This is a genomic window from Candidatus Marimicrobium litorale (assembly GCF_026262645.1).
In the GTDB taxonomy this organism is placed as follows: Bacteria; Pseudomonadota; Gammaproteobacteria; order Pseudomonadales; family Halieaceae; genus Marimicrobium; species Marimicrobium litorale.
The window spans coordinates 1,093,057-1,150,727 of sequence record NZ_SHNO01000001.1; the positions used below are offsets into that span (position 1 = coordinate 1,093,057).

A 57,671-nucleotide genomic window follows, 5' to 3' on the forward strand; every position below is an offset into this window, starting at 1 on the left:
CTCCCCCGTGCAGATACCATCTACATCCGCCAGAATGGCATCCTCAGGATGGATGATCGGGTGTATGCCTCCCCAGATAATCGTACAGTCGGGATTTATCTCTCGTACGCGCTTGATAACCTTCTTGGTAAGGTCAGCGTATCCGGTCATACTGGAAAAGCCGAGCAAGTCAGAATCAGCCAAATCTCTGGCCATCTCATCGACAGAGTCATCTTGGAACACGCTGGCGCCGGTCTTGCCGGTCAGGACAGCCAAAGGCGAGCGGATGTTCCCGGTCGACACGAAACAGAAGCGAGCGTCCGGGATAAGTCGTTCGACCTGGCCACAGAATTTACGGAAGCCGCACGCCATAATGCCGTCTTCCATGCTTACCATTGTCACTTTCATAAGTTGCACCCACCCACCTTTCTGCCTGAATACACTATACTCCCTGCCTGCCAAGCGCAGTTAACATATTGAAGATCTAGTTCACAGTATTCAGCAGTTGCGTTCTACGGTGTTGCAATCCACAAAAATATAGCAAAAACAACAGCTTAGCCAAAATTTTGTTGAAAAGAGATAAAAATCCGGCAATTTCAACCCCAGAGTGGGGCAAAATTTAAGCCACAAAAAAAGAGGGTAGAAAATTTTCCTAGCCCATTTGAAGTCACTACGTTGATTTGGTGGAGCTAAGCGGGATCGAACCGCTGACCTCAACACTGCCAGTGTTGCGCTCTCCCAGCTGAGCTATAGCCCCAGTGAACTGGCTTGTGGCGGGGGCGAATGCATTTCTTACGCGCCCTGAGTAACATGAAAAACCGCCCAAAGAACTTGCTAAGCGTTTGATCAAACGAAACTTTTTAAATTAGTAGCGCAGCAAGTTGGAGCGCATTTTAGTGGTGCCCTGCCGCCCTGTCAACAGTCGCAAGCCCTTGTGCTAAGCTTGCTGACAAGATTCGCCAGCGACGCCGCCCGAGCACAAAACAAGGAGAGAACAATGTTAGGCAAGCTTATCCTGTGGGTGTCTACCCTCGCTTTCATTTCATACGGTGTCATGTGCCTGATAGACCCAACTCTGCCTGCTGAAATGGCGGGCCTGGCGATTCTTTCAGGTGACGGCCTTGCCGAACTGGGCGCAATGTATGGCGGCTTACAGACAGCCTACGGGGTGTTTTGCCTGCTGGGCGCATTACGAACCGATCTCTATCGGCCCGCCCTTACCTCTTTGGTGCTGATGATGGGCGGACTCGCCATAGCCCGCCTTTACACTGCCGTCATGGCCGATGCGGGGTTGGGTGGTTACACCTACGGAGCCATTGCATTCGAATCTGCTATGGCAATTCTGTCTTTCATAGCACTTAGGAAAACCAGCTAGGTACCGGCGGTCAGGCTCTCAATCAGACGACTCACTCCTCAAGCCCGGCCCTGTATTTTCTGCGGCGCAGATAAACAGTCCCTCTGCCGAGGCCGTTACCTCGCCACCGACGCGCATCTCACCTCGGCACAATTGCTTACGCCCGTCCTGACGCACATTTTTACCCCATAGTTCAATCGGAGTGTTGAGCGGCGTCTTCCGGCGATAACGAATGGTGAGGGTGCCCGTAAAACCCGCGGTACCGGAAATAACATTCGACATGGCGAGTAACTCGTCGAACACAGCGGCAATCATTCCCCCGTGCACACTGTCCGGCGGACCTGCGTACGTAGGGGAGAATACGATTTCGCCGCCGACCTCGCCCTCCGCTTTTTTCCACAGGTGCAGTGGCAGAGACACCGGGTTACGCTTGCCGCTGATGGGACTATAGGGCATGCAGGCCGTCAGGTCGTCCTCCTTCCAGGGAAAACCGGGTATATCGCTGCCTACCGAGATAGTCGACCAGCCCTCACCGGTTTGCAGCCACGGCTGCAGCGCCTTCACAGCTTCTTGCACATGATTTGTGGCCTCAGCGAGGACCTCATCCGGCGCGTTGCTGCAGCGCAGATATCGAATCAACTGGGCCACGTCACGGTTTACCGCCTCGGGCAGACCCTCGTTGTATCGCTCGGTGTCCTTGTCCAACATTAACCATCCTCAATGCAAATTATTAGGAAACCATGTTCGCCGATTCCAGCACCCTCGGCAACGCAATAGGTGCACTGAATTGAACTCCGATGAGATTGCGGCATTATCACAGGCTATAATCGCCACACGCGTTTTTATTTTACCGCCAACTGCACCTGCAATTCGGAGAACATGCCCTTGAACATAGCTGCTGAAGCAGTCGTCACTTTCCACTACACCCTGCGCGACGGTGAAGGGGTAGCGTTGGAGACATCTCGTGACGGCGAACCTACTGCCTACCTGCACGGGTCAAACAGTATTATTCCGGGGCTGGAAAAGACCATGACGGGGCGTGAAAAGGGAGAGACGTTCAGCGTCACTGTCGACCCGAAAGAAAGCTACGGTGAAAGGCAGGAAGGCAAGACGCAACGGGTACCGATCAAGCACCTGATATTCAAAGGCAAGCTGCGTGCGGGGGATACGGCACAACTGAATACACGGGAAGGCAGACGAGCCGTCACTGTGATCAAGGCGGGGAGGCACTCAGCGGATATCGATACCAACCACCCCTTGGCGGGGCGCACATTAGTGTTTGAAATCGAAATCAATGATGTGCGTGCCGCTACAGCTGAAGAACTAGCCCACGGGCACGCTCATGGCCCGGGTGGGCATCAACACTAACGCTCGCAGCCCATGTTCTTCAAACAGAGATTTTCCCCGCGAGATAGAACGCGGAGCCGATGCCAACGCGGCTAACAAGCGCAGTATAAGACAGGTCGCGTGTAGTCCGACCGAGACGAATCAGGAGGCAATATTGATCATCCTGTCAAAGTGCACCTAGCGCCATGTATTCCTTATCCAGTCGCTTGGCTGCCTTTTTGGAGACACCTCCCAGCACCTCTACCGCGTGGCGTATTCTCGCACGACTCATATCGGGCCCCAGCATTGCCATTGAATCGACGACCGAAAACGATGCACTACTGCCGGCGATTGCAATGAACAGGGGGGCGAGCAAATCCTTTATCTTGATATCCAGTGCATCCGCCAGTCCTTTCATGTCATCCCAGATAAGGTCCCGCGTCCATTCTCGTCGGGCTTCAAGGCGCCAAAGTGCAAACTGTAAAACTTTTATAATCGCCTCGCGATCCCCTTTTACCGAGTCAAAACTCGCCTCGCTCAGGGGTAATATGCCGGACACAAGAAACCCGGCCAAAGGGGCAAGATCACTGAGAGTCTCCATACGCTGACGAGCATGGGGCAAAACTCGCATAAGGTTATCCCTGTTAAAGGCCCAATCTACCAGTCGGTCCGCCAGCGCCTCGTCGTCAAAGTCTTCTCGAAGCCACATGCCGTTCAGCCAGCTCAGCTTCTCCCGATCGAATATGGGCCCGCCCAGAGACACGCGCTGAATATCGAAGTCATCTATCATCTCACTGAGAGTAAACTTTTCACGCTCATCGGGCATCGACCAACCCATACGCCCCAGGTAATTGATAAGGGCCTCGGGCAGAAAACCCATTCGTTCGTAGTAAAGAATGCTGGTGGGGTTCTTCCGTTTACTCAACTTCGATTTGTCAGGGTTACGCAGCAGGGGCAAATGGCACAGCTGCGGCATGTCCCATTTGAAGTATTCGTAAAGTAGCTTGTGCTTGGGCGCCGAGTTGATCCATTCCTCACCACGCAGTACGTGGGTGATACCCATAAGATGATCGTCCACCACGTTCGCCAGGTGATAGGTGGGCATGCCGTCTGACTTCAGCAGAATCTGCGCATCAATCATTCCCCAGTCAAGTTCGATGTCGCCACGCAACATATCCCGCACAACACAAACCCCCTCCTCCTCTGGCACCAACAACCGGATTACATACGGATCGCCCCTGTCTTCCCGGGCAGCAACTTCCTCGTCGGCAAGTCTCAGATCCGAGGGCTTGAGCGCAGTGCTATGCCCCCCCGCGCGCCGCGCCTCACGCAGTGCGTCCAGCTCCGCAGCTGTGCGATAGCAGCGAAACGCGTTACCCGCAGCAACCAGTTGATCCGCATGCTCACGGTACAGGTCCATGCGCTCGCTTTGCCGATAGGGTCCATTGTCGCCGCCAATATCGGGACCCTCATCCCATGTGAGCCCGAGCCAGCGCAGTGAATCGAGGATGGCCTGTTCTGATTCAGGCGTGCTACGTGTCTGGTCTGTATCTTCAATGCGCAGCAGGAATTGACCGCCGTGAGCGCGGGCAAAACACAGATTAAAAAGGGCGATATAGGCGGTCCCCACATGGGGATCTCCGGTAGGCGAAGGCGCAACGCGCGTACGTACGGTCATGAGTCTACGGTGTCGTCGTTAAAAGCCACGATTATACGGTGTCATCGGTCACGCAGACCAGTAAAAGCTGACCCCGTCAATCTGCAGGCTGCGCCGTTGCAGTTTGAATAGTGCGACACCCCGATAGTCGCGCTCACCCTGCTGGTAGTGCACGGTTGCTGACACCACATCACCTGCAGCGAGCACCTTGCTGAGAACGACTACCCCATCCTCTTTCAGCATGTCTTGCAGCGGGCGCCTGCCGCCAAAACCGGGGGCATCGACGCTGGGCAAAGCGTGCAACTCAAAAAGGGCCGTGAGTTCCGCCTGCTTATGCGCATTAAAATATTCTGCAAAGCGGATAGCCTGCTGCTTGCCGGCCTCTCCCACGCCAAACAGCGCACGCGCAAAGCCCAGCATTCCGCCCCATCCAAGATGGCGCAGCAGGCGCAATGCGGATGCAAGCCCCACCCGCAAGAAAGGCCAACCGCTTGCCATCTGCTGCTTCAGCATAGGCAGAAGCTCCCAGTGCGCCGCAAGACGGGCAATCTTGAGTTCACCTTCCTGTATGCAAAGCTCATAGAGCAGATGCACAGGGACATACACTGTAACCTGCGTGGACATGTCTATTTGGATAGTGAGATCACGCATGATCTGCAACCCGCTGACATTGTCACGGTCCACATGAAACTGTATCTCGTTAGGCGCGATAAACGTGTCATAAAAAGCGCCCAGTCGTGACGCGGTGCGAGCGCCGCCGCGATCCTGCGGGACACCGCTGATATGGGGCGCCGACCCTACCGGATCTTCCACCACACTGTTTTGAGCGAAGAGGTCGATCCAGCCCCTACGATCCTTGTTCGCCACAGCCCGTGGTGAACGCTCAGCAAAAGCGATACATTCGCCGGTCGTGAACATTGGTGATGCACCTGATGACATAACCTTTCCTGTGTCCCTGCACGCTCGTTCCCGGGACCGCACGCCTGCCGCGGCCTAGGCATCTATTCCCTGAAGCATTATACTGGCGGCTGAGCGCTAAGGGGTGGCTTGAGGCCTGAGATGTCTGCAATCGTAGACAAACTCTTGAACCTGATCCGGGTCATACCGGCGTAGGAATCGGTGCGGTTTTACCCATCCGACGTCGGCCTCCCGGTCTCTCAACCACTAGAGGCTAATTGTGCTTACGCACTCATGCGCTATACCCCATTCAGACCGGCACTGCTGGCTCTCATGGTCGTAAGCAGCGGCACAACTTTAGCGGTCAATGATTTGACCCATCACGAGGATAGAGCATTGTCACTGCAAATTGACAGGATGTCGCCTTGATGAAGACCATCGGCAGTGTCTAGATGATGCGCGGGCTGTACTTTGGCACAGACACCAGAGACGAAAATGCTGCATTTGCTAACAATACCTGTGAACAGCTTGGCGAGCACCGGGCCTGCAGCGCCGAGAAGCGCTGTCGTTTTCGATGAATTGCCAGTGTGCATAATGGAAGCACTGCTATGACAGATGGCCTGACACTCGCTCTGCTGGCAGAGGTGCTTGCCAGCGGAGCCAACCTGCTCTACGTGCTCCTTTTGATACGAGAGCGAATAAGCTGCTGGGCTTTCGGAATTATTGGCAGCCTGCTCAGCGTATGCCTGTTTATTGACGCTAGGTTGTATTCGGAGTCGGTGCTTTACCTGTTCTATGCCGCCATGGCGGTATGGGGCTGGCTCCGATGGCACAGGCGAGAGGCAGTAGCGGATAATCCAGTGACACGTTGGCAGTTGGCACAACATCTGCGGGCAATCGTTGTGGCGGCACTGCTGGCTTTGGGGCTGGGCTTCAGCCTGCATTTCTACAGTGACGCTGAAAGACCGCTATTCGACGCCTTCACCACCGTCTTCAGCTTTCTGGGGACCTACCTGCAAATCAATAAGGTGCTGGAATCCTGGCTTTATTGGATCATCCTAAACGTGGCCTCGGTCTGGCTATACCTCGATAGTGGCCTGGCAGTTTATGCGGCGCTCATGGTTTTTTATGCGCTGCTCTCGGTATCGGGCTACCTGCAGTGGCGCCGTTCACCGGTTCAATAGCGAACATTATTACAGGATTTTCGAACTGCCGATAAATTAAACCGCACACCCCGGTGTCCGAACGATCGCGGAAAAATACCGTGGGCAATGTCTATATCTCAACCTGCGCTGCGCCGTGCAACTAACTTCCGGTGCCGCTCGGAGGCGGCAGATTTCTGCTCTTGTTATGTTGCTCGATATACTCGTCTACAGCCTCCGACCGCTCAGCTTCGAGTTGTTGAAAATAAGCCGCTTGGCCAGAGGGCGAATCCTGCCAGAGTTGTTTGATGCCCAAGTCAAAATCCTTCCTGGTCATATTTGTCTGGTCTGCATAGCGACCTAATTTCACCGTGTCATCAAGCGTCTGATCTAATTGACTCCATTGTTTGTAATCCGCTGGCACTGCCGATTTATAGGCAACGTCTATGCACAAAGCCTGCTTGTAATAAGACTGGCGCTGTTCCATTGCGCAATTACCGGCCTCCTTCCTTGCCGACTCAAATGCCTTGTTGACCTGAGTTTGTGGCGACGCACACCCTAGCGCGATCGACATGAAAGCGAATACGCAAGTCAGCCTGCCCATCCTGTTTCCCATAATGCTTGCTTCCTTTCTTTTTTTATCTTTCAGAGCATTAGACCAGAGTGGAAGAATTACGACAATCACTCTCAAGGCCATCATCCCGACCATGCCTTACCCAACAGCAACCATGACGCGGCAACAATCGATCGATGCCCCTGCCCCTGACCCCGATCCTGGCCGCTTTTTCATACGCCCCCTGCAACGATCAGAACATCGATGTAGTCTCACTAACAAGCGCTGCTGCCTATGGGCGTGGCCATGCGCCCTACTCGGCGCAACTGAAATAGTATCGCGTGCTCTGCGGTGCGCGATATCTCCAGCGAATTCTTTTACAATAGGGCTGCCCGATCACTGGACCACTCCTTCATGACGGATCCTAACCCTGTCAGCGCAAGCCCTGTCGCCCACCGTTTCTGCATCGCACCGATGATGGACTGGTCTGACCTGCACTGTCGTTATTTTTGGAGATTGCTAACGCGAAAGGCCCTGTTGTATACAGAAATGGTCACCAGCGGCGCACTCATTCATGGCGACCGTGAGCGTTTCTTGCACTTCAATGATGAAGAGCACCCAGTCGCTCTGCAGCTGGGGGGTAGTGACCCCTCCGATCTCGCACGCTGTGCCAGGTGGGCACAGGAATGGGGCTACCAGGAAGTAAACCTGAATTGCGGTTGCCCATCGGACCGGGTCAAGTCCGGGAGATTTGGAGCCTGTCTAATGGCGGAACCTCAACGTGTAGCCGATTGTGTCGCGGCCATGGTTGACAGTTGCAATTTACCCATCACGATAAAACACCGCATCGGCATAGACCAAATGGAGACCTACGAAGAGCTTGCGCATTTTGTTGAGCCAGTAGCGGCGGCAGGGTGCTCCGTATTTATCGTACACGCCCGCAAGGCCTGGCTGCAGGGACTTTCACCGAAGGAGAACCGGGAGATTCCTCCGCTAAACTACCCGTGGGTCTATCGACTGAAGGATGATTTTCCGCAGCTCACGGTCGTCATCAACGGCGGTATCCGGAGTCTTGCGGAGTGCAAGACACACCTTGCGGCCGTAGATGGGGTCATGCTGGGACGCGAGGCCTACCAGAACCCCTGGTTGCTCGCTGATGTAGACCGATCTCTGTTCGGTATAGACAACCCCGCGATCAGCCGGGACGAGGTCCTCGACACCCTGCTACCCTACACCCGGCTCCAACTGGCCCGCGGCGTGCCACTTAATCATATGACCCGGCACTTTCTGGGCCTGTTTCAGGGACTACCCGGTGCCAGAAAGTTCCGCCGCCATCTAAGCGAAAACGCCTATCGCGAGGGCGCTGACATCGCTGTTCTCGAGCAGGCTCATGAACTGGTAAGAGCGTCCATAGCCCGAATGGACAACAGTGCCGCCGGCCACTTGTAATACGACGCAGATTTCGCAACACTTGGCATCACTCGACGACTGGGGCAATCATGATTCAGGTATTAAAGTCACTTTTTGAAAACCCTGAGCGAGACTCTTTGGAGTCACGCCAACGCGCGCTGCATATGGCTGCGGCCGCCCTGATGATAGAAACAGCCCGTGCCGATTTTGTTCACGACGATGCAGAACAGGCTCGGCTTACCGAATTACTCTCAGACGCACTTCAGCTCAGTCAGGAGCAAATAAAAGAACTGGTTGTTGCCGCCGAGGCGCGAGTCGATGAAGCCATATCGCTGTACGAATTTACCAGAGTCATCAATGACCACTACAGTGCGGAGCAGAAACTTCGGCTAATCGATGCCATGTGGTCGGTGGCGTATGCTGACAACGACCTGGATAAATATGAAGAACACCTGATCCGACAGGTCGCCGAGCTGACCTATGTGCCTCACTCAGACTATATCCAAAGCAAATTATCAGCCAGAGAAACGACCGCCTGAGCTAGATGGCAAGCGACTCAGCTGCGCTCAAGAGCATTGACAAGATCCTTGAACCGGCCACGGTTTTCATCTGAGATATCCATCAGAATCCTGTGTGCTTCAATCACCTTTTCTCGAACGGAATCTTCACTGCCCTGCACCGCAGGAATATCAATAATACCCTCAGGGTTTTCACACACCTGTTCGTGTAGTTGAAACAGGCGTTCAAAACCCATGCTGCGCAACAGACGATTAATGCCAGGCTCGCAGGAATAAATGGCAGGCTCAAAGTCGAAAACGTCCTTCACTTTCAGCGCCAATTTCGCAAGCAGCCCCAGCGTCGTACTATCGATTCCCTCTGCGCCGCAGAGATCGACCCAGACGCTGGTAAATTCAGGGTCTTCGAACATATGCTGAAAATAATCATCAATACTGGTGCACAGGGTCAGACGCACATCTCCCGTAAACCGAATGACATAGGCGCCATTATGATTCGCCGCCAATACGCGTCCGCTCTGCATATCAGACCTGCCTGCTCAAAAATAGTGCAGCGATATCATCCGGCGCTGTAGTGATAGCATTCAGCCCAAGACGCTCAACGAGGTCTTCCGGAGCATCTGCACCCCGAGCCAATGCTTGCAGCAAGTATTCCTCCTTATCTATCAAATTTTTCGGAGGAAGAATTTCAAGTATTCCGTCTGAAAACAAAGCCAGCGTGAACTTCTCCGGAAGCACGATTTCATCCACGTGATACTGTGCGTCTGCAAGTATGCCAACGGGAGAGCCACCACCTTCAAGGTAGCGCGCACCGTCATCTGATACGAGCACCGGAAGAGGCAAGTGGCCTGCCACACTGTAGCTCAAGCTATTGTTTCGCATATCAAGCAAGCCCACCAGCATAGTGGCAAATTTATCCACCTGAAGATCTAACAACTCCTGATTGGCGTGGCCCAGCATGGCCGATAAATCCATTATGGTCTGATCTCCTCGCCGCGAAAAGTCGGAGCGTTTTCGGGCAAAGAGGTTTTTCAACAAAACCGTAGCAAAAGCCGAGGAGCTGCCATGGCCCGAGACATCTGCCATGAAAAAAATGACATGATGATCCCCCAGGGTGAAGTAGTCCGTGAAATCGCCACTCAGGTAAAGCGAAGGGACAACGGTGTGACTGAAGACATAGTCGTTCAGAGCCATAGGTGAGTGTGGCAGCATACGCAACTGCACTTGCCGACCAGCCTGCTGATCCTGCTCCAGCATTTTGACTGTGCCGCGCAGTTCCCGATTCGCCGCCTCGAGACTTTCGCGTGACTCCTGCAATTCTCTGCGCAACCGGCGTTGCCGGACACAACGTTGCAACGACTTGATCAACGCCCGCTCATCCACCGGACGCAGGAAGAAATCTGCCGCTCCCAATCGCAGCGCATTCATCATCGGTTCTACTTCAGCCGTGCCACACAGCATGATAACGGGCACCTGCACATCCATAGTGCGCAGGGCAAAGCGAGCATCCTCCCACGAGAAATTCTTCAGCTCCAATTCACACAGAATGACGTCAACATCGCTATCCCAGCCCAAAGAATAAGCCGTATTCGCAACGTCGGTGACTATCTGGGAGTCAAAGCCGTGCACCGACAGCATATCTGCCAGCACCCGGGCTCGCGCGCCCTGATCGTCTATAATAAGGAGATTACCTTTAGAAGCACTCATTTACAGCGAACTAGCAATGCACTGATCGTCAACTTACGCCCATCAACGATGTCAGGCAAGGCACGGAAATGGGCTTTGGCAGAATTTTACAATTATTTAGCGTAAACGGAAAAAACTGCAGGTGGACAACACCGGGGCCAATCAAAACTCGATGTATTCGTCGCCTTCTTCCTCGATCGAAAAACTATCTTGTATTTCGCCGGTAAGAAAGTATTCCCGGCGCTGCAGATAGGCGTTACGCACAAAGATATAGCGATCCCCGGAGAGAAGATTTTCCGCTTGCATCAGGTCGACCCGCAGGTCCAGCGCTTCAACAACCCAAAAAAGGTAAGCCCACTGCCTCTCAACGGCAAAGGAAGGCAGCGACGTATAGGTATCAACAAAATACCCCGTGGCACTGCGCACGGTTCTCGGGCCGAAAATAGGCAGAACCACATACGGGCCGCGGTCCACGCCCCATGTATACAGGGTCTGTCCAAAATCCGCTGGCTCATGCGCTATGCCCATGGGCGTGGCGACATCCAGCAGTCCAGCCAATCCCATTGTCGTATTGACCAGAAAACGGCCCGCGCTTTGTAATGCATCCCCCGGACGCCCCTGTAGCAAAAAATTGAACATGGAGTTGAATTCATAAATGTTGGAGATAAAGTTTCCCACCCCCTCCTCTGCCGGGTCCGGCATGATGAACTGATAGCCGCGAGCCGCAGGCAGCAAGGCATACTTGTCCAGCGTATCGTTAAAGGCGAAAATTCGCCGGTTCATCGATTCCCAGGGGTCTGTCGTATTGTCCACTTCCTGGCACCAAGCAGACAGGCCAGGCAACAGCATCAGGAGGAACAGTAAAGGGCGCAATGCAGTCATCATTGATCTTACAACTTCACGGGAGTCGGAATGGTACGCGCACCAACGGGCGGGATCAACTGCGACAGGATACGCCGCAGTCAATAATTATGGCCCTGGGGCCAGCACGACGATGGATAATTCTGTAAATTCCTCCAATTGAGCGATGCCATGGCTGATCAACGACCGCGGTTCGATACCGAGTTCCTGCGCCAAAGATTCCAGAACATCGGAAGCGGTGCAGGCGCTATTTTCCCTAATAAGTTCCAACAGGCGGGCTGTCACCGCGTTGATTTCCATGAAACAAACCGCATCTTCTCTGTTTCTGTAAACCACCAGGTAGACCGGTTCGCCCGTATGTTGCGGGCGGCAATCTGCGCCGATACGTTGCACGGGGTAACGGTACATTAACGACCAGGCAAGCGGTGATAATTGGGGTACGGACGTTAGCAGATCCGTCACCGCAACCTGGTCAGGTATTTCGTCCTCGGCGGTGTCCAGCGCCAGTTCCACCCACTCATAATGCGCCAACTCTGCGATAAACGGCGGATCGACCGCTCGCAGCGTAAAATCCTCCATCAGAAACTTAAGGAACTCCTGACTGATTTCCAGAAAATAGGGCGTATGACAGCGGTGCCCTTCAATGAAATCGCGCACCAACCCATGCCACGCGATGTCTTCATAAAGACTCCGCAGTACCGGGAAACCACTGCTGATAAACCCTTCTATATTGTTGTATATCAGGTCCTCGTAAATCTTCAATCGCCGCTGTTCAACACCTGCAGGGGGTGGATTATTCTGAGGGTCTCGCAAATAGCGGGCCATAATCATCTGACTTTCATGCAGAGCCTTAGCGTCCATCAGCCGACCGCCTCCATTTCAGCTTGCCGCGCGTCTTGCTGCATGCTCCGGATACGCTCGACTTCCTGCAACAACTCCTCCATCGGAGGCAGGTTGAAGTCTCTCTCCAATAGGGTAGGTACAGACCCTTTGCGATTATAGACCTCCGCCAAAAGAGACCATACCGGGTCGACAACCCTGGCGCCATGAGTGTCGACCTTCAAGTCATCAGCCTCATCATAATGCCCAGCCACATGAATATACCGGACCCGCTCAAGCGGCAGGGCATCGAGAAATTCGAGGGGATCATAACGATGGTTGATTGCATTGACGTAGATGTTATTGACGTCCAGCAGCAGGTCGCAATCACTCTCTTCAAGTACCGCACAAATAAATTCTGCCTCGCTCATCTCCGAAATGGGCTGCGCGTAGTAAGACGCATTTTCCAGCGCGATACGCGTACCCAGCATGTCCTGAACCTGGCTTACACGCGCGGCAACATAGCTAACCGCCTCGGCTGTAAATGGAATGGGGAGAAGATCGTAAAGATGGCCTTGCGCGGCACAATATGTCAGGTGCTCGGAGTAAACGGGTACCTGCGCCTCTTTCATCAGTGCGCCGATAGATTTCACCAATTCAACATCCAGCGGATCCGGCCCGCCAATATCAAGGGACAAGCCGTGCAACAGGAGTGGAAAGCGCTCGGTTAGCGCGCGGAACTGCCGCCCGAAACGTCCACCGACACCAATCCAGTTCTCAGGTGCTGCCTCAAGAAAATCGACTTCTCCCTGGTCGGTTGAATGAAGCGGACCCAGGAGGGCCCGCCTTAAGCCGAGTCCCGCTCCTTGCAGGACCCGATCAGAAGAGCCGGGCAAATCTAGCCGCCGCACTTACCTTCGCCGCACTTGCCTTCACCTTCGGCTTTTTCCTCGCCACACTTGCCCTCGCCGCACTTGCCTTCGCCTTCGGCTTTTTCCTCCCCACACTTGCCTTCACCGCACTTGCCTTCGCCAGCATGCTTATCAAAGCTGGCCAAATCGTAACCGCCACTCAGCTGCTGAGCAGAGAACGGGTTTACCTCGGCTGACGCCAGAGGAACAATAGAGGATGCTAGGAAAGCGGCGCCGAGCGCTGCTGCCAGGGGTTTCTTCGATTTAGCCATAACCTGTCGTCCTTTTAGTGATAATGAGGTTGAGTCAATCCACGCGACGCCACCGGCCAACACTCGCCGTTAACAATGCGACCACGCCATGCCTGTAGGAGACTATCAAACTGTAAGTTTCAGCGTACAGGGTAAATTTGAAAAATGTTGCGGCAATAACCCTATTTTAATGAGGGTTTTTTGCTGCCCAATCACCTACCGCCTGCCAGCGCTGTCGCAATCGCTTCTCCGAGACCGCGTGGCGTGTACCCAGGCTCTGCGCAAAGAGCGACACCCTGAATTCTTCCAGCATCCAGCGATAAGCGATGACTTCCGGGCTCTCGACCATTAACCGAGGCCGCTCACGCAAAAGGTCCGACAGGGGTTTTGTCAGTTGTTCGAGCAAACTCGTGTACTGCCTGTCTTTGCCAGTCTGCCCGGAAAGCCGTTCCAACCTGCTCCGCACAGCCTTTACATACCGTGGAAACTGAGCCAGCCAGTCCTCCGGGGTATCCCTCAGGAAGCCCTCTGCGAACAACCCCGCCAACTGCCCGTCAATATCGGCTCGAAGGCTATCCCACTTTGGCCCGTCAAGCGCCACCAGGGAACGCTGCACCGCGGTGAGGGGAGCAAGCACATTGAGCAGGGTAGCCTCTATGTCATTTGCTCGAGAAACCACCTTTTCACGACCTTGTCTGACCATCGACTGAAATGCATCTGCTGACCAAGGCAGAGTGTCGTCCAGCTCCATCGCTTGCACGTATGCGGCATCAATAAGATCCTCAACCAACTGCGTACGCTGAAAGCCCGCCGCCGCGAGAGCGAGGTTGCAATCATTTCCGCGTAACAGGTTCTTGCGTAATACACGAACCTGCTGCACCGCTTCCCGCCGCGTTAGCCACAGGACACCACCACGGTGCAACCTGAGTGCTGCTCCCGGATAATCACACAGTTCGATTGCAACGCTATCGCCACGAACCACCAGTGCCGGGTAAGCCTCAATATCGACCCCGGCTTGGCGGAAGCGCCACTTGCGTGGCAGATCGTCAAAATCCCAACGCATTATGTTGTCACGAGCTGGGGAGTCGCGGTGGTCTGCGCCCACACTCTGACGCGTATCCGACCGAAACTGATTCACCAGCAAAGCCAAATTACGCCCCTGGTCCAGCAACTTTCCGCGCGCATCCACAACGCGAATATTCATCTGGTAATAATCATCCAGCGCAGTGCGGGCAAAGTCCTGTTGCTCAAGCTTGATGCCACCGAACGTACCAAGTCGGGCCGCGAGAGCAGTGAGTAAATCAATATTGTCGGGGTGCAATCCATCAAGGGCACGGTCCACCATATCCGGCACAGGTACAAGATGCTTTCGCTTATCCTTGGGAAGAGACCTGACTAGCTGAATACATTTTTCACGCAGCATTCCCGGGACCAACCAGTCAAAAAGATGGCGCGGGGCGCGGTTTAGCAACGCGACCGGAACGATAACGGTAACACCATCGGTCTGTTTGCCCGGCTCAAACTGATAGGCCAAACTGAATCGCGTCCCCTCCCACTCCAGGTGATCAGGATATTGATCGCTGATCGCTCCGGGGTCTCGCGCCACAAGCTCATCTCTCGTCATAAAAAGCGCTCGCGCAGGCTCGGGGTTGCGTTTCAGCCAGGTGCGCAAACTTGATGCGGTGCAGATGTCGGAGGGTAATCGTGCGTCATAAAATGCGTAAAGGCTGTGCTCATCGACCAGAATATCTCGCCGCCGAGTGCGCGATTCCATATCCTCAAGCTCCATCACCATGCGCTGGTTATGTTTTAGAAAAGCAGGCAGTTGGCGGAACCTTCCGGGAATGAGCCCCTCCCGAATCATCAAGCTACGGCTTTCTTGTGCATCCAACGGTCCGTAGTGAATGACTCGGCGATCCACCAGAGTCAATCCATAGAGCGTGATGCGCTCAAAAGCCACCACCTGGCCCCGGCGCGGATGCCAGCGAGGCTCGTAGCAGTGACTCTTCAGCAGCGCCGGGTTGATCTTGAGAACCCACGCAGGATCGATGGCGCCCACGGTGCGTGCATAAATCCGGTTAGTCTCCACGACCTCGCCAGCAACAACCCACTTGGGAGACTTGCGCGCTTGCCCCGATCCGGGCCAGAGCCGCAGGGCACGATTACGCGCACCGAGATAGTTTCTGCCATCGTCATGGCGCGCAATATTACCGAGCAACCCGCTCAGCACGGCGATGTGAATTGCCTGATAATCCTCTACTTCAGAAAGAGCAGCATGCGGTTTAATGCCTAGCTGCCTGCAGGCGATACTGAGCTGCGTGTGGATATCGCGCCACTCCCGCATGCGCGTGTAGGACAGATACTCGCGCAGGCATAATTTTCGTAGCTTGTTCTGGCTCAGAGTCTGTCGCTGCTCCTCGAAGTAACGCCATAGCCTGGGCCATATCATGAAATCGGATCGTGGATGTGCAAAGCGGGCATGCATAAGATCCGCCTGCTGCTGCTTATCAGGTGGCCGTTCCCGCGGATCCTGTACCGCCATTGCGCTGGCGATAATCAGGATTTCTGCCAGGCACTCCTGTTCCAGCGCCGCGAGCACCATACGTGCCAAACGCGGATCCACCGGCAGCCTCGCCATTCGCCGCCCCACTGTCGACAGCTTGCCATTTCCATCCACCGCGCCCAGTTCCTGAAGCACCTTGTATCCGTCTCGGATCAAGCGCGGGTCAGGGGGATCGACAAAAGGGAAGGCCGCTACGTCGCCCAGTTTCAATTCCAGCATTTGTAAGATGACCGCTGCGAGATTGGTGCGCTTGATTTCCGGATCGGTAAATTCCGGTCGACCCAGATAATCCTGCTCGCTGTAAAGCCGCAGACAGACGCCCGGCCCAACTCTACCGCAGCGCCCTTTACGCTGATCGGCACTGGCCCGGGAGACCGGCTCCAGCGGCAAGCGCTGCAAACGGGTACGGTGACTGTAGCGACTGATGCGTACCTCTCCTGGATCGATTACGTAGCGAATACCCGGCACGGTCAGGGACGTTTCCGCCACGTTCGTCGCCAACACCACCCTCAGTTTAGAATCGCGTCTTCGATTAGCAAACACGCGCGCCTGTTCTGTCTGACTCAAACGCGCGTAAAGAGGCAATACCTCGACATCTGAAGTCCGGCGTAGATCACGCGCCAGCTCACGAATTTCGCGCTCCCCCGGCAAAAACACGAGAGTGTCGCCGCGGGGCCCCAGTCCTCCGCACTCTATTTCCTCTAACAATCCTGCAATGACCTGGTTCATGTCCCGACCATCGTCGGGCTCACGATAGACAGTCTCCACCGGATAGCTGCGGCCTGGAACTTCTACCACAGGCGCATCACCGAAATGTCGGGCAAAAGTTGCCACATCCAAGGTTGCCGAGGTTATGATAATTTTCAGATCTGGGCGCTGAGGCAGAATACGCTTGAGATAACCCAGCAGAAAGTCCACATTCAAACTGCGCTCATGAGCTTCGTCGATAATCAATGTGTCGTATTGCCGCAATAGCCGATCCCGCTGCAACTCCGCCAGCAGGATGCCATCGGTCATCAATTTTATCGATGTACTGTCCGACGTCTTATCGCTGAAGCGTACCTTGAAGCCAACCAGTTCACCGAGTCGCGTGTGCAGTTCCTGAGCAATACGATCTGCGACTGTTCGCGCTGCTAAACGCCGAGGCTGAGTGTGTCCGATCACCTTGTCTCGCCCGCGACCCATTGCGAGGCAGATCTTGGGCAGTTGCGTCGTTTTACCCGACCCTGTCTCGCCGGCTACGATAGTCACCGAGTTGTCGCCGATCACTCGTGCCAGTTCCTCGCGACAGGCTGAAACAGGCAGCTCTTCAGGATATTGGATAACAGGAACAAGCGAATCCTGCTCAGGGGTATCATCGATCACTTAAGGACTGCCTGTACGGTTTTTCAGCAACGGGACGGAAACCTGAGTTATGCTCCAGTCACTGGCCCTTCAGGAGACCTCACTATGACCGGACTTAGCAATTACACTTTCGACGAGATCACCATAGGGCAAACCGCCAGCTATTCCAAGCAGGTCGAGGCCAGAGACATCCAGCTATTCGCGGCGGTCTCTGGTGACGTAAACCCGGTCCACCTCGACGCTGACTTCGCGGCCAACACCCAGTTCAAGCGATGTATTGCCCATGGCATGTTAAGTGGTGCAATTATCTCAGCGGCGATCGCCATGAAGTTGCCCGGCCCCGGCACAATCTATTTAAACCAGTCCATGCGCTTTCGTCAGCCTGTATACCCTGGCGATACCGTCACCGTGCACCTCGAAGTCAAGGAGATTAATGCTCGTCGCGGCTTTATCACACTCGATTGCAGGGTGCTAAATCAGGATCAGAAAGCGGTGGTAACAGGTACCGCGGAGGTCAAGGCGCCTACTCAAAAGATATTGCTCGAAAGGCCCGCTCTACCTCACGTAACGGTCGAGGCATCGGTTGATCCGGCCTGACCCACGTTGCGTCCGAGTCTTGCCGTCAAACCACAAATTTTTCCTCTTGAAATTGTGAACCAGATCCCTAAGGGATGTCACGTATTGCTGGTATCGCTCGTCGTCTGGTAGTATTTTAACTCGGCGGTAAAATTTTCGAAAAGCGGTATCGATAGCGTCCCCATGAAGAATCTGGCAATTAAAGCGTATGTCTCGTCACCGCACCTACTCGGGTGCCTTGGGCTGACTTGTGCTTTGCTGATTGCAGGGCCACTCGCAGCACAAAGCGCTGGCGCCGATGACGATCTCAGTGCGATTCTGCAGCAACTTACGGACGAAAAAGAACTCCTGACGAGCGAACTTGAGCAGTTCCACAAAACGCTCGCCCTCCTGCAATCCAGCAACACACCCGTGGGTGATGACAGCAACCCCGCCGTTCGCTCTCTCACTGAAGAAGCCGCTGTATTAAAAGAGCGCCTGATTACGATTACTGAGAAGGAAGTTTCCCTGCTGCAGCGACAATTATCGACCTACCGCAGCGAGTCCACTGTGGCAGTGACAGAACAGGTACAACGCGATCGGGCCATGGAAAGCAAGCCGCTGAGTATTCAAAAGGCTCGTTACAATGAGGCCCAGGAAGCTAACAGCGTTGACCGCTTGCAAGGCCTGCTAGGCAGTTACTATACCGAACTCGAAGAAACGTCCAACATTGCGCCGACCGACATTGAGATAGAGGCGAGGGAAATCGCCCAGCGAGAAGCCGACGCACTCAAGCGCATACCCTATAGCGCAAGCAAGGTGCGCCTTACCGGCGCCGAGGCCAGCGCGTCGCTAGCCGAAATATCTCAACGCCTGATGGATAACCGGATCCCGGAAAGTCGTCGCGACATCGCACCGATTTTCGCTATTAGAACCCATTTTTTTGATACATTAATTGTTAGTGAAAATCGAAGCCTCAGGCCCGTGGGGAAAAATCACTATATCGCCCGCTTACGTATTCAACCCGGCGATACCACGCTCACGGTTTTTTCCGATGAGTGGACGTTGCGCTTACCGCAGCATGCCAATGCGCGCGATTTTCTGATCACTCTGCATAAACCACTGGGGGGTAAGCCTGAACTCCACGTGTTCGCAGTCGATGACCTGCTAACTCTGGAGCATGCACACCTCCCCGCCTGGTTGCCTGACGAACTCGATATCCCGAAAAACGCTGGATGAGTCGCGACCACCTACCCTGGGGCCCGGTGGTCCCTGCGGAGGTTGTGTGGAATGACCAAGGCGAGCCCTTATCAACCGTTTATAACGACTGTTACTTTAGCCAGAATGACGGAGCAGGCGAGAGTCAACATGTGTTTCTCGGCGGCAACGAACTCCCACAGCGCTGGCAAACACATTCGTTTGCAAATTTTTGCATTGCGGAGACCGGCTTCGGCACTGGACTCAATTTTCTGCTGACCTGGCAAGCATGGCGCGACAGCCCCTCGCAACCCGACCTGCACTATATCGCCCTCGAAAAACACCCCCTTTCGAAGCAAGATCTTGAACGCGCCGTCTCGCTTTGGCCAGCACTCAGGCCTTTGGCATCTGAACTACTCGATGCTTATCCCGGACTGCTCCCGGGTGAGCACCGACTGCTGTTCGAGGGCGGCAGGTTAACGCTCGACCTCTGGTGGACGGATGCCGATGACGCCCTTGCAGATATCGCGTCACACGGCGAGCGCTGGGTCGACGCCTGGTATCTGGATGGGTTTGCCCCCGCACGGAATCAGAGCATGTGGCAGACCACGCTGTATCAATACGCCGCCGCATTGAGCCGCAAGGGCGCGACACTCGCCACCTTCACGGTGGCGGGAACAGTGCGCCGCGGACTGTCGGAGGCCGGTTTCGAGGTCGCCAAACAACCCGGCTTTGGCCGCAAGCGGGAATGCCTGCGAGCGGTACTGGGGGACATCCACTCCAGCGCGCCTGATGTCACTGGACCGCATTGGGATCTGCGCAACGCACAACCTGCGTGTCCTGAGTCAGCGATCGTACTCGGAGGCGGGCTGGCAGGCTGCGCCATTGCTGCAGCACTCGCTCGTCGCGGGGTGCTGGTGACTTTGGTCGAGCGAGGCAAACTGGCGGCGGGTGGTTCCGGGATTGATAGGGGCGTTCTTTACACAAGACTTTCCAAAGAGCATTCAGCGCTTGCGGATTTCGCCTCACAAAGCTTTCGTTTTGCCAGCCGTTACTACCGAGGCCTATTTTCTGAAGGGCTACTCAACCAGCGGGTAGATGGTGAACTGTGCGGTTGTTTCCAGCAAATTGATCACACGGAAAACACCGATGCACTCGCAGCAGTACTCACCGGGCTTGACGACTTTGTGCAGCTGTTGCCAGCAGGCGATGCTTCCCGACGAATTGGAATAGAACAAGACCATGCAGGCTACTGGTTCCCTGAATCCGGCTGGCTCAATCCCGAGGCTGTTTGCGCTGCCGTAACGTCACACAGAAATATAGTGGTGCTGGAACATTGTGGCGAGGTCGTTTTGCAGCGGGACGGTCCCCATTGGGACGCCCACGCCGGCGGTGTCAGCCTCGCAACGGGTCAATGCGCAATCGTCGCTGCAGGATACGCCGGCAAGACCCTGCAGCAGCTAGATTGGCTGCCGGCCCAACGTATACGGGGGCAGATAACACGTCTCCCTGCCTCGCCTGATTGCGCGGGATTAAAGGCTGTACTGTGTCATGAGGGATACATGACCCCTGCCCGGGACCAACACCACATCATCGGTGCCACCTATGACATTGGGGATACGGAACCCGCCTGCCGTGCGAGAGATCATCGTCACAACCTGAATCGTCTTGCCAAGGCGGTTCCGCAGTGGCATAACAAGCTCGCTAGCGTGGATGAACGAGAGCTCGATGGCTATGTCGGATTTCGCTATGCCAGCCCCGACTACCTGCCGATGGTCGGACCCGTGCCCGACCTCCCGCAATTCCTCGAGCAATTTTCCAGCTTGCGTAAGAATGCGAAATCAATGCCCTTGCGCAAAGGGCCCTATCAGCCAGGCCTCTACCTCACCACCGCGCACGGTTCCCGGGGCCTGGTGTCTACCCCGCTTGCGTCAGAAATGCTGGCAAGCCAGATCTGCAACGAGCCTTTACCCGTCAATCGCGCTCTGGCTCGCGCACTATCGCCTGCCCGGTTTATAATCCGAAACCTTTCCCGCAACCGTATCTGAACCATGCTGCTTCGCTCGCTGATCATCATTATACTCCTTGCACCCGCCCCTGCGTGGCCCGTGGATTGGTATACAGCCACAGTGACGGAGCGCAAGCCACAGTCAAGAGAGCTTTTTGTGCAGGGTCTTGAAATTCTCGATGACCAACTCTATGTGAGTACAGGAAACTATGGAGAGTCGCGGCTCCTGCGCTATCACTTCGAAGACGGATCGCTGGACGTCAGCCGCAAGCTGGCAAGCAACTTGTTCGGCGAAGGACTGACTGTCCTTGGAAACAAGATTTACCAACTGACCTGGCGCGAGGGTCAGATGTTGATCTACCGCAAGTCGGATCTCGCGTTCCTGGAAAGCAAACCACTCCCTGGCGAGGGCTGGGGGCTTACCAATAATGGCGAGCAACTTGTCTACAGTGATGGCTCTGCCATACTGCGCTTCCTCGAACCGAGTGACGCCAAGGTGAAACGCAGCATACGGGTCACTCTGCACGGACGCCCAGTTCGCTTTCTCAACGAGCTGGAGTGGATCGACGGCTCCATCTGGGCAAACGTCTGGCGGAGCAACGAAATTATCATCATCGAACCCGGTAGCGGAGTCGTGACAGGCGTTATCGACCTGAAAGGGCTATTACCTGCGGAAGAGCGTCGCGCCGGAACAGATGTGCTCAATGGTATCGCTCGCAACCCCAAGGACGGGGGCATCTGGGTCACAGGCAAACGGTGGCCATGGCTGTACAGGATCAATCTGGAGCCCCGCAAGGCATCGCCCAACAATCCCTGACAGCGAGCCGCATGACACGTTTTAGTAAAATCACTGCAACTGAGATAAATAACTGTCAAATTGGGTAGAATAGCAACCCGGTTAAAGACACCCACTACGAGTATAAAGATGACCATCAGCGGCACACCGTCCAGCACGTCTCACCCTGCCTTCGAGGCTGTCCGTCAGCAGGAAATAGCCTCCCTGAATATTCGCGTTGAGCAGTATGAGCATCGCAAAACCGGGGCTATTCATTATCACCTGGCGGCAGACAACACCGAAAACGTGTTTCTGGTTGCGCTGCGCACCGTCCCGAAAGATTCAACCGGTGTTGCACACATACTTGAGCACACCGCTCTGTGCGGCAGCGAGCGCTACCCGGTACGGGATCCGTTTTTTATGATGTTGCGCCGCTCACTCAATACGTTCATGAACGCGTTCACCAGCTCCGACTGGACCGCCTACCCCTTCGCAAGCCAGAATCAGAAAGACTTCAACAATCTGTTGAATGTCTATCTGGACGCAGTGTTCTTCTCCCGCCTGGATCCACTGGATTTTGCGCAGGAAGGTCACAGAGTGGAGTTCGCGGAGCCCGGCGACGCAAACAGCGATCTGGTATACAAGGGCGTGGTTTTCAACGAGATGAAAGGCGCCATGAGTTCCGTGACCACAGCGCTTTGGAGCAAACTTTGCGAGCACCTTTTCCCCACCAGCACCTATCATTACAACAGTGGCGGCGACCCTGCGCATATACCCGATCTCAGTTACGATGAATTACAGTCGTTTTACAAGAATCATTATCACCCCAGCAACGCAATTTTCATGACCTTTGGCGATATTGAGGCGAGCACACACCAGCAGATATTTGAGGAGAACGCGCTCCAGCACTTCGACAAGTTGCCTGAACGGATTGAGGTTCATCCAGAGCAACGCCTGTCGCATCCGAAACGACTGGTAGAGCGCTACGCACTCGACGAGAGCGAAGGGCTTGCCAACAAGACCCACCTGGTGATGGCCTGGATGCTGGGAGAGAGTGCAGACCTCGGTCAATTACTGGAGGCCCAGCTGTTATCAAGCGTACTTTTGGACAACAGCGCGTCGCCACTGCAGCAGGCGCTGGAGACGACTCCGCTGGGCCGCGCACCTTCCCCGATGTGCGGACTGGAAGACTCTATGCGAGAAATGGTGTTCTGCTGTGGTATTGAAGGCAGTGAGGCAGAGCACGCAGACGCGCTTGAGGAAATGGTTATCGACGTTCTGGAGAGTGTCGCTCGTGACGGCGCAAGCCAAGAGCGACTCGAGGCAGTGCTGCACCAGCTGGAGCTGCACCAACGCGAAATTACCGGGGACAGCTATCCCTATGGTCTACAGCTTATTCTGCAAGCACTGGGGTCGGCCACACATTACAGTGACCCTATCGCCGTACTCAACCTGGACCCCGTGATTGAAGAATTGCGACAAAAAATCCAGAACCCTGACTACATCAAAGAGCTGGCGAAGCGACTGCTGCTGGAAAACACTCATCGCATCACTCTGGTCATGGTGCCCGACGACACCCTCGCCTCGGAACAAATGGCGACAGAATCCACCCGCCTCGAGACACTCAAAGCGGGCATGGACGAGGCTGAGCGTGCCGCCGTAATCCAACTGGCAACCGATCTGGAAGCGAGACAGGAACAGGTCGATGACGACAGCATACTTCCCCGAGTTGAGCTGACCGATGTTCCTACAGCTATACCGGAGCCCAGGTTCACTGCCCAGACCAGCGAGGCAATACCTTTCACAACCTACGGCCGCGGAACCAACGGCCTGGTTTATCAGCAATGCATATCAACGCTCCCCCCCCTCGACAGTGACCAACAGCATCACCTGCCACTGTACTCCAATGCACTCACAGAACTTGGTCTCGGTGACGAGACTTATACGGACATTCAGGAACGCCAGGCGGCTACCGTAGGTGGGATATCTGCCTTCGTCGCCATGCGCGCAGGCAGCGAGGACGAACAAACCGTGGGTGCGCATTTCAGCCTGTCTTCCAAAGCGCTGCTGCGCAACCACAAAAATCAGTCTGAACTCATGTACGATACTCTGCAGAAGGTGCGCTTCACCGAGACCGGCCGTATTCGCGATCTGGTCAATCAACAGCGTGCCAGACGAGACCAATCCGTGACAGGAAATGGACATGGCCTAGCCATGACTGCCGCCTGCGCGGGCATGAGTCCGCTGGCAAAGTTGAACCACGAGCAGTCGGGCCTCGCGGGCATTCGCCAACTTCGCCAGCTGGATGAAACGCTCTCGGATAAAGACGCACTCGACAAATTCGCAGCCGAACTTCACGGCATACATGAGAAAATTCTGAGCATGCCACGACATTTTCTGGTGGTCGCTGAAGAAGAGCACATTGACGCTATCGTGAAAGCAAGTGCCAGCACCTGGGCACAGGCAACGCCGGGTAACGGCCAAGCCATTTTCACCATGCCACCGGTGAGAGAACAACGGGGCGAACTGTGGATTACCAATACACAAGTCAATTTCTGTGCCCGAGCCTACCCGACGGTTACGCAGGAACACCCTGACGCCGCAGCGTTGGTAATACTCGGCGGGTTCCTGCGTAACGGCTTTTTGCACAAGGCCATACGCGAGCAAGGCGGTGCCTATGGTGGTGGCGCAACACAGGACTCCGGGCTGGCTGCTTTTCGCTTCTATTCTTACCGGGACCCACGCCTCGCCGGTACGCTGACCGACTTCGACCGCGCCATTAGCTGGATGCTGGAGGCGCGCCACGAGGCACAGGCCCTCAACGAGGCTATACTGGGTGTCATTGGGAGCATGGACAAACCCAGCTCCCCCGCCGGAGAAGCCAAGCAAAATTTCTACAACCGTCTATTCGGTCGTACCCACGCCATGCGCGAGGAGTTCCGACAGCGCATATTGGCGGTAAGCATTGATGATTTGCGACGAGTGACAGAAACCTATCTCGCACCTGGGCTTGAAAGCACTGCGGTGATTACCAACAGCAGTCAGCTTGAAGCCGCTGCCGATCTCCCTCAGCAGATGGATCTCATAGTGCAGGAGCTTTAAGTCAGGAGCACAGCAACGAAAAGCACTCGCTCAGGTAAAGATTTGTTAAGAATGGCCTCGCGCGGTTAAAGCACATGACAAGCACTGTTGGCTAGTTCACACTGATTTTGTGAATCAACGCTTGCCTACTGGTGAAAAACCGTGAGTATCCGCATACTGATCATTGATGACGACCGTGATCTGTGCATCCTGCTGCAGGAATTTTTTTCTCTCGAGGGCATCAACGCTTCTGCTCTTCACGATGGCGCGGGCGCACTGAGCCACTGTCGTACGCAAAGCTATGATGCGATTGTGCTGGACATCATGCTACCAGGACTACCCGGCCTTGATGTTCTGCGTCAACTGCGGGAATTTAGTAACACCCCTGTGCTTATGCTCACTGCTCGGGGCGACACCACTGACAGGATTGTCGGTCTCGAATTGGGCGCCGACGATTACCTGTCAAAACCCTGCGACCCTCGCGAACTTACCGCCAGACTGCGCGCTATTCTTCGGCGCGCACATGATGGCCAAGTTCATGGAAAAAAAATAACTACTGCCGGACAGACACATATCGACAGTGCTGCGCGTCATGCCTCCTTCGCAGATACGGTACTTGACCTTACCAGCGCAGAATTCAATATACTCGAACTGCTGGTGCAGAGCGCAGGACATGTCGTTGATAAAGAGATACTTAGCCAGCAAGCACTCGGCAGGTCTCTCACCGCTTATGATCGCAGTATCGATGTTCACATCAGCAAGATCCGTAAAAAACTATCACTTGCCGGAGGGGATAATTTAATCGTCAGTGTACGGGGTAGCGGCTATCAGTTTAGACTGGAATCCTGCTTATGAAACTTTTCAACAGTTTCTTTATCAAAGTCTTTCTAGGCTTTTGGTTGGTAACTACCGCTGTTCTCGGCAGCTGGCTACTGAGCAGTAACTATTATGATTCGCGCCCTCCTCGTCCCGGCCACGTGGGTGAAAAACCGGATCGCCAGCCTCATCGAGCCATGCTACGCATGCTCTATGCACTGGAGAATCACGAGGAGGCGAGCCTTGTTCAGTCGATCGACATTGCCAGGGAGCGATTCGGCATTCGGATTTTTCTGCTGAACGCACAGGGCGAAGACTTGTTAGGCCGCAAAGTCCCTAGGAACGCTCTCTTATTGGCTGATAAACTCCAGGGGCAGTCGGACAGACCCTCTATTACTGCCCCGGGGCGACGACTGACAGCCCACCGACTCCGGAGGACTGCAGAGGGACCCATTAGCGCTGTTTTTATGTACCCTCAGAGGCAACGCGCGGCCCTCCTTAATCTTGTCGGGGATAACGTGTGGTTGCGCCTGTCGCTGGCGGTACTCGTCAGCGGCGGATTATGCTTTTTGTTGTCTCGAGTCATTACGACCCGCATTCAGCATTTGCAAGTCGCCTCCCGACAATTGGCCAACGGCGCGCTGGACACTCGACTCACCGTACGCAGCAGAGGCGGTGACGAAACGGACGAACTGGCAAGAGACTTCAACACAATGGCCGCTCAGCTACAGGAGCGAATCCAGGCCCAAAAACGGCTGATGGGTGACATATCTCATGAATTGAGATCACCACTGGCGCGACTGCGAGTCTCGCTCGCTCTAGCTCAGAAAAAACCGGCTGAACATCAGCAGTACCTCAAGCGTATCGAACAAGATGCGGAGCGACTGGAAGCTCTGATTGCACAGTTACTGGCCAACCAGAGACTGAACGCCAAACTGGAAGACACCATTGATCTAGGCGCACTACTTGAGCAGCTCTGTGACAATGCTCGCTTCGAGGGTCAGCAGAGCGGCAAAACATTCTATCTCCGCAGAGAGATCGGGCCTGCAGTGGTTAAGACCCATGCTGACACACTGCAAAAAGCGTTTGAAAATATTCTCAGGAACGCTCTGCAACATACCGTCGACAACACAACGGTCGACGTAACACTTAGCAATACAGAGGGTTACAGAGTCACCGTAGAGGATCATGGAGCGGGTGTTCCAGACGATGAATTAGATAAAATATTTACGGAGTTCTACCAGGTGGACAGGACGCGCTCTCCGACGTCAGAAGGATTTGGTCTAGGCCTGGCAATCGCTCGCCGGAGCATTGCGCTGCATGGTGGACGAATCTGCGCCGACAATACCGCCAGCGGTTTACGGGTCTCTGTGCAGCTTCCCCCCGATATAGCTGTGCCGTGACCAAACAAACGCTCTTGACCTGCGCTCCGCACCTTGCCACAGTGCACCACGTCCGGGCGGAATGACCGCTACCCGATAGCGCACATGTCGTTAATCCTTAGATCACTGAAGCAAGACTAAAGCATGCAAATTCAAAGCCCGGGAGGAGTGCCAGATAATACTCCGATTATCATTGGTAGCGGCCAGTACGTGGAGCGGCTGGGCAACGGAGTGCCTCCATTAAATGCGCCGATGGATCTAGCGTCAAAAGCCTGTATGGGCGCATTGGTGGACGGCGGCGTAAAACCGAGCGCAATCGATGCGATTGCCACTATTCGCCTGTTCTCGGACTCTCCAGGCGCATGGAAATCTGAGTTCGGTGGCAGCACCAACCCGCCCGAATCTATAGCGCGTCGTATTGGTGCCTCGCCCAGCAAACGAATCTACAGTAACGTTGGCGGCAACGAGCCACTGCAGCTTCTGGTGGAACTCATGCAAGCCATCGCCAGCGGCGAGATCAAAAGCGCGCTGCTGACAGGTGCGGAGGCAATCGCCAACCAACGTTACGCAGTGCGCCATGGGGTTGTGCTCGATTGGCAGGAAGACATTGAAGCTTCACTGGACGACAGGACATCCGTTGACAGGCTGGTTTCAATGGAGGAAATACATGCCGGCTTTAACCTACCCGTGCGCTTCTACGGTGCCATCGAAATGCTGCAAGCACACCAAATGGGGCATGACCTGCGTCAACATGAACGCTTCATGGGGCGTTTTATGGCCAGCTTCAGCGAAATCGCAGCCCGAAATCCCTATTCCCAGTTTGCTCAGGCCCACACGGCACACGATATTACCAAAGCGAGTCCCGGCAACTACCCCATTAGCCTGCCCTATCTGAAGCGTCTGATCGCTCAGGACGCAGTCAATCAGGCGGCGGCTGTATTGATTACCAGCGCAGGCCATGCGCGCGAACTGGGCATTGACCCCGCACAGTGGGTATTCCTGGAATCCTTCGCGCATGGGGCCGATCACGCGCTATCCCAAAGGGAAGACCCCGCTCGCTCCGAGGCAATGAAACGCGTGCTGTTGAGTACCCTGTCGCAAGCCGATCAACGGATGATCGATATCGACCTGATTGATATTTATAGCTGTTTTCCCTGCGCAGTAACCGCGGCTTGCGAGGTACTTAAACTACCCACCGACGGTTCCGTAGCCCTCACGGTGACAGGCGGCCTGCCCTACTTCGGGGGGCCTGGAAACAACTATTCAATGCATGCACTGGCGGAAATGGTACGGCGACTGCGCGGCAACGCTGATCGCGCTCTGATTACAGCCAACGGTGGCATGCTGTCAAAACATGCTGCAGCCCTGCTCACCAGTGTCTGTACTCGAGCGCAAACAATCGATTGGAACGACAATCCAAGTTTTCAAGTCGACTGCAGGGACATAGCGATACGCCAATATGCCGACAACCCGGAAACGGGTCGAATCGTCACTTACACAGTCGCAATGCGCAAAGAAAAACCTGATCTGGGTATGATTATCGCGGATTCGGCGATGGGCGAGCGCTTCCTTGCCGCCAGCACAGATCCGACTGTGACGAAAGCGCTCAAAGCAAGCGACTTAATAGGCCGACAGATAGAGGTTCACACGGTAGGAGAACGCAGGGAATTCCACTTGGCGACGGCCTAAGCTGCCTGCCTAGCCCTCGTACTTTGCCGCACGCTCCGGTGCTGTGGCAAATAGACCCATATTGCCTTGGGACCAATGCACACGCAGCGCTGACTGACAGATTTTCCAGTCACCATCGACCAAACGATAGTGGTTGGTGTATTCCCCAACCACTGTCACAATATCTTCATCGTCGATAACCGGGTTGGCGGCATCCTTGAACAAGACATGATCAGCGCTTAAGTAAGCGCGACAGCTGATTTCTCCGTCGGAGATAATCACGCGATGATTGGTAATCGCGTGACGCGTGATATCAAAGCCATTGATAACGCTTTTTAGATGAAGCATCCAGTCATCCGTGTTACGTGCCACATCAGGCGCGCCCGTTGCCGCACTGATATCACCATAGTCGATGAGCACCTTATCCGAGAAGCATGCGCGCACCAACGGCCAGTTCTTACTGTCCAAACCTTCGGCATACTGATTGTAGTTATCAACCAATGCAGCACTGATCACCAGTTCATTCTCTATCGATGACATGTTTAAACCTGCTTCATCACAGCGGCCTGGGTTACGGTGGCTGTGTTATCAATCACTAACGCGGCACCATTGACCGCCTTGGATTCCTCAGACGCCAAAAACAACACCATGTTAGCGACATCGTCCGCTTCTCCCACCCAGACCTGATCCATGCCAGCCGCCGCTTCCGGATTGCCGCGCCGGACTTGCTCCTGCACACCTTCGAGCATGGGCGTTGCCATGTTGTAGGGATGAATCGAGTTACAGCGCAACCCGTAGCCGTTTTCGGTACTCAGACATGCTATCGACTTGGTCATGGCGCGGATAGCCGCTTTGGACGCCGCATACGCAAAAACGCCGGGCGCACCCTGTATGCTGGCAGTAGAGCACATATTGATAATAGAGCCCGCTCCCTGAGCTTTCATGACAGGCAATACATGCTTACATCCGTAGAACGTACCATCAGTGCCTACCGCGTGCACAGCTCGCCAATCATCCTCGGTGGTCTGCTCAATACTGGCGAGCCGCACAATGCCCGCACAGTTAAGCAGTATGTCGACGCGTCCACAGGATCTGTTTACCGTTTCGAATAAATCGATCCAGGCTTGCTCTTTGGTAACATCCAGAGCGTGGAACTCCGCACCTTCGATTTCGTTAGCCAGCGCATGGCCCTGCTCTGCATTCACATCAGCCATTATCACTGTGGCGCCTTCCTGAGCCAGAAGCCGTGACGATGCCAATCCCAGCCCCGAAGCAGCGCCAGTCACGACGGCCACCTTCCCCGCTACTCGACCCATTCTCATGCTCCTCTTGCCTGTCGTTGCGTATGGTGGGGCGGCGAAATTGGCTTCGCCCCTTGATTCTTGACGTCAGCGTGGTACCTTACCATAAAACAGTCAGGACGTACTGTTTATTTTAAATCTCATCCAATATCGGACAACTCCAATGAGCGAAGAAAACGTAGAGAATTACGACGACGTCACAATGTACGGCCTGACAACGGAGAAGCAGGAAAAACTGTTACTCGCCCAGAATGAGCTGACCTTCATCTGGACCAACCGCGCCGGGCATGGCATGGGCGTGACGATGAGTTATATCTGGCGTCACGGAAGGATCTGGTGCACCGCCACTGAGCAGCGGGCGCGCATGAAGGCTCTGGCGCGGGATCCGCGATGTTCAGTGGTGATTTCGAGTGCGGGTATCGATGACGATGTGAGCCAGTCAATCACGTTTAAAGGTCGCGCGATACTGCACAAAGATCAGGAAACCAAAGACTGGTTTTATCCTGATTTCGCGCGTCACGCCAACAGTCCGGCACCAACACCTGAAGCCTTTGTCGCATTCCTGGATACGCCGGCCAGGATCATTATTGAAGTAGTGCCAGAGAAGACGATTACATTTGACGGTGGCGTTATGCGAGATACCACCACCGAGACACTGGGGTAGCCGGCCGGCTATCGGTTATTGACTCAGGCTACGCCCAGCTCCTTGAGCGTAGCAGCTCCCTCATCGAACTCCCAAAATCCGCGCAGAGCAGTCAGCTTGCCCTCCTGATTACACGAGTAGGTAAACACGCCGTTTACCTGCTGGCTGTACTTCTTGCCGTCGATATCCAGAAGCACATTCAAAGTCACTATATTGGCGCACTCAAGGTGTGACGTGTAGGTATCATGGATAATATATTCGATGTCTGCACTGGCGATATTTCTGTCATAAAAAGCCTCTCGCGCCTCTGGCGTAGAGTGCCCTGCGCCATCCGGATCAAGAATAGTGGGACCGATTGGATCTTCGATAATACCGTCCGTGGCCCACATGGACAGCCAACGCTTTTTATCCTTGGTTTTAAGGCATTCGCGGGAAACCAGAGACATCTGGTATGCCAGGTTTTTTTCGTTCATGTACTGCACTCCTCGGTATTATTAAAGCGCGTATTCTCACTGCGACTGCGCGCGATGCCCGGTTGACCTGCCGCCATTGTCCATATTATAGCACCCAGAAAAGTGCCGTTGCCGCCGATGTTTCTCCAATAGAAAACCGATAACAACGCTAATAGTCGTTATCAAGCCTGAGCGACGTAAGTCCTGCGATCTGAAAACCGAGCGGTGTCTGTAAGGCTTGGACGAGAGACCGACCCGCGCAGTAATATTAAAACACCTTTCCGGCAGCCCTCGCAAAAACGAATTACAGGGCGCCTAGAGCGGTAATCCGCCTACCGCCGCATTAACAGAGCCATTTTCGTTATACGCTCTCATCAACAGGTCGGCGATACGCATCTGGTGAACCTCGTCGGCCCCGTCTGCCAATCGTGCCCAGCGAGCTTGTTGTAGCATACCCGCCAGAGGGGAGTCCGTCGAATAACCCAATGCTCCGTGAACCTGCATGGCTCTGTCACAGACGCGCCATAGCGTATTGGCAACATGGTGCTTGGCCATCGATACCTCTTGCTTAAAATCCATACCCTGCTCGATTTTGTAGGCAGCGTGCAGCACCATAAGCTTTGACGCATACAATTCCATGGCGCTGTCTGACATCATCCACTGGATGCTTTGCTTTTCGCTCAGTAACGAACCGTGGGCAAAGCGCTTCTGGGCACGATCTATCAACATCTCCAACGCCATCTCGATCTCGCCCAGCCACCGCATGCAGTGTGCGAGACGAGCGGGCCCCAGTCGCACCTGTCCAAGTTTGTGACCGCCGCCGCGTTCACCGAGTAGATTGGCCTTTGGCACACGTACATCGGTGTAGCGAATTTCACAATGATTATGGCTCCCTGACATCGTCTCGATGTCACGCACCAGCTCAAAACCAGCAGAGTCGCAGTCCACAATAAACGCCGAGTTGCGAGCCTGCGGGATCTCTGCATCTGGATCAGTCCGAGCAATCACAATAGCGAAGCCAGCTCCCCTCGCGCCAGACGTAAACCACTTGTGACCATTAATCACCCACTCATCGCCATCCTCCACAGCACTCGTCTGAATAAGGGTGGGATCGGAGCCTGCCACTTCCGGCTCCGTCATAGAAAAGCAGGACCTTACTTCACCCGCCAGCAGCGGGTTGAGGTAATGCTCTCGCTGGTACTCAGTAGCAAAGTGATACAGCGTATGCATGTTCCCTTCATCAGGCGCATGGGCGTTCAGAATATAGGGGCCATAGGGCACCTTTGCCGACTCTGCTGCCACAGCGGCCAGCGCGGTGACTCCCAGACCCATGCCGCCCGCATCCTCAGGCATATGCGGCAACCACAATCCTCTTTCTTTTGCCTCAACCCGAAGTGACTTAATCAGCGCGGACCAGTCGTCCCGCGAGACATCCTCCTGGTCTCGTAGCTCCCTGAACCTGGCCTTGACGGTATTCGTCATGAAATCTCGAACAGACTGTCTGGCCTGCTCCACCTCGGGGCTAAAAGTAAAATCAATTGCCATTCTATCTCCAGTTTAATCATCGGTAACCGGGCGTCGCGGCAAACGTTGCGCGCACGTTCCTCACCAGTATCATCTGTTATCCCGAATTTGAACACAAGATCGTGCGTTCCTTCTCAACTATCGACCTTGTAACCTCCCACCGATGTACTTTTTAGCCTAAATTGGTTAGTGTTGCTGGGTTGCCACAGTCTTTGGAGCACTGACATGCTGAGAACCCTTTTCGCTTTGACGGCGCTTTTCAGCGTCTCGCAGGGGGCTTTTGCCTATCTTGATCCCGGTACAGGAAGCATGATCCTGCAAGGCGTGATAGCAGCTATCGCCGTGGTCGGCTTCACCATAAAAAGCTACTGGTATAAGATCCGTTCTTTTTTTGGTAAAGGCGGCTCAGCCAGTCTCCTCGATGACGACGAGGATGGGCAGCGCTCAGAGTAAAGCGGCAAGCAGAGCACCCTTTCCTGAACTTTTTCCAATCACAAGAAAAATAGTCCATGGATACTCTTTCTTCTTCGTTCCGTGATCCCAGTGGATTCGTTTTTTTACATGACGGAGTGGTACATCGGCAGGTTAATAACTCTTTTGCAGCGAGCTATGACACATTTCTATCATCAGGTCTCTACGATAAACTGGTCCAGCGAAAGCTGTTAGTCGCTCACGAGGAGATCACTGACGGCAGCGTCGCGGGCACACACGACTGCTACCGCATCCTTAAGCCGCAGCAGATTCCATTTGTCTCCTATCCCTACGAGTGGAGCTTCAGCCAACTCAAAGACGCTGCGATGCTAACACTCAAGGTGCAGCACGAAGCCATACGACATGGCTTTATTCTCAAGGATGCCTCTGCCTACAACGTGCAGTTTCTCGATTCGCGCCCGGTATTTATTGATACGCTGTCCTTCGACACCTACGACCCAGGCACGCCCTGGGTCGCCTATAAACAATTCTGCCAGCATTTTCTGGCTCCTTTGGCGTTGATGGCACATACGGACGTCGAGCTGTCGAAATTAATGATCAGTCACATTGACGGCGTGCCTCTCACGCTGGCCAGCAAGCTACTACCATTCAAAACACGCTTTAACTACGCCATAGCTACACACATCCACTTGCACTCTCGTATGCAACAGCAGCACGCCGACAACGCGTCGGGCGATACACCCCTTGCTAGCAAGCATTCATCGCTTTCGGAACAGAGCCTGAATGCCCTGATGGAAGCGCTGGCGAAAACAGTGCAGAAGCTAACATGGAAGATGCCTGACACTGAATGGGGCGACTACTACGAAAACACGAATTACTCCGACCGTGCCGGCGAAGAAAAAAGAGATTTGGTTGACCGTCTGCTGGGCAGCATCCCAGATCAACTGGCTGTCGTGCAGGACTTTGGCGCTAATACCGGCGAATTTAGTCGCATCGCTGCAAAACACTGCGCATTGGTGGTTTCACAGGATATTGATCCCGTTGCAGTAGAAATGAACTACCGGAAAAGCGCGTCCGATGGACCGGCCAACATCTTGCCATTAATTCAGGATTTCAGCTCTCCCTCGCCGGCTATCGGCTGGGGTAACGCCGAGCGGGATTCTTTTTTACAGCGAAGCCACTGTGACGCATTACTGGTTCTTGCGCTTGTTCATCACTTGGCGATCAGCAACAATGTTCCTCTGTCAAAGATCGCCGCTTTGTTTGCCAGCCTCACGCGTTGGCTGGTAATAGAGTTCGTCCCCAAAGAGGACTCTCAGGTAATTCGTTTACTCGCCACCCGGGAAGATATTTTTCCGGACTATACCCGCGACGGCTTTGAAGCCGCATTTTTTCACCACTTTACCATCGAGGAATCCTCGCCGGTGGCTGAAAGTGAACGCACTCTTTACCTGATGAAGACGCGAACCTGACAACACGACAACTGTAAGCTAATCCTGATCGATTAAAGCACTTATGTCGCGCCGCCCGTGCTCGTAGTCTACAAATATTGGCGAAGACCAGGCTCTCTCCTCCACATCAGCCAGACAATCATCATCGTAAGCCGTTGCGTCGTTCACACTGCATGGACTGACCGAAATGCACTGTCCGGCCTCATCGTATTCGCAGCGCAGATTTTCGCCATTTACCGTCGGAGTAGCCGCCTGCAGAGCACGCACATAATACAGTGCATCACGACCAGCACTGCGGTATTCAGGATCACTGAAACGCACAGTACAGCCGTTGCCCTGATCCTCGCAGGGCAAAACGCGCCAGGGGTCTTCGATTAGCGAACCAACCTCCTCAAATGCGTTGACCTGCGGTTGAATTCTCACAACCTCAATACGATCGATACGTTTACGGCGGTCTCCCGGAAAATAACACTGGGCGCCACACAACCGCTCTAAACGGTCCTGAGACAACGCTCGATGACTGTCCGCTGGACAACCGTCCTTCTGTTCAAACGCGCCCAGAGCATTTACCTCGAACTCAGGTGTTGTGCTTTGAGTGACAACGGTACCCATGGGCTGCCTCCCCCCCTCGCCCACCAGGTCGAACCACAGCAGGATACGGTCTCCACTGGTGCCGTAGACCTCTTTACGCTGCAGCGCGCTCCACACAGCCTGCCGATCACGTCCTGCGGCATGCACCGCCACCAGTCCACCGGTACCGAAAAAAGATGCAAATCGTTCAAAATACGGGCCAGATAGACCGCCGGTCTCCTGCAGAGTAACGAAATCAGGTTTGGGCTCCTGCTCGACCAGGAACGCAGGCGGTCCAAGCAGGCCCAGCGCTGCATCGGACATCCTGCGTCGCATGACTTCCTTATAACCGGTGCCCGGCCGCGCGGTATGAACATCCGATGAGCCAATCATGCCCCAGCGAAAGCGCTTGGGTGTGACGGACGGGTTATCAAAATTGCGAATCGCCAACCCATACTGCACAGACAACATCGGCCGATGGTTGTAGGCCGGCATATAGCAATCGCGACATTGTCCAGCGTCCAGCCAGTCCTCCACCCGTCCGCCAGGAATCGTCCAATGGCCTGAATCCTTGGTCAGAATAAAATTCGCACGGGTGTCTGCCGCCCTGCGGTCACACTGCGGCCTGAACTCACCCGACGCCAGACAACGATCGCGAATTATCTCACCGGCGCGCCAACACTCTGGCAAATAATCACTCGTCGGTGGCGGGCATTCCGCGTCACCGTGATTATCCTGCACCACCGCGCGCCAGGGCCTGTATTCCTCGATGTTACCGTGCCCTGAAAACACCTCGATCAGCGGCTCGTGCTGATCGGGGCGGGTGTGCGCAGCCAACTGCTTATCCCAGCTGCTGCCTGGCGGGGTATAGAAGCCCCAGGTGTTGCCATGGGGAATCGCCAGGTAAGGGAAACCCCAGTCATCCATCTTGGCAAATAATTCTGCAGGTGTGGAGGCACTTTCCTGGCAATCAAACGGCAGGTCACGAACAGGCTCACCCGTCACACAGGGTATCAGTTCATCGCGGTCCTGCAGGAAACGCATAAAATCGAAGTATCGCTGGCGCTCCTCACTGCTGTTCGCGCCCGCTATCAGAAGCAAACGCATTATCGTGCCGTAAGGGTCTGCACCACCGGGAAACAACTGTTCCCGTGAAGCGATAGGGCGTATCGGTACATCTCCTTCCATGGTATCGCGAAGAACAATATTCTTGTGGCCGTAATGCTCTGCCGGTGTGTCCCCAATCTGGGTCCACTCCCAGCCCAGAAATGTCACCATATCGGGATTACTTGGATCACCCGCCGCTGCATTGCATTGCCGCACCATATCTCTTGTTTGAGACCACTGCGCAGCGGTCAGACCCTCCGCGTGATCGTTAATTGACCAAAAATCCAGCACGGCACAGTAGCGCGCAAAATCACAGGCGTCTGCAGGCGGGTGCGAGCCCTCCCCCCGGTACATCGGCAGGCTAATGTTATACGCGTCAAAAGAATAGGTAGTGTGCGCATGCAGGTCTCCGAACAGAATCTGCTTATCGCGCCCGGTCGGACTAAAGTTCTCCACGAGCTGGTTTCGAGCATCTGCACCACGCGGGCGCTCCTCCAAAGTCCCTGTAGACTGCCGCTCACCAAAAAAACCCGTCGTCGCCAGGTAAACCCAAAGGCCTGCCGCGAACGACGCGGTTACAAAAAGAACCAGGAAAAAACGTATTAATTTCATTGGCCTATTTTTACCACCGAGTGAACTGGCTTGCTCATGCCCAAAGCCGATCGGCTAGTCGAAACGCGGCAGCCTACCATTTTGTTGACCGCCGGACAGGTCCAGTATCTGCCCGTTGATATAACCTGAACGCTGCGAATCAGAAAGAAATAGCGCTGCTTCGGCCATATCTTCCAGCGTACCCATACGTTGACAGGGCGTATTCTTGATATGGCCATCAATCACCGGCTGCATGTCGAAAAAACCATCAGTCATGTCGGTCTGGATCAGGCCGGCGGCAATAGAATTGAAACGGACGTTAGTGCCCTGCTCCCCATACTCAACTGCCGCAACTCTGACCGCGTAGTCGATACCTGCTCTAGCCGCTGAATAAGCGGCCAGACCCGGACCAGGCAGGCGCGCAGTCAAAGACGAGATTGTAATAACCGAACCACCCTCCGTCATAGCGGCAGCCGCATGTCGGAAAAATAGCAATGCACCGACCACACTGACTTCCATTGTGGGGCGGATATCATCCGCCGTGATTTCCGCAATTACGACACCTGAATGTATGCCCGCGGAAAAAACCGCTACATCCACACTGCCGTAAGTTTCTGTAGCCACCTTGAAAAGGTTTTGAATATCGCCATCACGGGTAACATCACACGCGACCGCGGTGCCTTTTATCTCAGCCGCGAGTTTCTCAAGAGGCTCCTTCCGCCGCGCAGACACCACCGTATTTGCACCTTCTTCCGCTAACCGTCGAGCAATAGCTGTGCCGAAGTTTGCAGTGCCGGAAGCACCCAATATGACTGCTGTTTTCCCTGCGAGTGTCGACATGGTCAAAATTACCTTTTATGTTCATTGGAATTGAAGAAAACGTCTCTCGGCGGTTTACCCGCTACGATCTGTTATCAGCAAAATCTGTCATTTGACAACTACGCTGCCACAGCGCCGCACAGGCATCCTCGTCTTGAGCAAGCTTGTGTAACACCTTTTTCTCACGACAATCGCTAAAAAAGAGCCCGCCGCGTTGTTCGTAGTCAGGACTGGTAGCTGCGTACAGCGAGGTGGCCGCGCCACGCGGAACCGTTTTCATTAACGGCAACATAAATACGCCGAGCAGCATAAATGGAATCGATTGGTCACGAGCAAGCTCTGTTGCAATAACTCCCGGATGCAAAGCATTGGCGAAGATACCTTCCCCGGCATAACGTCGATTAAATTCATTAGAGAACATCAGGTTCATCAACTTCGAATCACCATACGAGCGGAAGCCGCTAAACTTACGCGATTCCCAATTAAGATCTTGAAGCTGCGGTGTAAGCGTTGCCATTCCCATAGCTGAAGAGGAAACCATTACCACGCGCGCTCCCTTTGCTGCCGATAAGGAGTCGAGAAGCAGGTTGGTAAAGAGGAAGTGGCCCAGATGATTAATACCCATGTGCGCCTCAAACCCATCCTCTGTTCGACGCTCCATGGGTATCATGATGCCGGCGTTGTTAATTAGCAGATGCAGTGGACGCTGCCACTCTTTGAATACCTCGGCCGAGGTACGAACCGCCGCGAGTGAATTCAGATCAAGTTCAAGAAAATCAAGCTGCGCTTCTGAGATTTTACCCACGGATGAATCGACTATCTCCTGCTTCGCCTCCATTGCCTTGGCCCGGTTTCGGCAGGCCATAGTCACATGCGCTCCGCGCAGTGCCAGCACTCTGGCGGTTTCCTGGCCTAGTCCGGTGTTCGCGCCGGTAACGAGCGCATTTTTCCCCGACAGGTCTACGCCTTCACTGACCTGCTCCGCATTAGAACGCCGACTGAATCGGGTCATTAGACGGTATCCTCCAGTATTGTCCTGATCTGTCGCCGAAGTACGTCTTTCCGCACTTTCCCGCTCGCAGTGCGGGGCAAATTACGCACAAATTCGATACGTTGCGGGATCTTCTGCTTAGCCAGCTGAGCTTTGTCGGCAAACCCTGTCACCGCGTCGACATCTACATCACTATCGGCCACTACAAAAGCACAAACGCCCTCCCCCAGCCGCTCGTGCGGCATAGCAACAACGGCCGCCTCATGAATGCCAGGGTGATCATGGAGTACATCCTCCACTTCCTTGGCACTGATGTTCTCACCACCGCGTATGATGATGTCTTTTTTTCGGTCTGTGATCAGAATTGCGTTGTCATTAGTGCGCCGGCCGATATCACCTGTATAGAAATAACCCTGTTCGTCATGCGCATCACGATTTTGCGCCAGATCCGCATAACCCAGCATCATCCCTGCGCCGCGAGCAGCAATCTCGCCATCGACCTCGAATCCGACTTCGACACCGTTCTCATCGAGAATCTTGACATCGTAGCCATAGATCATGCCATCGGTAGTGGCAGCCAGTTCTCGCTGACTCGCGTCAACAAACCCCTGAGTGATAACCGGTGTTTCGGTACTTCCGTAGACGCGAAATGCACAACAATTCTCCAGTTCATCGCAAGCGCTGTTGATCACCTGATGCGGGACCGCCGCCCCACCACAGGCAAATAGACGCATGCTCGGCAGCTTGGTGCCATTCCTTTTCGCTGCCGCAACCAGTTCAACAAGAAAAGGGGTCGCTCCGACGCTCGCAGTGGCTCCAATCTCATCAATAAAAGCAACTGCTGCATCAGCATCCCAACGCGACATCAAGGCTGACTTCACCGGCGTCACAAAAGGCAATACCATACCGGAACCGTAGCCCGTAATATGAGTGACAGGCGACGGCATCAACATGATATCGCTGTGATCCATTTCCCAATGATCCAGCGAGTTCTGTATCACACGTGCCAGAGTATTATGACTGTGCAGAACAGCTTTTGGCGTCCCGGTAGTGCCAGAGGTGTAAAGGATACATTTGATGCTATTTGGGTCTACCTCCGGCAGCTCCGCTAAATCAATCGGCTCGTTGTCCACGAGGTGCTCATAACGCAGCGTCCCCTCATGATCGTCTACGGCTCGCACCGTGACGACATATTCGAGCTGCGGTAAGGCGGGCCGCAACGCGTCAATCATCGATGGGAATTCAGCACTGCGAAACTGTTCCGGTATAAAAATAAGACGGGCGTTACAGTCAGCCAGAATAAAGCGCAGCTCTCTGTCCCTGTAGATCGGTATAACCGGATTCACGATCAAGCCCAGCGCTGAAGCGGCTATGTCCAGCACCACCGATTCACGCCAATTGGGTAATTGGAAACTGATCACATCGCCTGCTATCAATCCCAGTTTGCGCAAGCCAGTCGCCAGTCGTCGCGCTTCTGCAGCAATGGAACCATAGGTAATCGATGCTTCGCCTTCAACATAGATTGCTACATCTTCCGGTGTTTCCTCGGCTTTCTTCCAAGCACCACTGGCGATCGTTCTATTAGCCCATTGCGAGCCGTCACGGGCAATCCGCGCCTCACTGAGTGGATTGTTAATCAAGGTTTAAACCCCTTAGTCTGGAAATTGTTTGTACTGCGCTAAAGTTCAGAGAGAACGTGTCCGCCATCTACAGTGATTGCTGCGCCAGTCATCAGCGAGCCTGCATCAGATGCCAGCAACAAGAGTGGGCCGTCCAGTTCGGGCAATTCCCCTGTGCGACGCTGTGGGATTCGCCTAATCAAGGCCTGGCCATCTTCCGTCTTAAACCATTCCCGATTTAGCGGGGTCTGAAAATAGCCGGGGCACAGCGCATTTACTCGTATATTGTGCTGAGCGAATTCTACCGCCGCCGCCTTTGTAAACTGCACGACACCGGCTTTTGAAGCGCAATAATTCGTCAGGGCTTTTTGCACACGGTCGGCCGTTATCGAAGCGATGTTCACAATGCTTCCGCCGGATGCCGCTGCAATCATACGCTTCGCGCTCTCGCGTGTGCAGTATGCGACTCCCGTAAGGTTGGTAGCAATGACGCTATTCCAGTCATCATCATCCTGATCCAACAATAACTTGGGTATGGTAATCCCGGCATTATTTATCAGTACTGTGACAACGCCAAAATGCCTCTGCGCCTGCTCAAAAGCCGAAGCCACGCTCGCACTGTCCGTGACATCCATGGTCACCGCTATAGCTTCGCCGCCGGCCGCTACAATTTTATCAGCCTCCTGTTGTATCAGGTCGGTGCGCCGCGCCGCGAGTACCACCCGAGCACCAGCCTTCGCCAGTAAGGGCGCAAAATGACAGCCAAACCCACTGGAAGCGCCAGTAACAAGGGCGACCTTTCCCTGCAGAGAGAAACTTTTTAACAACTCAGATAGTTGATTCATTTTTCGTTTTACTCAAGCGTTGAGATACTTTTCCAAGGTCTGATTAAAATGGCGAATACGCACTTCCTGATAGTTACCAAGAGTAACCGCCCCTTTCTTTGATGCCTTCAGGCCCCTCTGCACTTGTGGCAAGTTAGCCCCATCCTGATTGAAGACATTTGACAGGCCCTCTCCCATCACCTCCGCAGCGTCACTAAACGGCTCGTCGATAGCGAGGCGGTGCGTTGGCGTATCTGGTGGAGGCTCAGTCCCCTCGGGGTATCGAGCTAGAATGAAAATATCCATGATAGAACTATCAACATCGTCGCCATTGGGACGGTGTCGATAACTGATCACATTCCCGTGTCCTGCCCACGGCGCAAAGTTGGGGAATAGGAGGTAAAGGGTGGAATCCATCAGCTCAGACATAGTCGACCGGTCAGAAAAATCCTCTCCGGATGCCTCGTTTACGGAAGGCAGTGTAATTTCTGCGAGTTTCTCGCGGGCCGTCTGGTTTTTCGCCAAGTCGGGCCGCTCATCGCTGCCCGCCAGCTTCATCATCGCGTCCATAGAATCCTGCTCAGTGAACTGATCAGCATGACTGGGGTTGGGCACCCCATAAGCGGTAATAGTGCGACTGACGTGATCGCCCCATACGTCGTATTGGGAATTGTCAATCGCCTGAAATGGCATTAACTGAGGGTGAGTAGCAATAGCGTGATAGGACTCGATAAAGGCTTCGAGCGCTACTTTCCAGTTTGCTGCAATCACTTTCTCGACGTGCAGAGCAACGAATCTGTGCTCATGTTTCCACTGATTCATGTGCTCAGGCAACACTTCAAGATACTCCTCCAGTGAAGGAGCGTTCTCGTCCATGTTGATAAATACCCAGCCACCCCATACGGACACCTTGACTTCAAGCAGTTTGTTTTCATCGGGCTCCATATGAGGAAAATCCCACTGACAGGGAGCGTGGTCAAAACTGCCATCAAGCTGCCAGGTCCAACCATGATAGGGACAGCGAATGTTATCCGCACCGTGCCCCGAGCCACGCTTCAACGCCCGGCCACGGTGCAGACAGGAGTTGTAGTAGCCTTTTAGTTCGCCCTTTTCAGTGCGGGCAAGAAGGATTGAGTCGTTAACAATATCGTAAACAAAATAATCCCCAGGATTCCGTACCCTATTTTCCCGACAGGCCACCTGCCAAGTCTTCCGCCACACTGTCTCCACTTCACGATCGAAAAAATCCTGTGAAATATAACGATCGACTGACAGGTCTTCAGATCCCAAATAGGTGTCAGTACTTTCTCTAAGAGCCGCCGGCACATCTACCCGCTCTTTATCTAGCAGATCCTGAAAGGTCTCTGCCGGATCACGCGCCGCAATTTGTTCCGGCGTCAGGTTTACTTTCTTGTTCATGGCAAAACCTCGTTTATTTCACTAGCGCTGCAAAATGGTTACCGCACTGATTCCTGGCGCACCGTATACATGGGTATACGCCAGCTTCGGATTATCAGGCACCTGGTGGTCACCCGCCTGCCCACGGAGCTGCAACACATTTTCATATACCTGCCGCAAGCCGGATGCACCAATAGGCTCTCCATTGGCTATGCACCCGCCGTCCGTATTGATGGGCATGCTTCCCTCGATGTGTGTTTCACCCGACTGTATCAGTGTTTCCTGTTCACCGTGCTCACAGAAACCGTTCTCGGCCATGTGCATGATTTCAGCGCCTACCTCAGTATCCTGAAGCTGCATGACATCGATATCTTTTGGTCCTACGCCAGCCATTTCAAAAGCCGCTTTCGACGCGTCTACCGTTGGACCATCAACTTGCTGCAGCGCCTGACTAGGCGCAAAAACTTCGAACGATCCAAAACGGCGAGACTTCATCGTGGCCCCCCTGAGATACACCGGTGTGTCAGTGTAAGTGTGCGCCTTATCGGCACTGCTCAAAATCAACGCAACGCCACCCTCTGAAGGCGAACAAAACATAAACTTGGTAAGCGGATTATTAACCATCATGGAGTTGGCAATCTCCTCTACACCTATAGGCTCCGTGCGCCACGCATTAGGATTCCTTGAGCCATTGATAAACGATTTCTGCGCCACCTTCGACAGGGTATTTTCGCTAATGTTGTAATCACTCATATACTTCTGGATTTTCATGGCGAAGAACTGAGTGGTGAGCATCATACCGACCTCGCCGTACCATTCACCAAGTCCAAGTTCCTTTGGATCAGCGTTAAACGCACCTCGGTCATGCTTGTCAAAACCAGCAACGAGACCGAGATCATACTCACCTGATTTGATCGCATTGTAAGCAGATATCAGTGAGCTACCGCCCGTTGCGCAGCCATTGGCCACATTGATAAAAGGCAGGCCAGTCAGACCCAGTTCGTTCACCAGTGCATCTGCGCTGCCAGAACTGGCGCTGCCGCCGAAAGCAAACTGAATATCTTTCCACTCAACCCCTGCATCCTGCAGCGCGAGACGGGCCGCAAAAGCGCCCTGCTGCAGACCGCTGCGGGAGGGAGTGCGTCCGAAAGGATGTATTCCGATTCCAACTATTGCTACGTCCATTACTTTCTCTCTCGTAAAATACGTTTACAGCTTCACGCTGCAGGGCGGAAGAAGAAACTGATGACCTCGTCACCGTTTTCCTCGGTACGGAATGGCTCGAATACAACCTCCATATTCATACCGATTGCTAACTTGGCCGGGTCATTTTCAGTAAGACGCCCCTCCACACGAACACCTCCGGGGAGCTCGACATACCCCACACCGTACGGTTGGAATGTCTCGGGCGTCTCGCCGCTTTTATAGGGTGTCTTGGGCATAAACTGCTGTACCGTCCAGGTCCAAAGCGTTCCGTGACCGGGCAGTTCCTCGACGACTACGTTCTGTCCGGAACAGGCAGAGCAGGATTCAGATACGGGGAATGTCGCAATACCACAATCCTGGCAGCGGCTACCCAGTAGGGCGGGATTCTTGGACGGCCACGTAAACAAGCCCTCCGCTATCGGCACTTGATTGCTCATGATGTGTATTGGTTACTCCTGGTTGTACTACTTGTTTTTGCAAATCGCGGGGCAGCTCTCTCGAACTAGATTGTCAGGCCCGGCATCCAGTTTGCGTGAAATCCGTTAGGCACGCGCGTAGGAATATAAATTTTTGCAAGAGGCCCACGCTCTATATCACCAGCACTGAGAATAGACATGAAAGCACCCTCCTCCGGGTGGCTAACAAAGGTCATCAGGTAGCCGTCCTCCTCACGCTCACTGTCCGGATTCGGCACGTGAACAGGCTCACCGGCGTTAGCACCCTTTCCGTAATCCCAAAACCGGGTATCGCCAGTATCCATGTCATATCGAATAACGCCGTTGTAGTCATGATTAGGACCATCCCATTCGCTGTTGTCTGAAGCTGCAGCGAACGCGTAGCGGTACTGCAGTCCACATAAGCGATCGTCTGCGCGTCCGAACTCACAGTAGGTAGGACCGAGTTTCTCATCGGTAACCTCACCCGTTTTCAGATCGAGCGTCATACGGTGCATATTGCGGGTCTGACGTTCCAGTCCGCTATTGGGGTCATTGGAAAAAGGCGGAGTGGCCATCCACACGTAATCTACATAAAGCTTGCTGCCGCTCTGGAAACCATTAGTGAAATGCCAACTAAAAAACGTTGGCTTTTCAAACCAGACTGGATCGCCCCCATCTCGGGGTATGGCACAAATACGGCTGGGACGCTCACCGTGCCAGATAAAAGGATTACCGCCGGTCATACCGGCCTCAAGATTGGTAAATGCGGGCGGGTAAAATATCACCACGTAATCGCCACAAATCTGCATATCGTGCATGACAGCGCGATCCGGCATATCCACCACACGAGAGAGGGTCTGGCGACCATTCTTATCCATGATGCGCAGGGTGTAGTACGGTGCATCCCAGCGCTGGGTGCAGGTGATCAACTCACCCGTGCGTCCGCAAATTTTCGGGTGTGCGGTTAGCCCATCTCCGGGCATCAGGGCGCCGTCATAATCCCATTCGCCTACCGTGCTAAGGTCTGCTTTCAACTCGTAAGCACTGCCTACCTCCCACAGAGCCAGCAGCTTCTCGCCGTGATAAACAATATTGGTATTAGCCAGATTTTTCATCGGACTGCCCGGCCCACCCGCCGCGAGAGTTTCCTCATCCGGCATACGAATTTTTCCAACACTGCCGTAGCAAGAGCGGCCGAGCTGTTCCTCTACAAGAAAACCTGCAGTGCGCACCCAGCGGTTGCGATAGTGCACTCGACCACCCTTGAAATAGACCGCATGTACCATGCCATCGCCGTCTGCAGGGTAGACGTAGTGATCAGGCTGCCACGCTATATTAGGGCCATTGCGCATAAAAGCCCCAATCAGATTCTCGGGAACCTTGCCTTCTACACGCAACCCTCCGTCGCCCTCGTCCCATTCATGCTCCTCTAGCACAGGCGCATAATTCGCCTGCAGATAGGGCGATATACTGAGATCAATTGAGGGGCGGCTGGTCATAATCTGCAAGACCTCTGCTAACCGAGGGTCAGGCTCTGCATCCAATTGGCGTGAAAGCCGTTGGGCACGCGAGAAGGAATGCGCACCTTGCACAGCGGACCATTATCAAAATCGCCCGCACTCAGAATCGACAGATACTGACCCTCCTCCGGATTGTGCACAAAGCACATGATCCAGCCATCTTCCTCGCGATCGCTGTCGGGATTCGGTACATGCACAGGCTCACCTGCATTGGCCTCAGGGCCATATTCCCACAGCTTGGTCTCACCCGTTTCGAAATCGAAACGGCCCGTGCAATTATAACCGTGGGCATCACCCCAATCCCGGTTAGACGATGCGGCAAAACCGTAACGATATTGCTTACCCATACGACGCTCATCAACCCGAGAGAACTCACAGAATACGTCTGAAACCTGCTCGTTGGTGACCTTTTTAGTTGTGGGATCCAGTGTCATACGGTACATACGGCGCGGCTGCTTTTCCACGCCGGTGCCCTGGGCCTGAGAGAAGGGAATAGAACTAATCCATACGTAGTCGATAATAATTTTACCGCCGACTTCGAAGCCATTGCAGTAGTGCCAGCTGAAAAAGGCATCAGTTTCAAAGATCATGTTCTTGCCCTTGCCGTCCCGGGGAATCACGATGATTTTGCTGCCACGCTCCGGCTCCCAGTGGAAGGGATCTTCGCCTTTCATCGCTTGCTCTAAACTGTGGAAAGCGGGAGCGTAAAAAATAATAATGTGGTTATCGGTGATTTGAAGATCGTGAATGATACCTTTGCGCTCAAATTCTACGGGGATAGTCCGCATATGCTTGCCCGCCTTATCAAAGACCTGTACCCAATAGTTGGGGCTGTCCCAGCGCTGCGTGCAAGAAATTAACTGTCCGGTGTCCGGACACACTTTCGGATGAGCGGTCAGGGCATCACCCGCTTGCAATGCGCCATCGTAGTCGTACAGGCCAACCGTGGACAGATCATTATTTAACAGGTGAGGGAAACCGCCCTCCCACATAGTAAAGAGCTTTTCACCGTGGTAAATAATATTGGTATTCGCTGTGTTGCGAATCGGGCTCGGTTCACCACCGGCATCAATCACTTCCTGGGGCACAGGCAAGAGCTTACCGACACTGCCATAGATCGTCTTGCCGAACTTGCGTTCTGTTTTCAGGTGGCTGGTCTCTACCCAGCGATTCTTGTATTCGACATGACCGTCCTTGAAATACACCGCGTGCACCATCCCGTCTCCGTCGAGGGGATACACGTAGTGATTGGGCTGGTAAGCGACGTTGGCACCATCGCGCATGAACGCGCCAACCAAGCTCTCGGGTACCTTGCCCTCGATAACCAGATCATTCTCGCCCCAGTCAGACTCTTCTTCAACGGGAGCATAATTGCCCTGCAAATAGGGAAAAGCACTTAAATCCATGACATCACCTCAGAGTTATTGCCCGCTACCCGGAACCGGAGAAGTAAGCGATTCCGATACTAGCACCCTGCCAAACTAAAAAACAGTCTCGTTTGTTTCTTTTCTCGCCGGGTGGCGTTAAAGTAATAATTCGCAACCCCATAATAGAACGGACAGCGCTAATGAACCCGATAGAAGACGAAATCGCCCTGAGAAACCTGATGGCCCGCTACTGCGATGCGGTCAACCGTGTCGATGCGGACGCCTGGATCGCCACCTGGTCGGAAGATGCGGTATGGAACCTCCTCGGCAATCCGGTCGGTGGTAAGGACAATATCCTGGCCTTGTGGAAGCAAATGATAAGCAGCTTTGAGTTTGCCCTCATGATGCCCAGCTCCTGCCTGTTCGAAATATCAGGTGACACTGCCAGCGGCCACTGGTATCTCCATGAGTACACCCGCGATCCCGAGGGCAATGCCAGCACCGTGTTAAGTCGCTATAACGATACCTACGTCCGGCAGGATGAACAGTGGCTGTTCCAATCTCGTGACTACAGTTTTATTTATAACGGCCCAGGGGATATGAGCGGCGACTATACACCGCCCGCATAATCCAGCGGAACCGGGGCGCCTGTGCAGTTAAGCTGTGCATGCACCATCTGTTGTTCTGGCGGACAGCAAACTGGACGACAGGCAGTGCCCTGCCCCCGCACACCATGAAACGCCAGTCAGGGAGAAACACCATGGCGGGACGAGTACAGGATAAGGTAACGGTTATCACCGGGGGGGCATCCGGCATAGGTGAAGGGATGGTCAGACGCTTCTGTGCCGAAGGGGGTAGAGTGCTGCTTGCTGACGTAGACGCTGATGCCGGCCAACGCGTCGCCGACGAATGCGACGCCCGCTTCGTGCACCTGGATGTGAGCAGTGAATCCGGCTGGGGTGCCCTGGAAACACTGATTAGCTGCGACTATGGCCGCCTCGATATACTGCTCAATAACGCCGGCATTGTGGCTGAGAAATCGATTCTCGAGATTGACCTCGACACCTGGAACCGTTTGCTGTCTATCAATCTGACAGGCGTGATGCTGGGCTGCCGCAGTGCCGTAAGGCTGATGCGCAATAACGCAGGAGGCAGCGGAGGCTCCATCGTCAACACCGCATCCACCACTTCTTACCTGGCCATCCCCGATGTCGCCTATACGACATCTAAAGCAGGCGTGGTCGGGCTCACCAAATCTGTCGCGGTGCAGTGCGCCACAGAGGGCCTCAATATCCGGGTCAACTCTATTCACCCCGGCGCCACCCTTACCAACATTCTCAAAACCGCGCTGGATGCAACGCCGACACTGGCAAAAAGCTTCAACCGAATGTCCCCCATGGGGCGTATGGGTAGAGTAGAGGAAGTCGCTGCCATGGCCTTGTTTCTCGCCTCGGACGAAGCAAGCTTTTGCACCGGAGGACAATTTCCTGTGGAAGGCGGAACCGTCAGCGAGCACCCGAGAATGGGTTAATAGAACGCCTGGCTGCTCGACCGTTTTGCATCAGCGGTCGAGTTCTTCGGTGCGGGCCCGTCGTTTTATCCGGCCGCCTGCTCTCGTCGAGGAGAAGCGCTATTCTTCCGGTATGCGAATTACCAGCTTACCCTGATTGGAGCCATCAAAAAGGCGCAGGAAGGTTGGCAGGATATTATCGAGTCCGTCGACGATTTCCTCCCTGAACTGCAACTTGCCTGCAACTACCCATTCAGCAAGTTGAGCAATACCCTCGGGAAAACGATCCATGTAATCGATGACTGTAAAGCCCTGAACAGTGACGCTCTCTGCAACCAGCTGCCACAAGTTCGTTGGACCCGGTGCGTCGGGGACGTTATAGGTGGAAATCCAGCCGCAAACGGCGACACGGGCAAACTTGTTAAGGCACAACAAAGCGGCATCGAAGATTTCGCCGCCGACATTGTCGAAGTAAACATCGACACCCTTGGGGCATGCAACACGAATCGCCGCCTCGTAATCGCCACATTGCTTGTAGTTGATCACCGCGTCGAAACCAAGATCCTCTTCCAGCCAGCGACACTTGTCATCCGTGCCAGCCATACCGACCACGCGGCAGCCCTGCATCTTGGCAATCTGGCCCACAACAGAACCCACGGCACCCGCGGCGGCGCTCACCAGCACGGTATCGCCGGCCTTGGGCCTGCCGACGTCAAGCAGTCCGAAATACGCTGTCAGACCTGTCGGGCCGAGTACGCCCAAATAGGTACTAAGAGGAATGCCCGCTGCTTCATCGAGTTTATTCAGCATGACACCGGGAACTCTGGTGTAAGCTTCCCAGGCTCCTACTGTCATCGCTACATCGCCTTCGGCAAAGTCGGGGCTGTCGCTTTTAACCACCCGTCCGATCACCGAGCTGCGCACCGCGTCACCAAGGGCAATGGGCTCAATATAATTCGGGTCGTCACCCATCCAACCGCGAATGGCAGGATCGAGTGAAATGTAGAGGTTCTTCAGCACAACCTCGCCATCTGCGGGCTCAGGCACGGGCACGTCACGGGCGGGTACATTGCTGGAGTCGGGGGCGCCTGCGGGGCGCGAGGCCAGATAGTATTGGCGATTCATCAAGGTAGTCATCCGTGCAAGATACCGACTAACAAAAAATCAGTCAACCCTGATTGTTTTAGTATGCCCACTCTGCTAATGTTCACGGGCTTTTCTTTAACGACTCCAGACCCTATTTGCCGCGCAGGATACTGCCATGACGATACTCATTAACGGCTCCCTTCATCTTCCCGCCGGGGAACGAGAAAAAGCGCTCGCCGAAACGGCCGCACTGGTCGAAGAAACACGCAGTCAGCAAGGCTGCAAACACTATGTTTGGTCTGCTGATCCTACGTCCGATACCCGCGTTTACGTTTACGAGAATTGGGACTCCATCGAGGACCTTGCTGCGCACCTGGCAGGCCCTTACTACCAGAACATGCTCGCCTCACTGGGCAAGTATGGCGTTAGCGACACGCAGGTGTCCAAATTCAAGATCGCACTGGAAGAACCCGTGTACGATCCGGAAGGTAAACCGAGAGCGGATTTCTTCACCGAGTAAACCACGAATCAAGTCACGCGCTCATGCATGGAGTCACTTGCTATGGCGAGTAAAACTGTAAAAACCTACTGCCGCTTTTGTCACGCCTATTGCCCGATGGAGGCAACGGTTGAGGATAATCGCCTTATCGACTTGGTGCCCGATACCAGCAACACACTTTATGGTGGCTATACCTGCGTTAAGGGCCGCCAGCTTCCCGAACAGCTTTATCACCCGGAAAGAATTAACTGCTCCCTGAAGAAAAATGCTGACGGGAGTCGCACGGAGATCAGCAGCGTCCAGGCGCTCGATGAGATCGCTGATAAACTGAAGGCCATCCTCAAGGAATATGGCCCCAGAGCGATTGCCAGCTACAACGGAACTGTATCCTTCCAAAACTCCGCTACGCATCCGGTTGCAAAAGCGTGGCATGTCGCCCTGGACTCACCCTCCTATTACACCAGCATCACCATCGACCAACCCGCCAAAGTCGGTATTGGTGCCGCTCGGATGGGTTTCTGGGGCGGCGGCAGCCACACTTGGCGAGATGCCAACGTCGCCCTCATTATTGGCAATAACACCCTGGTATCACACTTCTCTATACCAGGCGGTGTACCTAGCTTCAGCCCGAGTAATGCGCTTAGAGAGGGCAAGAAGCGAGGTGTCAAAGTAATCTGTGTTGACCCTCGCCGGTCGGAGCTGGCTTCCCGTGCCGATCTGCACCTGCAGATCAAGCCCGGTCAGGATGCAGTCTTACTCGCCGGGCTGATCAGTATCATCCTGGCCGAGGAACTGCACGACAAGGCTTTCTGCACTGACCACATCGAAAACCTCGATTTACTCGAGGACAGCCTCGCACGCTTTACGCCCGACTATGTAGCCGAGCGCACCGAACTCGACAAAAACGACATCATAGCGGCGGCACGGCTCTTTGCAGCAGGACCGCGGGGCACTGCCAGTACCGGCACCGGACCCGAAATGGGCCCCCACCCCAACCTGATTCAGCACCTGGTGCAGACCATCAACGCTATTTGCGGCCGCCATTACAGGGCAGGAGAAAAACTCCCGAACGCAGGCGTACTCGGTCCCGAGGCACCGCGCTACGCACAAGCCGTACCGCCCAACCCCGAGTGGTTGCAGGGAGTGCGAAGCCGGGTGTCTGATGATATCGGCGAGGTCACTGTGTTGACTGCCAATGGTCCAATCAAGGAGATGCCCACTGCAGTCTGCGCTGACGAAATCCTGATGGAGGGCGAAGGACAAATCAAGGCGCTGATCTGCATTGGTGGCAATCCTGTTCTGGCATGGCCTGGACAGGAAAAAGCGCACGAGGCGCTGAAGAGTCTGGACCTTCTTGTGTGTATTGACTACAAGTTATCAGCCACCGCAGAGATGGCAGATTATGTCATCGGTTCAAAGCTTTGTCTGGAGCGGGAGGATCTCACGGTACTCACCGACATCTGGTACGAGGAACCCTACAGTCACTATACCAAGACGGTCGTGGAGGCTGAAGGTGACGTCATAGAAGAGTGGGAACTATTTTGGGAATTGGGCAAACGACTGGGCCTCAATATGAGTATTAATCAGCAACATCCGCTGGATATGGAAAACTGCCCTACAAAGTACGATGTACTATCCAAAATGACCACGGATTCACGCGTGCCGCTAGAGGACATCTATAGCCGCGAAGGTGGTCACACATACGATATACCGGATGTCGTCATTCAGCCCGCGGATCCGACGACCGCGGGACGCATGGACTTGTTTCCCGAGGGACTCTCGGAGGAAATCGAGTCTGCCGTGCGTGACGCGGACGCCAGTCTGCTAGCAAAGAACGATTACCCCTACCTGCTGATCAGCCGGCGAATGAAAAATACTTTTAATTCTACTGGACCAGAACTGAGCGTCCTTGCCGCAAAGGGCACCACCAACCCCGCCTTTATCAATCCGCAGGATCTCGCAGCACTGGGCATCCAAGATGGTGAAGTAATATCGGTCAGCTCTGCCCGAGGTGAAATTCCCGCGGTGGCGCAGGGTGCTCCGGACATCAAGCGAGGGGTGGTCTCTATGTCCCACTGCTGGGGCGGCGCTCCCGACGGTTCGGGGGACGATAAAGTCCGCGAAATAGGCGCAAACACGAATCGCCTGATTGATAATCTCGATCATCCGGAAAAGTATACCGGCATGGCGAGACACAGTGCTATTGCGGTCAAGTTGTCCAAAACTGTTCAGCCCGAGACACAGGAACACGTATGAGCAACAAACCTTTTCGATTCGCACTGCAAAGTTTTAACACGGACTCACCGGCAAACTGGCGCAGTCTGATTGCCCGCACGGAGGAACTGGGTTATTCCGCATTTCACCTCGCTGACCACTTTCTAAGCACTGGCCCTGCAATGGACCCGACGGGCCACCCACCACAGCTACTCGGTGCGGTGCCGGCCATCGCAATGGCGCTCCAACAAACCAGCACACTGCGAGTCGGCTGCCGGGTATTCTGCAATGACTACCGCCACCCAGTCATACTGGCAAAGGAAGCCGCCACGATGGACTATCTCTCCGGCGGCAGGCTGGAATTCGGACTCGGCGCGGGCTGGATTCAGAACGAGTATGAGGCGGTAGATCTTCCTTTTGGCGACTTCCCGGAACGCTTCGAGCGCTTCGCAGAGAGCGTCCACGCCTACAAGGCTTTCATGGGTGGCGAGCCACTGGATATCGACGGCAAACATGTTCGCTGGTCAGGCTTCTCAGGCATACCCTCCCCTTCACAAAAACCCTGGCCGCCGCTAATGATAGGAGGTGGCAGCAAAAAAATTCTGGAATTTGCCGGCAGGGAAGCCGATATCGTCAGCCTGAACTTCAATAATAGAGCCGGCAAACTGGGGCCTGACGGAATGAACTCAGGTCTGGCAGCGGCCACCGCGAAAAAAATCAACTGGATAAAAAACGGAGCGGGTAGCCGCTTCGATGATATTGAGCTTGAAATCGGCGCATACAATACGATAATCACCGACCATCAGCAGCCTACCGCCGCTGCTATTGGCGATGCCTTGGGGATGACTGCAGAAGATATTCTCACTCACCCGCACTGCCTGATCGGCAGCGTAGATTTCATTTGCGAGGAACTTGAGCGTCGCAGAGCAGCCTATGGAATTTCTTACATCACTGTGCTGGACGACGGAGAAAACAACATGGTCGAAGTATTCGCACCGGTAGTCGCCCGTCTCGCTGGCAAGTAACCGTCCCCACTATTTTCAGGAGTAACTGCAAACCATGCCAACATTAACTGACTCATCCCTACTGCGTTCACAATTGTATATCGACGGCGACTGGGTAGACGCCGACGACGGTTCAACTGTTCCTGTATTGAATCCGGCCAGCAAGGTAGAAATCGTCTCTATTGCGAATGCCGGTGCAGCAGAAACACGCCGTGCTATCGAAGCCGCGGACAAAGCATTTGCGAGCTGGCGAAACGTGGTCGCTAAAGAGCGCTCGGCCATCCTCAAACGCTGGTTTAACCTGATTATGGAAAACCAGGAAGACCTTGCACAGCTGATGACAGCAGAACAGGGTAAGCCTTTGGCCGAATCACGCGGCGAGGTCGCCTACGGTGCGGCTTTCGTTGAGTGGTTCGCTGAAGAAGGTCGACGGGTGTATGGCGATACAATCGCGTCTAACAATCCGAACCAACGCATCATCACCCTGAAACAGCCTGTTGGTGTAGTCGCCGCAATCACACCCTGGAATTTCCCGATCGCGATGATTACCCGCAAGGTTGCGCCGGCGCTGGCCGCAGGCTGCACCATCGTATTGAAACCGGCTACGGAAACACCTTTGTGTGCGCTGGCACTGGCTGAACTGGGCCAACGTGCCGGCATACCGGCCGGGGCGTTCAGTGTAGTGGCCGGCAGCAACGCTCGCGCTATTGGCGGCGAGATGACAAGCAGTAAGATAGTGCGCAAACTGACGTTTACCGGCTCGACCGAGATAGGCAAACTTTTGATGGAGCAATGCGCAGCAACCATCAAGAAAACCTCCATGGAACTGGGCGGTAACGCCCCTTTTATTGTCTTTGACGATGCCGACCTTGATGCGGCTGTAGTTGGGGCCATGGCATCGAAATATCGTAACGCGGGCCAGACCTGTGTCTGTGCAAACAGGATTCTGGTGCAGGAAGGCGTCTTCGATGCATTCTCTGAGAAACTCGTCGCTGCGGTAAAGGCTCTCAGAATGGGTGATGGCGCAGATGACGGAGTCACTGTAGGCCCCCTGATCAACGATGCGGCCTATGAAAAAGTCAGCTCTATACTGAAACAGGCCACCGATAACGGAGCACAAATCCTGATTGGCGGCCGCGGCAACGAGGGCCATGGTGGCAACTTTTTTGAGCCCACGGTGTTGGTGGACGTAGACAACACGATGGAAGTGTATAACGAAGAAATATTCGGCCCCATCGCACCCCTGTTCAAATTCAAAACAGAAGAAGAAGCGATTCGTATTGGCAATGACACACCCTTTGGCCTGTCCGCATACTTTTACGCGCGAGATATCGGTCGGGTGTGGCGCGTGGCCGAGGGACTCGACTACGGCATTGTCGGTATCAACGAAGGCATTATTTCCACCGAGGTCGCTCCTTTTGGCGGAGTCAAGGAATCCGGCATCGGGCGCGAAGGCTCCAAGTACGGCATCGATGACTACCTCGAGATAAAGTACCTCAACATGGGTGGTGTAAACGACTAGGCCTGGAGTGAGCCGTCGGAGGGCAGCAGCCTTCCGGCACCGAAGCGATCAAGGATTCGCGCCCGCCGGCAAACAAGCAGGGCCATCAGGGCTCGCAGCGGGCGACAGTGCGCGGTGCTTAGGGTAAACTGGACGAAATGACTGTTAAAATCAGTCAAGTTTGTTTTTGTTTTAACAGGGTCAATAAACGCCATGCCACGTAAAAAGGTTACTACCGTACCAAGCGACGCGCCAAAGGCCGATGGGGACATCAGCTGGCAAGCACAAAAAAGCGCCATGACCCGCGACCGCATCCTCGAAGCCGCGATCAATAGCTTCGTGGAACTGGGCTACACCAATGTCACTACTGCAAAAGTAGCCAGCTCTGCCGGCGTGTCCCGAGGCGCCATGCTGCATCACTTCCCCTCCAAAACGGAACTGATACAGGCCGCTGTTGAGTACCTGCATACGCGCCTGCTGGAAGACTACACAGCGCGCGTTGCGAGTATTCCCGCAGAACTGACTGATGCGGAACGCCGCCGTGCAGGGATCGAAGCCTATTGGGAGCACCTCGTTGGTGACCTGTTTGTTGTCTACCACGAACTGTGTATTGCCAGTCGAACAGACCCCGAGTTGAAGGCCATCCTTGAGGGCTCACAGCAGTCTTTTGAGGATCACGTTCGAGAGACTAATACCGAATTATTTAGCGAGTGGAAGGACCGTGGCGAACGCTTTGCTCTCGCTATGGATGTTACCAAGTTCATGATGGAAGGTATGGCTGCCGGTCACCTGGCTGTAAACCGGGAAGCACGTATTCGCCGGCTACTGAATTACCTCACTGACCGCATGGAAGAGATTTTCGAGGAAGAAGAGGGCTCTGCTATCGGCAGGCACTCCGCCAGCTAATAGCCGCGCTAAGCTGCCTCCTTTCAGGCGGCCGCAGAATTCAAGGCAGAAAACCGCTGTAAGTACCAGGACTCATCCCCGTACAGACGAGACAGTACCATGAGGCGCTTGTAGAGATGTCCCACGATCAACTCGTCTGTCATACCCATACCACCGTGCAATTGCACCGCCTCCTGGGCCACATATCGACCCGCCTCCGAGACCTTGACCTTTAGCGCAGCAGCGGCAGAAGGTGCCTCATCACTGCCCTGCTCAATCTGGATCGCTGCATTAAGCAACAACGCACGCGCTTCCTCCACCTTCAGGTACATATCGGCCATACGGTGCTGCAACGCCTGGAACTTGCTAATGGGCTGACCGAACTGTTCGCGCGTTTTGGTATACTCCACGGTAGCTTCCAGCAGCGTCTGCATCGCACCAACCGCTTCCGCTCCGAGCGCTATGATCACATTATCGACCACAGATTCGATCAACTCGACACCACGATTTTCATTGCCCAGTAGCTGATCAGCAGAAACCTCCACACCGTCAAGTTCTACATGGGCACCGCGACTACCATCGACTGCCACAAAATTTTCTCGGGTCAGGCCCGCTGCGCTGGTTTTCACAATGAACAGACTGAGTCCATCACGATCGTTGATATCGCCCTGTGTCCGTGCAGAGACGATCAGGTAATCGGCGCAGTGTGCGTTCAGTACCGAGAGTTTTCTGCCGCTCAGAACATAACCGTTGCCCTCGGGTCGCGCGCTCGCCTCCACCCGGGCCAGATCGTAACCACTCGACTGTTCGGCAAACGCAAATGCCCACTGGGCAGTGCCCTCGATGATCTCAGGAATATATCGCTGCTGCTGATCCGCCGTCCCGCCCTGCTGCAGAAAGCAACCACACGTTACTACAGTGTGCAGGAAAGGCTCTCTCACCAGCCCTTTGCCGAGAGCCTCGGCCATCACCATCATGTCACTGGCGCGCCCGCCAAAGCCACCTAACTCCTCGCTGAATGGCACACACAACCAGCCCAGCTCAGCGAATGTTCGCCAGGCGGCGGGATCAAATCCGGGGTCTGATTTACCGAGTTGCCGGTGTCGCTCTACTGTGCACTCTTCACGCACATACTTGTCCACGCTGTCGCGCAATAAAATTTGCTCTTCGCTAAGGGAAAAATCCACGGTGTGACCTGTCATTGCTGTTCAAACGGAGGTTTGCAGGGATAGCCTTCCCCCTGCGCCAGCCACTCTAACAAAGGGCCTGGTTTAAAACAATCAGGCTCTACTGTTTTATTTTTGAGGGAGATGTCCTAGACTACTGAGCGTCAGACGCCTTTCTCCACTTGCACAGCAAAGCGAGCCACATGCCAAAACTCAATCTCACCGCCGATGAAGTCCTTAACACCACGCGCGCCGTTAGAAAGCGCCTGGATTTTGATACTCCGGTAGAGATGTCTCTACTGCGCGAGTGCCTCGACGTTGCGCTGCAGGCCCCCTCCGGTTCAAACTCACAAGGCTGGCACTTTGTGCTGGTGACAGACGAGGCAAAAAGGAAAGCCATTGCCGACTGGTATCTAAAGTCCTTCGACGAGTACGAAGCCGGCCCCAACCAGCCAACTAAACAGCATCTGGACGACCCCTCTATGGCTCCTACACAAGCCCGGGTACTGAGTTCGGCCCGCTACCTGGCAGACAACATGGCCAAAGTGCCCGCGTTACTGATACCGGTGTGCAGCGGTCGCCCCGACACGCCGGGACTGCCGCAGAACGTTATGGCGAGCATGTATGGTTCTATCCTGCCTGCCGTGTGGAGTTTTATGCTGGCAGCCCGGGAACGTGGACTGGGTACCTGCTGGACTACCTTGCACCTTAGCTACGAACAGGAGGTCGCGACACTACTGGGGATTCCGGATGACTTTGCGCAAGTTGCCTTGATTCCCATCGCTCACACAAAGGGCACTGACT

At 54.4% G+C, this 57,671-nt stretch carries 52 protein-coding genes, 1 tRNA gene and 1 riboswitch (2 of these 54 only partly in view); of the genes, 24 read left to right on the forward strand and 29 right to left on the reverse strand.

The window, feature by feature from the left end:
* Positions 1-387 carry the beginning of a B12-binding domain-containing radical SAM protein gene (locus tag EYC82_RS04980; RefSeq protein WP_279248441.1) on the reverse strand. 1,248 nt of this gene lie to the left of the window's left edge, so 387 of the gene's 1,635 nt are visible here — the first part of the coding sequence; its start codon is at positions 385-387; its stop codon lies beyond the left edge, outside the window.
* A 273-nt stretch (positions 388-660) separates the two neighbouring features.
* A tRNA-Ala gene (locus tag EYC82_RS04985) sits at positions 661-736 on the reverse strand.
* 240 nt (positions 737-976) lie between these two features.
* On the opposite strand from EYC82_RS04985, the gene EYC82_RS04990 reads away from it, so the two are divergent.
* Positions 977-1,354, forward strand: a complete 378-nt coding sequence (locus EYC82_RS04990) for a DUF4345 family protein (RefSeq protein ID WP_279248442.1) — start codon at positions 977-979, stop codon at positions 1,352-1,354.
* An 18-nt stretch (positions 1,355-1,372) separates the two neighbouring features.
* On the opposite strand, the gene EYC82_RS04995 is transcribed toward EYC82_RS04990, so the two are convergent.
* Entirely contained in the window at positions 1,373-2,041 is a 669-nt protein-coding gene (locus EYC82_RS04995; protein ID WP_279248443.1) for a PaaI family thioesterase, read from the reverse strand.
* A gap of 171 nt (positions 2,042-2,212) precedes the next feature.
* On the opposite strand from EYC82_RS04995, the gene EYC82_RS05000 reads away from it, so the two are divergent.
* Entirely contained in the window at positions 2,213-2,701 is a 489-nt protein-coding gene (locus tag EYC82_RS05000) for an FKBP-type peptidyl-prolyl cis-trans isomerase (protein ID WP_279248444.1), read from the forward strand.
* A gap of 145 nt (positions 2,702-2,846) precedes the next feature.
* Here EYC82_RS05000 and gltX read toward each other — a convergent pair whose 3' ends face one another.
* Positions 2,847-4,337: a glutamate--tRNA ligase gene (gltX, locus tag EYC82_RS05005; RefSeq protein ID WP_279248445.1), complete on the reverse strand. Its 1,491-nt coding sequence runs from the start codon at positions 4,335-4,337 to the stop codon at positions 2,847-2,849.
* Positions 4,338-4,385: 48 nt separating this feature from the next.
* On the reverse strand, positions 4,386-5,255 hold the full coding sequence (locus EYC82_RS05010) for a nuclear transport factor 2 family protein (RefSeq protein WP_279248446.1): 870 nt from the start codon (positions 5,253-5,255) through the stop codon (positions 4,386-4,388).
* Between the two features lie 89 nt (positions 5,256-5,344).
* A riboswitch (TPP riboswitch) is annotated at positions 5,345-5,450 on the forward strand.
* Between the two features lie 371 nt (positions 5,451-5,821).
* Between EYC82_RS05010 and pnuC the strand changes: the two genes are divergently transcribed.
* Positions 5,822-6,397, forward strand: a complete 576-nt coding sequence (pnuC, locus tag EYC82_RS05015; RefSeq protein WP_279248447.1) for a nicotinamide riboside transporter PnuC — start codon at positions 5,822-5,824, stop codon at positions 6,395-6,397.
* Between the two features lie 121 nt (positions 6,398-6,518).
* On the opposite strand, the gene EYC82_RS05020 is transcribed toward pnuC, so the two are convergent.
* On the reverse strand, positions 6,519-7,055 hold the full coding sequence (locus EYC82_RS05020) for a hypothetical protein (protein ID WP_279248448.1): 537 nt from the start codon (positions 7,053-7,055) through the stop codon (positions 6,519-6,521).
* 267 nt (positions 7,056-7,322) lie between these two features.
* Here EYC82_RS05020 and dusA point away from each other — a divergent pair, with 267 nt between their 5' ends.
* Both dusA and EYC82_RS05030 read left to right on the forward strand, forming a co-directional pair.
* Positions 7,323-8,357, forward strand: a complete 1,035-nt coding sequence (gene dusA / locus EYC82_RS05025; protein WP_279248449.1) for a tRNA dihydrouridine(20/20a) synthase DusA — start codon at positions 7,323-7,325, stop codon at positions 8,355-8,357.
* Positions 8,358-8,407: 50 nt separating this feature from the next.
* Positions 8,408-8,857, forward strand: a complete 450-nt coding sequence (locus EYC82_RS05030; protein ID WP_279248450.1) for a tellurite resistance TerB family protein — start codon at positions 8,408-8,410, stop codon at positions 8,855-8,857.
* Between the two features lie 17 nt (positions 8,858-8,874).
* Here the strand turns inward: EYC82_RS05030 and EYC82_RS05035 are convergent, their stop codons facing one another.
* From EYC82_RS05035 to hrpA, 7 genes are all read right to left on the reverse strand, one after another.
* Entirely contained in the window at positions 8,875-9,357 is a 483-nt protein-coding gene (locus EYC82_RS05035; protein WP_279248451.1) for an anti-anti-sigma factor, read from the reverse strand.
* Between the two features lies 1 nt (position 9,358).
* Entirely contained in the window at positions 9,359-10,540 is a 1,182-nt protein-coding gene (locus EYC82_RS05040) for a PP2C family protein-serine/threonine phosphatase (RefSeq protein ID WP_279248452.1), read from the reverse strand.
* A 141-nt stretch (positions 10,541-10,681) separates the two neighbouring features.
* On the reverse strand, positions 10,682-11,404 hold the full coding sequence (locus EYC82_RS05045; RefSeq protein WP_279248453.1) for an MlaA family lipoprotein: 723 nt from the start codon (positions 11,402-11,404) through the stop codon (positions 10,682-10,684).
* Positions 11,405-11,488: 84 nt separating this feature from the next.
* The gene (locus EYC82_RS05050) at positions 11,489-12,241 is read right to left on the reverse strand and encodes an HvfC family RiPP maturation protein (protein ID WP_279248454.1); all 753 of its coding nucleotides are present in this window, start codon (positions 12,239-12,241) and stop codon (positions 11,489-11,491) included.
* A complete protein-coding gene (locus tag EYC82_RS05055) occupies positions 12,241-13,095 on the reverse strand; it encodes an HvfB family MNIO-type RiPP peptide maturase (RefSeq protein ID WP_279248455.1) in 855 nt (284 codons plus the stop codon). Before EYC82_RS05055 ends, EYC82_RS05050 begins: the two co-directional genes overlap by 1 nt.
* 2 nt (positions 13,096-13,097) lie before the next feature.
* On the reverse strand, positions 13,098-13,382 hold the full coding sequence (locus EYC82_RS05060) for an HvfA family oxazolone/thioamide-modified RiPP metallophore (protein WP_279248456.1): 285 nt from the start codon (positions 13,380-13,382) through the stop codon (positions 13,098-13,100).
* A gap of 166 nt (positions 13,383-13,548) precedes the next feature.
* Positions 13,549-17,289 carry an ATP-dependent RNA helicase HrpA gene (gene hrpA, locus EYC82_RS05065; protein ID WP_279248457.1) on the reverse strand — a complete coding sequence of 1,247 codons (3,741 nt, stop codon included), beginning with the start codon at positions 17,287-17,289 and terminating at the stop codon, positions 13,549-13,551.
* A gap of 84 nt (positions 17,290-17,373) precedes the next feature.
* Here hrpA and EYC82_RS05070 point away from each other — a divergent pair, with 84 nt between their 5' ends.
* From EYC82_RS05070 to EYC82_RS05105, 8 genes are all read left to right on the forward strand, one after another.
* Positions 17,374-17,865, forward strand: a complete 492-nt coding sequence (locus EYC82_RS05070) for a MaoC/PaaZ C-terminal domain-containing protein (protein ID WP_279248458.1) — start codon at positions 17,374-17,376, stop codon at positions 17,863-17,865.
* Between the two features lie 162 nt (positions 17,866-18,027).
* Complete coding sequence (locus EYC82_RS05075; RefSeq protein WP_279248459.1) at positions 18,028-19,062, forward strand: hypothetical protein; 1,035 nt, start codon at positions 18,028-18,030, stop codon at positions 19,060-19,062.
* Positions 19,059-21,068, forward strand: coding sequence for a bifunctional tRNA (5-methylaminomethyl-2-thiouridine)(34)-methyltransferase MnmC2/FAD-dependent 5-carboxymethylaminomethyl-2-thiouridine(34) oxidoreductase MnmC1 (gene mnmC / locus EYC82_RS05080; protein WP_279248460.1), 2,010 nt, complete (start codon positions 19,059-19,061; stop codon positions 21,066-21,068). The genes EYC82_RS05075 and mnmC overlap by 4 nt, the downstream gene beginning before the upstream one ends.
* A 60-nt stretch (positions 21,069-21,128) precedes the next feature.
* Positions 21,129-21,845 (forward strand): glutaminyl-peptide cyclotransferase, encoded by a 717-nt coding sequence (locus EYC82_RS05085; RefSeq protein ID WP_279248461.1) that lies wholly within the window; start codon positions 21,129-21,131, stop codon positions 21,843-21,845.
* Positions 21,846-21,953: 108 nt separating this feature from the next.
* Complete coding sequence (locus EYC82_RS05090; RefSeq protein WP_279248462.1) at positions 21,954-24,905, forward strand: insulinase family protein; 2,952 nt, start codon at positions 21,954-21,956, stop codon at positions 24,903-24,905.
* Positions 24,906-25,046: 141 nt separating this feature from the next.
* Positions 25,047-25,739 carry a response regulator transcription factor gene (locus tag EYC82_RS05095; protein ID WP_279248463.1) on the forward strand — a complete coding sequence of 231 codons (693 nt, stop codon included), beginning with the start codon at positions 25,047-25,049 and terminating at the stop codon, positions 25,737-25,739.
* Positions 25,736-27,103 carry an ATP-binding protein gene (locus EYC82_RS05100; protein WP_279248464.1) on the forward strand — a complete coding sequence of 456 codons (1,368 nt, stop codon included), beginning with the start codon at positions 25,736-25,738 and terminating at the stop codon, positions 27,101-27,103. Before EYC82_RS05095 ends, EYC82_RS05100 begins: the two co-directional genes overlap by 4 nt.
* 123 nt (positions 27,104-27,226) lie before the next feature.
* Complete coding sequence (locus EYC82_RS05105) at positions 27,227-28,771, forward strand: hypothetical protein (RefSeq protein WP_279248465.1); 1,545 nt, start codon at positions 27,227-27,229, stop codon at positions 28,769-28,771.
* 9 nt (positions 28,772-28,780) lie between these two features.
* On the opposite strand, the gene EYC82_RS05110 is transcribed toward EYC82_RS05105, so the two are convergent.
* Positions 28,781-29,290, reverse strand: a complete 510-nt coding sequence (locus tag EYC82_RS05110) for a nuclear transport factor 2 family protein (protein ID WP_279248466.1) — start codon at positions 29,288-29,290, stop codon at positions 28,781-28,783.
* A 2-nt stretch (positions 29,291-29,292) separates the two neighbouring features.
* On the reverse strand, positions 29,293-30,066 hold the full coding sequence (locus tag EYC82_RS05115; RefSeq protein ID WP_279248467.1) for an SDR family oxidoreductase: 774 nt from the start codon (positions 30,064-30,066) through the stop codon (positions 29,293-29,295).
* Between the two features lie 148 nt (positions 30,067-30,214).
* On the opposite strand from EYC82_RS05115, the gene EYC82_RS05120 reads away from it, so the two are divergent.
* The gene (locus EYC82_RS05120) at positions 30,215-30,715 is read left to right on the forward strand and encodes a pyridoxamine 5'-phosphate oxidase family protein (protein ID WP_279248468.1); all 501 of its coding nucleotides are present in this window, start codon (positions 30,215-30,217) and stop codon (positions 30,713-30,715) included.
* A gap of 23 nt (positions 30,716-30,738) precedes the next feature.
* On the opposite strand, the gene EYC82_RS05125 is transcribed toward EYC82_RS05120, so the two are convergent.
* Positions 30,739-31,167 (reverse strand): nuclear transport factor 2 family protein, encoded by a 429-nt coding sequence (locus tag EYC82_RS05125; RefSeq protein WP_279248469.1) that lies wholly within the window; start codon positions 31,165-31,167, stop codon positions 30,739-30,741.
* A 294-nt stretch (positions 31,168-31,461) separates the two neighbouring features.
* Positions 31,462-32,691 carry an acyl-CoA dehydrogenase family protein gene (locus tag EYC82_RS05130; RefSeq protein WP_279248470.1) on the reverse strand — a complete coding sequence of 410 codons (1,230 nt, stop codon included), beginning with the start codon at positions 32,689-32,691 and terminating at the stop codon, positions 31,462-31,464.
* 204 nt (positions 32,692-32,895) lie between these two features.
* Here EYC82_RS05130 and EYC82_RS05135 point away from each other — a divergent pair, with 204 nt between their 5' ends.
* Both EYC82_RS05135 and EYC82_RS05140 read left to right on the forward strand, forming a co-directional pair.
* Positions 32,896-33,123: a hypothetical protein gene (locus tag EYC82_RS05135; protein WP_279248471.1), complete on the forward strand. Its 228-nt coding sequence runs from the start codon at positions 32,896-32,898 to the stop codon at positions 33,121-33,123.
* Between the two features lie 56 nt (positions 33,124-33,179).
* Positions 33,180-34,574 carry a hypothetical protein gene (locus tag EYC82_RS05140; protein ID WP_279248472.1) on the forward strand — a complete coding sequence of 465 codons (1,395 nt, stop codon included), beginning with the start codon at positions 33,180-33,182 and terminating at the stop codon, positions 34,572-34,574.
* Between the two features lie 18 nt (positions 34,575-34,592).
* On the opposite strand, the gene EYC82_RS05145 is transcribed toward EYC82_RS05140, so the two are convergent.
* The 10 genes from EYC82_RS05145 to EYC82_RS05190 form a co-directional block, all read right to left on the reverse strand.
* Positions 34,593-36,842, reverse strand: a complete 2,250-nt coding sequence (locus EYC82_RS05145) for a DUF3604 domain-containing protein (protein ID WP_279248473.1) — start codon at positions 36,840-36,842, stop codon at positions 34,593-34,595.
* Between the two features lie 54 nt (positions 36,843-36,896).
* Positions 36,897-37,661: an SDR family NAD(P)-dependent oxidoreductase gene (locus tag EYC82_RS05150; RefSeq protein ID WP_279248474.1), complete on the reverse strand. Its 765-nt coding sequence runs from the start codon at positions 37,659-37,661 to the stop codon at positions 36,897-36,899.
* Positions 37,662-37,722: 61 nt separating this feature from the next.
* Positions 37,723-38,652, reverse strand: coding sequence for an SDR family oxidoreductase (locus tag EYC82_RS05155; protein WP_279248475.1), 930 nt, complete (start codon positions 38,650-38,652; stop codon positions 37,723-37,725).
* Positions 38,652-40,271, reverse strand: a complete 1,620-nt coding sequence (locus EYC82_RS05160) for an AMP-binding protein (RefSeq protein WP_279248476.1) — start codon at positions 40,269-40,271, stop codon at positions 38,652-38,654. Before EYC82_RS05160 ends, EYC82_RS05155 begins: the two co-directional genes overlap by 1 nt.
* 38 nt (positions 40,272-40,309) lie before the next feature.
* A complete protein-coding gene (locus tag EYC82_RS05165; protein WP_279248477.1) occupies positions 40,310-41,095 on the reverse strand; it encodes an SDR family NAD(P)-dependent oxidoreductase in 786 nt (261 codons plus the stop codon).
* A gap of 12 nt (positions 41,096-41,107) precedes the next feature.
* Positions 41,108-42,493 (reverse strand): aromatic ring-hydroxylating oxygenase subunit alpha, encoded by a 1,386-nt coding sequence (locus tag EYC82_RS05170; protein ID WP_279248478.1) that lies wholly within the window; start codon positions 42,491-42,493, stop codon positions 41,108-41,110.
* Between the two features lie 21 nt (positions 42,494-42,514).
* A complete protein-coding gene (locus EYC82_RS05175; RefSeq protein ID WP_279248479.1) occupies positions 42,515-43,657 on the reverse strand; it encodes a thiolase family protein in 1,143 nt (380 codons plus the stop codon).
* A 32-nt stretch (positions 43,658-43,689) separates the two neighbouring features.
* A complete protein-coding gene (locus EYC82_RS05180) occupies positions 43,690-44,115 on the reverse strand; it encodes a Zn-ribbon domain-containing OB-fold protein (protein WP_279248480.1) in 426 nt (141 codons plus the stop codon).
* Between the two features lie 65 nt (positions 44,116-44,180).
* A complete protein-coding gene (locus tag EYC82_RS05185) occupies positions 44,181-45,614 on the reverse strand; it encodes a carotenoid oxygenase family protein (RefSeq protein ID WP_279248481.1) in 1,434 nt (477 codons plus the stop codon).
* Between the two features lie 17 nt (positions 45,615-45,631).
* Complete coding sequence (locus tag EYC82_RS05190; RefSeq protein WP_279248482.1) at positions 45,632-47,041, reverse strand: carotenoid oxygenase family protein; 1,410 nt, start codon at positions 47,039-47,041, stop codon at positions 45,632-45,634.
* 161 nt (positions 47,042-47,202) lie between these two features.
* Between EYC82_RS05190 and EYC82_RS05195 the strand changes: the two genes are divergently transcribed.
* Together EYC82_RS05195 and EYC82_RS05200 are read left to right on the forward strand one after the other, a co-directional pair.
* Complete coding sequence (locus EYC82_RS05195; protein WP_279248483.1) at positions 47,203-47,631, forward strand: nuclear transport factor 2 family protein; 429 nt, start codon at positions 47,203-47,205, stop codon at positions 47,629-47,631.
* A 131-nt stretch (positions 47,632-47,762) separates the two neighbouring features.
* Positions 47,763-48,533: an SDR family oxidoreductase gene (locus tag EYC82_RS05200; protein ID WP_279248484.1), complete on the forward strand. Its 771-nt coding sequence runs from the start codon at positions 47,763-47,765 to the stop codon at positions 48,531-48,533.
* Between the two features lie 99 nt (positions 48,534-48,632).
* On the opposite strand, the gene EYC82_RS05205 is transcribed toward EYC82_RS05200, so the two are convergent.
* Positions 48,633-49,637 carry an NADP-dependent oxidoreductase gene (locus EYC82_RS05205; protein WP_279248485.1) on the reverse strand — a complete coding sequence of 335 codons (1,005 nt, stop codon included), beginning with the start codon at positions 49,635-49,637 and terminating at the stop codon, positions 48,633-48,635.
* A 136-nt stretch (positions 49,638-49,773) separates the two neighbouring features.
* Here EYC82_RS05205 and EYC82_RS05210 point away from each other — a divergent pair, with 136 nt between their 5' ends.
* The 5 genes from EYC82_RS05210 (at position 49,774) to EYC82_RS05230 (ending at position 55,722) form a co-directional block, all read left to right on the forward strand.
* Positions 49,774-50,118 (forward strand): putative quinol monooxygenase, encoded by a 345-nt coding sequence (locus EYC82_RS05210; RefSeq protein WP_279248486.1) that lies wholly within the window; start codon positions 49,774-49,776, stop codon positions 50,116-50,118.
* Positions 50,119-50,160: 42 nt separating this feature from the next.
* The gene (locus EYC82_RS05215; protein ID WP_279248487.1) at positions 50,161-52,353 is read left to right on the forward strand and encodes a molybdopterin-containing oxidoreductase family protein; all 2,193 of its coding nucleotides are present in this window, start codon (positions 50,161-50,163) and stop codon (positions 52,351-52,353) included.
* Entirely contained in the window at positions 52,350-53,336 is a 987-nt protein-coding gene (locus EYC82_RS05220) for a TIGR03621 family F420-dependent LLM class oxidoreductase (protein ID WP_279248488.1), read from the forward strand. Before EYC82_RS05215 ends, EYC82_RS05220 begins: the two co-directional genes overlap by 4 nt.
* 34 nt (positions 53,337-53,370) lie before the next feature.
* A complete protein-coding gene (locus EYC82_RS05225) occupies positions 53,371-54,837 on the forward strand; it encodes an NAD-dependent succinate-semialdehyde dehydrogenase (protein WP_279248489.1) in 1,467 nt (488 codons plus the stop codon).
* Between the two features lie 192 nt (positions 54,838-55,029).
* Positions 55,030-55,722, forward strand: coding sequence for a TetR/AcrR family transcriptional regulator (locus EYC82_RS05230; RefSeq protein WP_279248490.1), 693 nt, complete (start codon positions 55,030-55,032; stop codon positions 55,720-55,722).
* Between the two features lie 23 nt (positions 55,723-55,745).
* Here EYC82_RS05230 and EYC82_RS05235 read toward each other — a convergent pair whose 3' ends face one another.
* Positions 55,746-56,903 carry an acyl-CoA dehydrogenase family protein gene (locus EYC82_RS05235; RefSeq protein WP_279248491.1) on the reverse strand — a complete coding sequence of 386 codons (1,158 nt, stop codon included), beginning with the start codon at positions 56,901-56,903 and terminating at the stop codon, positions 55,746-55,748.
* A gap of 167 nt (positions 56,904-57,070) precedes the next feature.
* On the opposite strand from EYC82_RS05235, the gene EYC82_RS05240 reads away from it, so the two are divergent.
* Positions 57,071-57,671, forward strand: partial view of a nitroreductase family protein gene (locus EYC82_RS05240; protein WP_279248492.1) — the 5' portion only. 56 nt of this gene lie beyond the right edge of the window; only the first 601 of its 657 coding nucleotides appear in the window; it begins with the start codon at positions 57,071-57,073; its stop codon lies beyond the right edge, outside the window.

Excerpts from the sequence above, each read along its gene's own strand:
- EYC82_RS05115 (WP_279248467.1), bottom strand. The coding sequence starts at position 30,066 with ATGGGTCGAGTAGCGGGGAAGGTGGCCGTCGTGACTGGCGCTGCTTCG.
- EYC82_RS05120 (WP_279248468.1), top strand. The coding sequence starts at position 30,215 with ATGAGCGAAGAAAACGTAGAGAATTACGACGACGTCACAATGTACGGC.
- EYC82_RS05075 (WP_279248459.1), top strand. The coding sequence starts at position 18,028 with ATGAAGAATCTGGCAATTAAAGCGTATGTCTCGTCACCGCACCTACTC.
- EYC82_RS05145 (WP_279248473.1), bottom strand. The coding sequence starts at position 36,842 with ATGAAATTAATACGTTTTTTCCTGGTTCTTTTTGTAACCGCGTCGTTC.
- EYC82_RS05235 (WP_279248491.1), bottom strand. The coding sequence starts at position 56,903 with ATGACAGGTCACACCGTGGATTTTTCCCTTAGCGAAGAGCAAATTTTA.
- EYC82_RS05190 (WP_279248482.1), bottom strand. The coding sequence starts at position 47,041 with ATGGATTTAAGTGCTTTTCCCTATTTGCAGGGCAATTATGCTCCCGTT.
- EYC82_RS05050 (WP_279248454.1), bottom strand. The coding sequence starts at position 12,241 with ATGGACGCTAAGGCTCTGCATGAAAGTCAGATGATTATGGCCCGCTAT.
- EYC82_RS05100 (WP_279248464.1), top strand. The coding sequence starts at position 25,736 with ATGAAACTTTTCAACAGTTTCTTTATCAAAGTCTTTCTAGGCTTTTGG.
- EYC82_RS05185 (WP_279248481.1), bottom strand. The coding sequence starts at position 45,614 with ATGACCAGCCGCCCCTCAATTGATCTCAGTATATCGCCCTATCTGCAG.
- EYC82_RS05040 (WP_279248452.1), bottom strand. The coding sequence starts at position 10,540 with ATGAGTGCTTCTAAAGGTAATCTCCTTATTATAGACGATCAGGGCGCG.
- EYC82_RS05180 (WP_279248480.1), bottom strand. The coding sequence starts at position 44,115 with ATGAGCAATCAAGTGCCGATAGCGGAGGGCTTGTTTACGTGGCCGTCC.
- EYC82_RS05060 (WP_279248456.1), bottom strand. The coding sequence starts at position 13,382 with ATGGCTAAATCGAAGAAACCCCTGGCAGCAGCGCTCGGCGCCGCTTTC.
- EYC82_RS05165 (WP_279248477.1), bottom strand. The coding sequence starts at position 41,095 with ATGAATCAACTATCTGAGTTGTTAAAAAGTTTCTCTCTGCAGGGAAAG.
- EYC82_RS05150 (WP_279248474.1), bottom strand. The coding sequence starts at position 37,661 with ATGTCGACACTCGCAGGGAAAACAGCAGTCATATTGGGTGCTTCCGGC.
- EYC82_RS05000 (WP_279248444.1), top strand. The coding sequence starts at position 2,213 with ATGCCCTTGAACATAGCTGCTGAAGCAGTCGTCACTTTCCACTACACC.
- gltX (WP_279248445.1), bottom strand. The coding sequence starts at position 4,337 with ATGACCGTACGTACGCGCGTTGCGCCTTCGCCTACCGGAGATCCCCAT.
- EYC82_RS05045 (WP_279248453.1), bottom strand. The coding sequence starts at position 11,404 with ATGATGACTGCATTGCGCCCTTTACTGTTCCTCCTGATGCTGTTGCCT.
- mnmC (WP_279248460.1), top strand. The coding sequence starts at position 19,059 with ATGAGTCGCGACCACCTACCCTGGGGCCCGGTGGTCCCTGCGGAGGTT.
- EYC82_RS04990 (WP_279248442.1), top strand. The coding sequence starts at position 977 with ATGTTAGGCAAGCTTATCCTGTGGGTGTCTACCCTCGCTTTCATTTCA.
- EYC82_RS05220 (WP_279248488.1), top strand. The coding sequence starts at position 52,350 with ATGAGCAACAAACCTTTTCGATTCGCACTGCAAAGTTTTAACACGGAC.
- EYC82_RS05155 (WP_279248475.1), bottom strand. The coding sequence starts at position 38,652 with ATGACCCGATTCAGTCGGCGTTCTAATGCGGAGCAGGTCAGTGAAGGC.
- EYC82_RS05030 (WP_279248450.1), top strand. The coding sequence starts at position 8,408 with ATGATTCAGGTATTAAAGTCACTTTTTGAAAACCCTGAGCGAGACTCT.
- EYC82_RS05175 (WP_279248479.1), bottom strand. The coding sequence starts at position 43,657 with ATGGACGTAGCAATAGTTGGAATCGGAATACATCCTTTCGGACGCACT.
- pnuC (WP_279248447.1), top strand. The coding sequence starts at position 5,822 with ATGACAGATGGCCTGACACTCGCTCTGCTGGCAGAGGTGCTTGCCAGC.
- EYC82_RS05195 (WP_279248483.1), top strand. The coding sequence starts at position 47,203 with ATGAACCCGATAGAAGACGAAATCGCCCTGAGAAACCTGATGGCCCGC.
- EYC82_RS05135 (WP_279248471.1), top strand. The coding sequence starts at position 32,896 with ATGCTGAGAACCCTTTTCGCTTTGACGGCGCTTTTCAGCGTCTCGCAG.
- EYC82_RS05215 (WP_279248487.1), top strand. The coding sequence starts at position 50,161 with ATGGCGAGTAAAACTGTAAAAACCTACTGCCGCTTTTGTCACGCCTAT.
- EYC82_RS05105 (WP_279248465.1), top strand. The coding sequence starts at position 27,227 with ATGCAAATTCAAAGCCCGGGAGGAGTGCCAGATAATACTCCGATTATC.
- EYC82_RS05090 (WP_279248462.1), top strand. The coding sequence starts at position 21,954 with ATGACCATCAGCGGCACACCGTCCAGCACGTCTCACCCTGCCTTCGAG.
- EYC82_RS05225 (WP_279248489.1), top strand. The coding sequence starts at position 53,371 with ATGCCAACATTAACTGACTCATCCCTACTGCGTTCACAATTGTATATC.
- EYC82_RS05130 (WP_279248470.1), bottom strand. The coding sequence starts at position 32,691 with ATGGCAATTGATTTTACTTTTAGCCCCGAGGTGGAGCAGGCCAGACAG.
- EYC82_RS05110 (WP_279248466.1), bottom strand. The coding sequence starts at position 29,290 with ATGTCATCGATAGAGAATGAACTGGTGATCAGTGCTGCATTGGTTGAT.
- EYC82_RS05035 (WP_279248451.1), bottom strand. The coding sequence starts at position 9,357 with ATGCAGAGCGGACGCGTATTGGCGGCGAATCATAATGGCGCCTATGTC.
- EYC82_RS05125 (WP_279248469.1), bottom strand. The coding sequence starts at position 31,167 with ATGAACGAAAAAAACCTGGCATACCAGATGTCTCTGGTTTCCCGCGAA.
- EYC82_RS05205 (WP_279248485.1), bottom strand. The coding sequence starts at position 49,637 with ATGAATCGCCAATACTATCTGGCCTCGCGCCCCGCAGGCGCCCCCGAC.
- EYC82_RS05020 (WP_279248448.1), bottom strand. The coding sequence starts at position 7,055 with ATGATGGCCTTGAGAGTGATTGTCGTAATTCTTCCACTCTGGTCTAAT.
- EYC82_RS05070 (WP_279248458.1), top strand. The coding sequence starts at position 17,374 with ATGACCGGACTTAGCAATTACACTTTCGACGAGATCACCATAGGGCAA.
- EYC82_RS05230 (WP_279248490.1), top strand. The coding sequence starts at position 55,030 with ATGCCACGTAAAAAGGTTACTACCGTACCAAGCGACGCGCCAAAGGCC.
- EYC82_RS05010 (WP_279248446.1), bottom strand. The coding sequence starts at position 5,255 with ATGTCATCAGGTGCATCACCAATGTTCACGACCGGCGAATGTATCGCT.
- EYC82_RS05210 (WP_279248486.1), top strand. The coding sequence starts at position 49,774 with ATGACGATACTCATTAACGGCTCCCTTCATCTTCCCGCCGGGGAACGA.
- EYC82_RS05140 (WP_279248472.1), top strand. The coding sequence starts at position 33,180 with ATGGATACTCTTTCTTCTTCGTTCCGTGATCCCAGTGGATTCGTTTTT.
- EYC82_RS05170 (WP_279248478.1), bottom strand. The coding sequence starts at position 42,493 with ATGAACAAGAAAGTAAACCTGACGCCGGAACAAATTGCGGCGCGTGAT.
- dusA (WP_279248449.1), top strand. The coding sequence starts at position 7,323 with ATGACGGATCCTAACCCTGTCAGCGCAAGCCCTGTCGCCCACCGTTTC.
- EYC82_RS04995 (WP_279248443.1), bottom strand. The coding sequence starts at position 2,041 with ATGTTGGACAAGGACACCGAGCGATACAACGAGGGTCTGCCCGAGGCG.
- EYC82_RS05200 (WP_279248484.1), top strand. The coding sequence starts at position 47,763 with ATGGCGGGACGAGTACAGGATAAGGTAACGGTTATCACCGGGGGGGCA.